Raw genomic sequence first — 56,702 nt, forward strand, 5'->3', positions numbered from 1 at the left:
TCGCTCGCGGATACGCTGTGGTGCAACGCGTTTCGGGCAAAGAACGACATGTCATCCACGAGGTGGCCGATTCTCCGCCGGGCACCCAGTTGCGCATCCGCGTCGCCGACGGCGCGATCAGCGCGGCGGCACTGGCCAGTCAGACCATCACGAAGGAGCCCCGCCATGACCGAGAGTGACCTCGCCGAGATCGCGAGTTTCGGCTACGAGCGAGCCCGCGACGAACTGGTCAACGTGGTGAAGATGCTCGAGCAGGGCGGTATGGACCTGGACGAGTCGCTGGCGCTGTGGGAGCGCGGCGAGGCCCTGGCGACCCGCTGCGAGGAGCATCTGGCCGGGGCCCGCAAACGGGTCGAGGACGCGCTGTCCCGCCGTGAGACCGAGGCGGAATAGGCGCACATCCCGATAACGCACAGTGCAGAACGTCACTCTCGATATCGAAAATGACACTTGCACAACGGCCTCGAAGTGGGGTTCTCTGAAAGGATGCCGAGCAGCGCCGCCCGCTCGGCCGAGCAGGAGGAGATGCCGTGACCACCGTCGACCACCAGTTGGACAGACGTAGGCACATCCTGCTCGAACTGGGTTTCGCCACCCGCCGCGTGGGCGACGAACTGCACGGCTCGGCGACGATCACCCCGCAGATGCACGTCCCGGGCACCACTCACCTGCGCACCTCTGTCCTGGCCATCTGGCTGGACACCATGGGCGGGCTGCTGGCCTCGCTGGTCATCCACCCCCGGGTGCCGATGACGCTGGAACTGGACGTCAACCTGTTCCGGCCCGCACCGGGTACCGGTGAGGTGCGCGCGGTCGGCCGGACCGTCAAGGCGGGCCGCTCGGTCTTCGTCGCGGAGATCGAATTCACCGTCGACGACGTCCCGATCGGTTTCGGCGCGACCTCCTTCATGGCAGCGCCGAATCCGGACGTCCAGCTGCCACGCAAACTCAGCATCGATATGCCCCCGAGCGGCGCCCGGCTCGCTGTTCCGCTGGCCGAGCGGGCCCGCTGCGAACGCCGCGAGCCGGGCGTCGCGGTACTGCCCCGCACCGAGGACGGGCTCAATGCCGCGGGCACCGTCAACGGCGGTCTGATCGCGCTGGCGGCGGAGGAGGCGGCCCTGTCGCTCGGCCCCTCGAACGGACTGAGTTTCCTGGGCCTGCGCTATCTACAGGCCGCGCGGGTAGGGCCGGTGGTGGCCACTGCGACCGCGCAGCACGGCCTGGGCCGGGTGGAGCTGCGCGACTCGGGCAACGACAACCGGATCACCACACTCGCCACCACCAGAACGTTCGACCGCTAGCCCGGCGTCGTGCGGACCGGCTCACCGCAGCAGGCCGACCAGCCGGTCGTGCACGATCCGCCACAACCCCGGTGCGAGATCCGCGTCGGCGAGCATCTCCATCGTGCAGATCACCTGCAACGACCGAATCCGTTCCGCCAGTGCGGGTTCGCCGGGATCGATCCCGGCTCCCCGGAGGAATTCGGGCCAGGACCGGGCCAGCGCGTCACGACCCGCGAAGCCGACCGACCACGCCCACCGGGCCGGGTCGTACAGCGGGTCCGCGACACATACCGACTCGAAATCCAGCAGTCCGGTGATCGCGCCGTCCTCGACGAGAATGTTCACCGGCGCGTAGTCGCCGTGCGCCAAAACCGCTGGGCGGCCGTCGAACAGCGCGGGCAGGTCCGCGAGCACGCCTTCCAGTGCGGCGCCCTGCGCGGCCGACAATGCCGGAGCCAGGCATTCGGCCCAGGCGTCGGCGCGGGCGGCCAGATATCGGGGCCGGGCCCACATATCGTCGAGTTCCACATCCGTGCAGGGCAATTCGGAGAAATCGGCGAGCATCGCGCCCATCGCCCGAGCCAGTGCCGGGAAATGCGGTCCGTCCATGGCGGTTTCGGCACTCGGCGCGCCGGGCAGCATATCGAAGGCGATCCACGGTGGCTGTGCACCGATATCCGCGGCGTGAATGCCCGGAATCGTAATTCCCCTGGCGGCGGCGGGATCTCGCAGCGCATTCATGATCCGCATCCGGCGGTCGGCCTCACCGCCGCGCCGATATCGCTGCACGACGACGCCGGTGCCGTCGTCGACGGTCACCAGACTGGTGTTGTCACCGACTCCCCATTCGGCAGACGTCGCCGCCATGATAGGCCGATCCAGTACCCGCTCGAGCCAAGCCAAGTCCGCGCGATCCACTCGGCCAACGTTAGCCGAAAAACAGCGAGAGTCGTTGGCGGTTACCCGAATCGGGTCTCACCGAACCGGACCAAGATCACAAATACACAGGTGGAATCACGAATGCAGTGGTTGAGCGGCGTCCACCGAACCGGCCAGAGTCGTGTATGCCGACTGGTTGCCCGCACCCTTGATCAGGACTCGGACGGTGCCGAAATCGGTGATCCACGCCGGTTCGTTGCCCTGGACGTGGAAGACCGTCCAGGTCTGATCGCCCACCTTCTGCGATCCCGAGGGACTACGCGTCTGCAGAATGTGATCGGCCAGTGCGGATTCGGTCGCATCGGACTGCGTCAGCTGCATGTACGTGCCCTCGGGCGTGATGTAACCGACGGTGCTGAGCGTGCCGCCGCCCGCACCGCTGATGGTGTCGCGGCTGCCGGAGTTCGCGGTCCAGTGCTCCGGCAGGCTCGGCTGCCGGATCGGGAACGACAGGGTGTGCGCGTCGTCTTGCAGCGCCGCCTTGACATCGAAATGCGGAATATTGCCGGTCGCCGGTGTGCCGGGCGAGAAACTGCACTGCTGGGCGAGAGCGGCGAAAACCACGCAGATCAGCAGCAACGGAATCAACGACCAGAGCAGGTCGCGATAGTCGTTGAGGATCCGGGGTTTCTGATTCGGCACGTCCCCAGTATGCCGCGCCGCATTTTCCGCACTTCGCTCCGGAGGGGTGCGCCGACCTGGGCGCCTGGACATCGCACCCGACAACCCGACGGAAAACGAGGCCGATATCACAGCGTGCGGACCTGCATCGGCCCAGCATCGACGAAAGTCGAACGGCAGTACCCGACGGGATGTTCTGACCGTTCTGCGACAATTCACAGCAGTAGACCAACGAGGAGGCACCGCAGATGACGGCACCCACACCCGCAACCAGCCGCCGTGAGGCCCCGGACCGCAACCTCGCACTCGAGCTGGTCCGGGTAACCGAGGCCGGCGCGATGGCCGCGGGCCGCTGGGTCGGCCGCGGCGACAAGGAGGGCGGCGACGGTGCCGCGGTGGACGCGATGCGTCAGCTCGTGGCCACGGTGTCGATGAGCGGAATCGTCGTGATCGGCGAGGGCGAGAAGGACGAAGCGCCCATGCTCTACAACGGCGAGGCGGTCGGCGACGGCACCGGCCCCGAGGTCGATTTCGCGGTGGACCCGATCGACGGCACCACCCTGATGTCGAAGGGCTCGCCGGGCGCGATCTCCGTGCTCGCGGTGGCCGAGCGGGGCGCGATGTTCGACCCGTCGGCCGTGTTCTACATGGACAAGATCGCCGTCGGACCGGAAGCGGCCGATGTGATCGACCTGTCCGTGCCGATCGCGGAGAACCTGCGCCGGGTCGCCAAGACCAAGAAGTCCTCGGTCTCGGACCTGACCGTGTGCGTGCTGGATCGGCCGCGGCATGCGCGGCACATCCAGGAGGTGCGCGACGCCGGGGCGCGGATCCGGCTGATCTCCGACGGTGACGTCGCCGGCGCGATCGCGACCGCGCGTCCCGACTCCGGAACCGACATGCTGATCGGCATCGGCGGTACCCCCGAGGGCATCATCGCGGCCGCCGCGCTGCGCTGTATGGGCGGCGCACTGCAGGGCAAGCTCGCCCCCAAGGACGACGAGGAGCGGCAGAAGGCGCTCGATGCCGGACACGATCTGGATCGGATCCTGTCCACCGAGGACCTGGTCTCCGGGGACAACGTGTTCTTCTGCGCCACCGGAGTCACCGATGGCGATCTGCTGCGCGGGGTGCGGTACTTCTCCGGCGGCGCCTCGACGCAGTCGATCGTGATGCGGTCGAAGTCGGGGACGGTCCGGATGATTGATGCTTATCACCGGTTGACGAAGCTGCGGGAGTACTCGTCGGTCAACTTCGAAGGCGACGAGCACGCTGTGCCGCCGATGCCGTAATTTTTGGCCTCCGCTTCGCTGCGGCGGGTTTTCGGCGCTGTAAGGCTCGTCGTTCAGCCCTCGAGACTCGGCCTTCGGCCATGCGCTTCGAGGGCTGAACGACGAGCCCGCGCCGAAAACCTTGGAGCTGGCCTGCCTGAGCCTTTCGCTTCGCGGGCGACTACCAGCGAAACGGAGACGATTCGCCGCTGAGCACGCGGGAGGTGGCCGGGTTGGCTCGGGCCCTCACGTGAGCGCGGGGCTCGCCTGCGGCATCGGGGAGTGTGGGCGGTCTGCGGGGGCGGGGTGTGGGCGATTTCCAGTGGGATGGAGGCGCTTGGCCGCTGGGCACGCGGGAGGTGGCCCGGCCTGCTCGGTGCCTCACGGGAGAGCGCGGCTCGCCTGCGGCATCGGGGGATTCTGGGGGCGATATTCCCTGCTGGCGTGTGCGAAAAGCCTCAGGCGTGGCTGACCGCTATGGGTTTGTGCGGGCCTAGGCTCGAATTATGACTGAGCAGACGGAATATCGCGTCGAGCACGACACGATGGGTGAGGTTCGGGTGCCGGTGGATGCGCTGTGGCGGGCGCAGACGCAGCGGGCCGTGGAGAACTTTCCGATCAGCGGGCGCGGGCTCGAGCGGGCGCAGATCCGGGCGTTGGGGCTGCTCAAGGCGGCCTGCGCGGTGGTGAACCGCGATCTGGGGCTGCTCGAGTCCGGTAAGGCCGAGGCGATCGTCGCGGCGGCGAACGAGATCGCCGAGGGCGCGCACGACGATCAGTTCCCGATCGACGTGTTCCAGACCGGCTCGGGCACCAGCTCCAATATGAACGCCAACGAAGTGATCGCCAGCCTGGCCGCGTCGCACGGCGTCACCGTGCACCCCAACGACGACGTCAACATGTCGCAGTCCTCGAACGACACGTTCCCGACCGCGACGCATCTGGCCGCGACCGAGGCCGTGGTGCGCGATCTCGTACCGGCCCTGGACCACCTGCGAATTCGCTTGCTGGACAAGGCGACCGAGTGGCGCACCGTGGTGAAGTCCGGGCGAACCCATCTGATGGACGCGGTGCCGGTGACCCTCGGACAGGAGTTCGGCGGGTACACCCGGCAGGTCGAGGCCGGTATCGACCGGCTGACCGCCACGCTGGTGCGACTGGGTGAGCTGCCCATCGGCGGCACCGCGGTCGGCACCGGACTCAACGCACCCGACGGCTTCGGCGCGGCCGTCGTCACCGAGCTTCGCCGTTCCACCGGGTTGGACCAATTGTCCGAGGCCGCAAATCATTTCGAGGCCCAGGCCGCCCGCGACGGACTGGTGGAGGTCTCCGGCGCCCTGCGTACCGTGGCGATCTCGCTGACCAAGATCGCCAACGATATCCGCTGGATGGGTTCGGGCCCGCTGACCGGCCTGGCCGAGATCCGGCTGCCGGACCTGCAGCCGGGTTCCTCGATCATGCCGGGGAAGGTGAATCCCGTTCTGCCGGAGGCTGTTACGCAGGTAGCGGCGCAGGTGATCGGTAACGACGCCGCGATCGCCTGGGGTGGCGGGAACGGCGCGTTCGAGCTGAACGTCTACATCCCGATGATGGCGCGCAACGTCCTGGAATCGATTCGGTTGCTGGCCAACGTATCCCGCTTGTTCGCGGACAAGTGCATCGCCGGACTGGTCGCCGACACCGAGCACCTGCGGCAGCTGGCCGAATCCTCTCCGTCGATCGTCACGCCGTTGAATTCGGCGATCGGTTACGAGGAGGCCGCCGCGGTGGCGAAACAGGCGCTGAAGGAAGGCAAGACCATTCGCCAGACGGTCATCGACCGCGGACTGATCGGCGACGCACTCTCCCTCGAGGAGCTGGACCGTCGACTGGACGTGCTGTCCATGGCGAAGGTGCGGGACTCCGAATGACACTCCCCCGTGGCGGATCCGGTTCACCTCTTCGATGAACCGGATTCCCCGGCGCGCCACCAGGATTCACGACGTGACGGCGGCGCGGGCCGATTCGCCGTGCCCGCCGATCATCGCCGGGTAGTCCAGCAGATCGATGTCTTCGGCGGCGTTGTCGCCGACCCGCGTCATGAGCCCGAAGGCGCGCGAACCGAGGAACCAGTTGCGCATCGCGATTCCGCGCGCGGTCCGCGGCGCGAGGAACCGCCCGGCGTTGGAGTTGCCCGCGATCTTGGCGTAGCGGCGCATCAGCTCGTCGTAACGGGCGAACGCACCCGCGTATTCGCCTCCGGCCGCGGCCAATTCACCGGCCAGGACGTATGCCCCGACGACCGCGAGCCCGGTTCCGAAGCCGCCCAAGGTATTTCCGTAGGCCGAATCGCCGATCAGAGCGACCCTGCCCTTGGTGTACCGGCCCTTCATCCGGACCTGACTGATCGAATCCAGGTAGAACGCGTCGAGTCCGGGCAGTTCGGCCATCATCGAGGGGACGAGCCCGCCGAGTCCGGCGAATTGCTCCGCGACCAGCCGCTGCTGTGCGGCCACGTCGTCGCGGGCGATGTCGAGCACCGGCGAGGCGAAGATGTACTGGTGGGCCGCCTTCGCGCCGCCGCGCACAGCCAGCTTGCCCGGCGCACTGTAGGCCGACGCCCGCCCGCGCACGCGCGGCCCGTTCGCATCGTGCCCCCATCCGGGCGCACCGGCGATGCAGTAGTAATAGCCCAGGTGGTGGACGTAATCGGCGTCCGGCCCGAAGGCCAGTCGACGCACCCGCGAATGAATTCCGTCGGCGCCGAAGACCAGGTCGAAGGTGCGGGCGGGCGCGTTTTCGAATTCGACGTGCACGCCCTCGGTGGTGTCGGTGAGCGCACTGATCGAATCGCCGAACAGGTATTCGCAGGTGCCCGCGGTCTGCTCGTACAGGATGCGGGCCAGGTCGCCGCGCAGGATCTCCACGTCACCGCCGGTGAAATCGCCTGATATCACGGCCAATTCGCGACCGTCGTCATCGGCGAAGACCATATCGGTCTTACCGGTCTGCTGCCGCACGATCTCCTCCCACACGCCCATCCGCTCGAGCACCGTGCGATGGGTGGGCCCCTTGAAGTCGATGGCCTGCCCGCCGGGGCGCAGTTCGGGTGCCCGCTCGACCACGGTGACCGCGAAGCCGTAGCGATGCAACCAGTAGGCCAGGGCGGGGCCGGCGATGCTGGCGCCGGAGATGAGAACGGTCTGATTACGCATGGTGAGCTCCGGTTTCTCTAACTGTGTCTGTCGGGCGCAAATTAGCGTACGATGGACACAGTTTCGAAGTCAAGAGTCGATCGGCGAGGATGGTGAGATGACCGCACCGACCGCTATCGAACTGCTGTGGGGCACCCAGCAGCGGCCCAAGCGCGGGCCCAAGCCCTCGCTCTCCCTGGACCGGATCGTCACCGAGGCGATCGCGTTCGCGGATTCCGAAGGGCTGACGAACCTTTCGATGCAGCGCCTGGCCGAACGACTCGGCTGCGCGAAGATGGCGCTGTACCGCTACGTCCCCGGCAAGGCCGAACTGACCGCGCTGATGCTGGACGCCGCAATGGGTGATGCGCCGGATCTCGTTGCCGCGGCGAAGGATTCGACCGAGCAGCCGTGGCGCGCGCAGCTGCGCGCCTGGTGCGTGACGAGCTACGAGATGTTCTGCGCCCACACCTGGACGCTCGGCATGCTGGTCACCACACGCCCCTACGGCCCCAACGAGATCAACTGGTTCGAGGCCGGTCTCGCCCCCTTGGCCGACAGCGGCCTGACCGGTCCCGAACGACTGGACACCCTCGCACTCCTGTCGGGTCAGGCGCAGACCTTCGCCCGCGCCACCCTGGGCGATCACAGCGGCGGCCTGGAGGACGCCATGTTCGAACAGCTGACCCGCGTCCTGGCCGACCAGGCCGACCGCTATCCGCACACCGTCACGGCCTTCAACGAACCCGCCCCGCCCGGCTCCCGCGACAACGCCCTGCACTTCGGCATCGATCGCATCCTCGACGGCCTGGCCGCGCTCATCGCGACCCGCGAGGTGAACGGCGCCGGTTCCGAACCACCCTCCGCCAGCTGAACCGGACGGCGAACCCCACCGACCCGGAAGCCACATCACTACCGGACCCGGACCGTCGAATTCCTGGTCACCGACCCGAGCCGGGCCCCATCCGGGCAGCCGGTCCCCGGTACCCGCACACCCGCTCGGGAACAAAAGGCACGGAACCGACGAACACGGCGTCGAACGGGCCCCGATTCCATGGATTCGGACCCCGCCGCGGCATACAGTCGGAGCATGTCCGACAAACCCGAGCTACGGCAGGATGCGATCACCACGGTTCGCGAATTCTTCGCGGCGTTGGAGATGGGCGCGGTGGACGAGGCGCTCGAACTGCTCGATCCCGATATCGTCTGGAAGAACACCTCGTTGCCCGACGTGCGCGGCGTCAGCCGCGTCGGCGGTCTGCTGCGTGGCCTGTCGCGTGAATCCTTCGGCTTCCGCGTCGATATGCACCACATCGCCATCGAAGCCGACGGCCGTCCCGTCTCCGAGGGCGATACCGTCCTCACCGAACGCACCGACTACCTGCGTGCGGGCCCGGTCGAGATCGGCTTCTGGGTGTGCGGCACCTTCGAACTGGTCGACGGCCGCATCACCCTCTGGCACGACCACTTCAGCTGGGAGAACTTCCTGCGAGGCACCGTGACCGGCATCTGGCAGGCAGTGCGGGGCTCCACCTACTCGAAACGTTGACCCATAAATCCGCACTACGGCCTCGCCGGACAATGCGCGCTGGCCCTACCCGAACAGGTATGCGCTAGCGACCACTGATCTGGCAACGACATGGGTAACTCCCCGGGAACGCCCGAAACTCGGCCGGGCTCTCAACCGTCGGCCCGACCCCCGAATCTCCCCGCGCTCAACGGCACGCTGAAGTCGCGGGGAGGCGGGGGAGAGTTACGGAGAGGCGGGGGAGCGCAGGTGGGCCAGTTCGGTGCGGGCCTTCTCGCCGTCCGCGCTCAGGTCGGTGCGGGTGAAGACGTTCCAGCGGGCCAGGAGCGGAGTCAGGACGAGTTCGGGCTCGCGGGCCGGATCGTAGATACCGGCCTCGGCCAGGATCGTGGTGCTGGAGCGGCCGTCGGCGAGGGTGACCTCGGGCACGGCGAACGCGGCGACCTGGTCGGCGATCGCGCGCACGGTCTGATCGGGCGCGAGATTCAGCGCGGCGTCGACGAGATCGGCGAAGAATTCGGACTGGAGTTCGTCGTCGGCGGCGATGCGGTCGGACATCGCGGTGACGATCGGATTCTCCCCCAGCGCCGCGGTGTTGCGATGCCGGATCGCGGCGGCGCGCTCCTCGAAGGCGCTGACGGCCAGCACATCCAGCAGATGCAGCGCGGGACGGCGGAATCCGGCGGTCATGTAGGACATCCGCATCCGCTCGAGTGCGACCGGATCCACCGCACGGGTGACCACCAGATAATTCCGGAGCATGATCGCGTGCCGATTCTCCTCGGCGGTCCACCGGCCGACCCAGCGCCACCACGGGCCGGTGCGCAGATACCTGCCCACCTCGCGGTGGTACGAGGGCAGGTTGTCGGCGATCAGCACACCGACGGTCAGTGCCAGCTGCGCGACCTCACCGAGTTCGGATTGACCGGGCTCCCAGTCGGTTCCGCCGAGGAAGGCGAAGTTGCGGCCGTCGTCCCACGGCACGTAGTCCTGCGGTTGCCACTCGTCTGCCGTGGCGATGTGTCGCCGCAGATTTTCGTCCACCTCCGCCGCAAGTGATTCCAGCAGCTCACGGTCGGTCAAGAGAGTTCGCACGCCGACAACCTACCTATTCGTGGACCGAAATGGGCATCTACCGTACAACAGCCCGGGAACATCGTTCCCGGGCTGTTACACAACACGAAGCGAACTACTTCATCGTCACCGAGGTCTGGTTGTTCACCCAGGTGATGCTGCCGCCGGTGAAGTCGCTCTGCTTACCGTTGGCGATGTCCTTCTCGTCGGTGGTCGGATAGCCGAGCTTGCCGTTGATCCCGCCGTTGCTGTCCCACGCCTTGCGGATGTCGCCCCAGACCACGTGCGGACCGGTCTGTTCGCTCCAGCAGATCGCGCCACCGGTGAATTCCTGGCAGGAACCGCCGTTCGGGCCGTTCATCGAGTTGCCGGTGGGCGCCCCGAGTGTGCCCGCGGGACCACCCATCTCGTTGTACTTGGCCAGAACGTGCCCGGCGACGGTGATCTCGCCGCTGGGCGTTTGGATCTTGGTCTCCGCCGCGGCCCCGTTCGCACCGGTTTCGTTGGCGGCGGATTCCTTCGCGCCCGACTCCTTCGCGCCGGATTCGTTCGCGGCGTTGGTGGCCGCGGCGCCCGCGGACGTCGTGGCGGAGCTGTTGTTGTCGTCATTGCTGCTGCACGCGGCGGTGAACAGCAGTCCCGCCGCGGCCAGCGTCATCGTCATCGCGGCCGAGCGTCGAGCGAAGTGGTGCATATCCATCCTCTCGAGAGAGGTTGCCGACGGCCCGCGCAGAACGGACCACCGGCAACCCGAAGCCGGTGCCCTGCTACGAATCAGCGAACCACTGATGTTTCAACTGAATCGCGCCGAACAGGTATCTCGGCGAAATATACCCGCCGACTCCTCGAGATAACCGGATGCTGTGAATTCGCTCGGAATCAGGCGTGCGGGCCGTACTCCTCCAACATCTCGGTCACCAGCGCGGCGATCGGCGACCGCTCGCTGCGCGTGAGCGTGACATGCGCGAACAGCGGATGCCCCTTGAGTTTCTCGATCACCGCGGCGACGCCGTCGTGCCGGCCGACGCGCAGATTGTCGCGCTGCGCGACGTCGTGGGTGAGCACCACCCGCGAACCGCTGCCCAACCGGCTCAGCACCGTCAGCAGCACATTGCGTTCGAGCGACTGCGCCTCGTCGACGATCACGAACGAATCGTGCAGCGAGCGCCCGCGAATGTGCGTCAGCGGCAACACCTCCAGCATGCCGCGGGCGAGCACCTCCTCCATCACCTCGGGACTGGCCAGCCCGTCGAGGGTGTCGAACACCGCCTGCGCCCAGGGGCCCATCTTCTCGCTCTCGGATCCGGGCAGATAGCCCAGTTCCTGTCCGCCGACCGCGTAGAGCGGACGGAAGACCACCACCTTGCGCTGAGATCGCCGCTCCAGCACCGCTTCCAGACCCGCGGTGAGCGCCAGCGCGGATTTACCCGTGCCCGCCTTACCACCGAGGGAGATGATGCCCACGCTCTCGTCCAGCAGCAGATCCAGCGCGACCCGCTGTTCCGCCGAACGCCCGTGCAGCCCGAACGCCTCCCGATCGCCGCGCACCAGCTGCACCCGTTTGTCCGGAGTCACCCGGGCCAGCGCGCTGCCGTTCGTACCCAGCAGACGAATTCCGGTGTGGCAGGGCAGATCCCGGGCCTCGTCCAGATCGATCGAGGAGTCGGCGTAGAGCCGGTCCACGACGTCGGCGGCGACCTCGAGTTCGGTCATCCCGGTCCAGCCGGAGGTGATGACGTCCTGCGCGTGATATTCGTCGGCCTGCAGACCCACCGCACCGGCCTTGACCCGCAACGGAATATCCTTCGACACCAGCACCACCGTGCGGCCCTCGGCGGCGAGATTGAGGGCGCAGGCCAGGATGCGGGAATCGTTGGTATCGGTGCGGAATCCGACCGGTAACACCTCCGGATCGGTGTGATTGAGCTCCACGTGCAACGTGCCGCCCACGGTCCCGATCGGAATCGGCTCGTCGAGCCGCCCGTATGCGATTCGCAGATCGTCCAGCAGCCGAAGCGCTTCCCGCGCGAACCAGCCGAGTTCGTGGTGGTGGCGTTTGGCTTCGAGTTCGCTGATCACCACCAGCGGCAGGACGACCTGGTTCTCGCCGAAGCGCGTGATGGCCCAGGGATCCGACAGCAGAACGGAGGTGTCGATCACGAAGGTTTTCGATCCGGATTTCTCGCCGGACCCGGAGGTGTGGGCTCCCTTTCCGGAGCCTCCGCTCACATCGGAGCGGGCATTCGAGGAAGCGATGACGGAGCGTGCATCAGTCACGGTGGGCTCCTTTGTTGCCCGGGCTACACCCGCCCGGACCTATCTCGCTGGACCGGTCCGACCCGGGGTCATTCGACCCGAGGGCCGGGTGCCGGCCCCCTCGCACTGATTTGCTCAGCCACGATCAGGACCTCCCGTACGAACCACACCTACGCGGCCCGCACATCCGACGTTACTGCGGTTTCGCCGATCCGGCTTGCCGGTTTTGCAAGCGTGTTGGTGAAGTTCCCGTTAACGTGCGGCTGGACCGGGGGCGCAGGAGCGATGCCCCGGTGTGATATGTATCTCAGCGAGGCATTCGCGCAAACGGCTGCCGGATCGCGAAAGATCCGCTGCTCGAGCGATTTCGGGTGTCGCGCGGGCAACTCGGCGCCCCGCGCGGCCGCATCGGCCCGGCCGTCCGAACGCGATCCCGGACATTCCCCGCGATCACGGCAGTTCTTCGCCGAATTGCGCGAGCAGCACCGGGATATGGCTGTGCGCAACGTCTTTCACGGACGTCACCAGAGTGACCGGACCGGACGCGCGCAACTCGCGCAGATGCTCGAGGCCCTGCCGGTGTTCGTCGTCCTCGAGTTCGGTCCGGTACCTGCTGGCGAACTCCGCGCCGCGATGTTGCGGGTCGGCGTGGAACCAGCGGCGCAGATCGTTGGACGGAGTGATCGCCTTCAACCATTCATCGATGTGCGCCTGCTGTTTGCTGATGCCGCGCGGCCAGAGCCGATCGACGAGTACGCGACATCCGTCGTCCGGGTCGGGCGCGTCGTAGACACGTTTCACGGCGAAGCTCACCGACGGTTGCTGTGTCATACCTCCATGGCAGCACGAATTACCGCCACGCGCGAGACCCGCACGGTTCGAGCCGATAGAGTCGTCATATGGCCGATGCTGCGGAACTGGAGAAGCTCTCGTCGAAGGAACTGCACGACCGTGCCGTCAAGTACGCGGTGCGCCACGGTGACGTGCGCTTCCTGTGGCGGTTGCTGGAGCAGATCCCCGCCGCCGAGGCCGCGACGGGCAATGTCGGCGAGAGCGCAGCCGATATCAAATACGTCCTGCCGATGCTGGACGATTACGTGCACGCCGGGGACGGGGACATCGCGGAGGTTCTGCGCCCGTTGTACGTGGAGTACCTCAGCAAGCACGGGTGATCGCCCACAGCGAAACGGCCTCGGCTCGCGTTGACATGGAGCGCACTCCAGGTCATAGCGTTCCACTCATGACGAACGCACAGACGCAAGGTCCCGGATCGGCCGGTAAGCGGCGGATCCGGCTGGGGTATCAGATGCCGCATTTCAGTCATGCGGCGTCGGCGCGGGAGCTGTTTCCCTCGGTGATCGAGCAGGCTCGGGCGGCGGAGGCGGCGGGATTCGATGCCGCGTTCGTGATGGATCACTTCTACCAGCTGCCCAATCTCGGTGCGCCCGAGGAGCCGATGCTCGAGGCGTACACCGCGCTGGGGGCGCTGGCCACCGCGACCGAGCGAATTCAGTTGTCCACCTTGGTCACCGGGAACACCTACCGGAATCCGGCGATGCTCGCCAAGACCGTCACCACGCTGGACGTGGTCAGCGGCGGGCGCGCGGTGCTGGGCATCGGCGCGGGGTGGTTCGAGTTCGAGCACATCGGGTACGGATACGAATTCGGCACCTTCACCGAACGTTTCGAACGGCTGGAGGAGGCGCTGGCGATCATCGCGCCGATGCTGCACGGACAGCATCCCACCTTCGAGGGCAAGTGGTACCACACCCGCGAGGCGCTGAACGAGCCCCGCATTCGCGATGATCTGCCGATCATGCTCGGCGGCGGCGGGGAGAAGAAGACCTTCGGCATGGCCGCACGCTACGCGGATCATCTCAACATCATCTGCAACGCAAGCGAATTGCCGCGCAAGATCGATGCGGTGCGCGCCCGGTGCGAGGAGAACGACCGCGATCCGAAGACCCTGGAGACCAGCTTCCTGGCCTTCGCGATCATCGACGAGGACGGCGATCGCGCCCGCAAGCTGCAGGCCGAAGTGGCAGCCAAGCAAGGTGGTGCGGATCTGAGCGACCGCCAGTTCGTCGGCACGCCGGACGATGTCGCCGAGCAGGTTCAGCGCCGCGTGCTGGACCACGGGGTGGACGGCATCATCGTCAATATGATCACCAACGGCCACGAGCCGGGCGTGTTGGAACTCGCCGGCAAGGCGCTGAGCCCGCTGGTGCACAAGGACTAGCCGCTCCCCGCGGACCGGTCCGGATCCCGCCGCCGACGACGAGACGCGGCGGCGGGATTCTCCGGTTTCAGCCGAGTTCGATGGGGCCGCGGAACTGACGCGCGGCCGCGGCGGCCCATCCGAGGTCGTAGTGCCCACCCTCGTCGAGGAATTCCTCGCGCAGCTCGTACCAGCGCAAACCCGGATGCCGGTGATGTACGCCGTGCAGGTTGAAGCTCAACGCGGCCTGTTCCAGGACGCCGGGCAGACGCAGGTTCAACGCCTCCAGCGGGGCGTCCAGGTCAGTGCCGTAGTGGTAGGCGTTGTCCGACAGGGAAATGACGAACGCCCGCCCGCCCAGCGCCGCGAGCAGCATCCAGCCGTACCTGCCGTACGCGAGGAACGCCGCGGCGTACAGCACCACGATCGCGGCCGCGTCGGTGCGGAACTGTCGCAGCACCTTGGCCTGCGCGATCCGTTCGAACAGCAGTCCCGCGACGGAATCCGGCGCGTCCACCCGCCGGCCGAGCCCGCGGATCACCGCGACCGGGAGTGCGGCCAGCGGCAGGGCCGCGACCTCGAGCAGGTAGAGACCGCCGCACAGCCGCACGTAGTAGCCGGGTGCGGTCTTGGCCCAACTGGACGTCGCGGGGTCGTAGATCTCGGTGCGTTCCCGGGTGCGGCTGTACCGGTGGTGCAGCAGATGACCGATCTTGAGCATCGCGAACGGCGAGCCGTACAGCAGCGCCAGCGCACGCCCGCACAGGTCGTTGACCTCGCGTCTGCGGATCAGGGTGCCGTGAACGGCCTCGTGGATCAGCGACCAGAACGGTGTGGTCAGCAGCACCGGCGCCAACAGCGACCAACCCCACATCGGGTCATATGGCAGCAGGATCGACGGCAGCAGGAACAGCTGGAACGCCCCGACGACGACCGCCGCACCGATCAACCACGAATTGATCGCCCGCACCGGCCGCTCGCGGGATCTGCGATTCGTACGACCGGTCCCCACATCGGTCATGGGCGCTGTCCCTGTTCTCGTCGAGCCTGTCGTTCCCCACTCATCGTGCCACTCCGCACCGGAAGCGGCCCAGGTCGAACGGGCTTTCCACCAAGAACTCGCGATAACGTCATCCCCTGGTCGAGCGGGATTCACCTCGGGTGACCGACCGGGACGCCGAGCAACCCCGCAGCCGTCCCGACGAACGTCGGCGCGGCGAATAGACTCATCTCGTATGTCCGACGACATCTCCCCCGAACTGGTCGTCTATCGCCGTCCAGGCTGCCCCTACTGCGCCCGGCTACGACGAGTGCTCAACCGCCACGGGATCATTCACCGCGAGGTCGACATCTGGGGCGACCCGGAGGCCGCGGCATTCGTGCGGTCGGTGGCCGACGGCAACGAGACCGTACCCACCGTTGTGTTGAAAGAAGGCGCATCACAACGGCATTGGGTGAATCCCACGCCGAGAAAACTGGTCGCGACCGTGACCGCCGACGCGCCGGAACTCACCGGCGGCACACGTCGCTTCGTGCTCTGGTAGCCCCGCCCACCCAGCTCCCTCACCCTCGACAACGCCGGCACCAAGGTCGGGGCCTGGGTCGATTCTGGACTGACGGAGCGGGGGAGCGAAGCGGAGGAGCGGAGGAGCGAAGAATCGGCCCTTCGGGGGCCCCGACCCCGCCGGAGCGGAGCGGAGGCCGAAATTACAGCAGGCCCCAGTCTTCCAGCCCCTGGTACAGGGGCCGGTCGGCGGCGAGCTTGCTGACCCGGGCGCGCAGCGCGTCCAGATCCGCACCGCCCGCGAGCGCGGTGGCGATGATGTCGGAGACCTCGGCGAACTCCGCGTCACCGAAGCCACGGGTGGCCAGGGCGGCGGTGCCGATGCGCAGGCCGGAGGTGACCATCGGCGGGCGCGGGTCGAACGGAACGGCGTTGCGGTTCACCGTGATTCCGACCTCGTGCAGCAGATCCTCGGCCTGCTGGCCGTCCAGCACCGAGTTGCGCAGATCCACCAGGACCAGGTGCACGTCGGTGCCTCCGGTCAGCACGGCGATGCCCTTGTCCTTCACATCGGCCGCGGTCAGACGCTCGGCGAGGATCTTCGCACCCGAGAGCGTGCGCTCCTGACGCTGCTTGAACTCCTCGGTCCCGGCGATCTTGAACGCGGCGGCCTTGGCGGCGATCACATGCATCAGCGGACCGCCCTGCTGACCGGGGAACACCGCGCTGTTGAGCTTCTTCGCGAAGTCCTGCTTGGCCAGGATCAGACCCGAACGCGGACCGCCGAGGGTCTTGTGCACGGTGGAGGACACCACGTCGGCGTGCGGCACCGGCGAGGGGTGCAGTCCGGCCGCGACCAGACCGGCGAAGTGCGCCATATCGACCCACAGGTACGCGCCGACCTCGTCGGCGATCTCCCGGAACGCCGCGAAGTCCAGATGCCGCGGATACGCCGACCAGCCCGCGACGATCACCTTCGGCCGAACCGAGAGCGCCTGCTCGCGCAGGGCCTCCATGTCGACGCGGTGATCCTCCTTGCTCACCCCGTAGGCGTGCACCTCGTAGAGCTTGCCGGAGAAGTTCAGCCGCATGCCGTGGGTGAGGTGCCCACCGTGCGCGAGATCCAGACCGAGCAGCTTCTCGCCCGGATTCATCAGCGCCATCAGCACCGCGGCGTTGGCCTGCGCGCCCGAATGCGGCTGCACATTGGCGAATTCCGCGCCGAAGAGTTCCTTGACGCGCTCGCGCGCCAGGTTCTCCACCACGTCGACGTGTTCGCACCCGCCGTAGTACCGGCGACCCGGATAACCCTCGGCGTACTTGTTGGTCAGCACACTGCCCTGAGCCTGCAGTACCGCACGCGGTACGAAGTTCTCCGAGGCGATCATCTCGAGGGTGTCGCGTTCCCGGGCGAGTTCGCCCGCCATCGCGGCAGCGAGTTCGGGATCGAGTTCGGCGAGCGATTGGGAGTTCACGGAGGCGGCGGTCGTCTGGGTCACCAGCACAGTCTAAGTGGGCACGCGTAGCACAAGCGCGTGGGCTCCCCACCCGATTCGGCGGAATCGGCGCGCCGGTGTGCCCTCAATTTCTCGGGCACCCGAACCGGGGTGTTCCGGACCGGGATGCGCGGGCCGAGACTGGGACGCGGAAAACTCGATCACCGGAAAGGCACGTCCACGATGCAACCGATCTTCGCGCCCCTGAGCCCCATCGAAGCCCTGCTGCAGCAGATCTCACTCCTGGTATGCACGCTTTCCGGCGGACATTGTTCCGTGCCGATGTATTGAGCACAGGCGAATTCGATGATCATCGGATCCTGCGCCTCGCCCGGGTGACCCCCGGGCGTCACATGCGGCGGACCGCTCCGGGGGTGAGCGGTTCGTCGAGCAGGCGGCGGAAACGATCGGCGCGGTCGTCCTCGTCGGCGGCGCGGTCGAGCCAGCCGCCCAACAGGCGATAGCCCTCCACGTAGGTGCTGATGTAGGCCCGCCACAGCGGCGAGGACAGGAAGCGCAGCGACTGCCTGGCGCGATCGGGGGTGGCCAGACTCCAGCGCTGCAGGAATCCGGCGACCTCGTTCGCATCCCGGCCGCGATCGTGCAGCAACAGCGCGGCGTCCTGCCGCACGCCCAGCAGTTTCGCCGACGCGGTCGAAAGTCGTTCCGCGCGTTCGCCGTCGAAGCGCAGCCCGAGATCCGCGTAGATCTCCTGCGCCCACCGACCCCAGCCCGGCCCGACGATCGAACGCAGCGCCAGATCCGCCAGGCCCTCGGCCATCAGGCACTGCGGGGTGTTGACCACGAACAGCGTCTGCTCGGCCTGGCCCGCGCCGACCAGTCCGGCCTCCTTGCGGCAGTGCTCGGTGTGATGACCGGGATACGCCTCGTGCGCGATGAGCGCCGGAAGATGCGCCATATGTTGTTTGAGGTCGGAGTTGATCGCGACCTTGGACCGATAGTTGCCCAGGTAGTAATTGAATCCGGACCACGGCTTGTCGCCGACGACCTCGTACTCCACCTGTTCGTGATCGGGCAGCGGATAACGCGCCCGGACCAGTTCGCGCAGGGCGCCGGAGAAGGCCGCGACGCATTCGCTCAACCGCTCCGGGGGCACCTCGTCGGCCTTGCGATGCGCGCTCACCCGTTCGAGCAGCGACCCGTCACCGGCCAGGACCTCGTCCATCTGCCGATGCGCGTCGCGGTAGTCCTCCTCGTTTCCGGGCGCGATATCGACGTCGAAATAGGCGCGCACCTCGTCGACGAAGGAGATCTGCTCACCGGCGAACTTGCGCGCGGAACATTCCAGGGCGCGCAGATGGACATCGAGGAATTCGGTGCGCACCTCGGGCAGACCCGCCTCGGGCAGTTCCTTGCGCAATGCCGCAGCCTGCGTTGCCAACTCGCCCGGCAGCGGCGCGGGCCCCTCCTGCACCTCGCGTCGCAGCGCGGGATCGCCGGTGTAGGCGTCGACGAACCCGGGTTCGAGGCGGTCGAAGGCCAGCCCCAGCCGCAGATAGTCCGTCACGAGCGGATGCGCATCCATGACAGCCGACCATACCGCGACCGGGCGTTCACGCAGTCCGAGCAGCACGAGGCCGCCGAAACCCGGAGGCCGGGAGAGAAATGTCACGCATAGTTACCGGCGAGTAATAACACCCCGTGTACGAGGCGCCCTTGCCCGCGAGGACAATTCGCCTATGCCAGGACTGCCCACCGGATCCCGTCCCGCCGGGCGCGCGGACGGCGCCGGATCCCGGTGCGGCGTCCGGACCGAATGCGTCATGTGCACCGAACCGAGAGCGTGGGTAAATGGCACGGATGAGTGAGCCGAGTCCCTATGTGGAATTCGACCGGAAACAATGGCGCACCCTGCGAAAGTCGACCCCCCTGGTACTCACCGAGGAGGAACTGTTCGGCCTGCGCGGACTCGGCGAGCAGATCGATCTGGAAGAGGTCGCCGAGGTTTATCTGCCACTGGCCCGATTGATCCACCTCCAGGTCGCCGCACGCCAGCGATTGTTCGCCGCCACCGCGACCTTTCTCGGCGAGACCCATCCGGACCATCAGGTGCCGTTCGTCATCGGCATCGCCGGTAGCGTCGCGGTCGGCAAATCCACCACCGCGCGCGTGCTGCAGGCACTGCTGGCCCGCTGGGACCACCACCCGCGCGTCGATCTGGTCACCACCGACGGATTCCTTTATCCGACAATCGAACTCACGCGTCGCGGAATCATGCACCGCAAGGGATTCCCGGAAAGTTACGACCGGCGCAAGCTGCTGCGTTTCGTCACCGAGGTCAAATCCGGCGCCTCCGAGGTCTGCGCGCCGATCTACTCGCACATCGCCTACGACATCCTGCCCGATCAGTTCCACTGCGTGCGCCAGCCCGACATCCTGATCATGGAAGGACTCAACGTCCTGCAGACCGGGCCGCGCCTGATGGTCTCGGATCTGTTCGATTTCTCGGTCTACGTCGACGCTCGGATCGAGGATATCGAGAAGTGGTACGTGAATCGCTTTCTGTCCCTGCGTAAGACGGCGTTCGCGGACCCGAATTCGCACTTTCATCACTATGCCGGATTCAACGATCAGGAGGCGACGATCGCTGCCCAGGAGATCTGGAATGCGACCAACCGGCCTAATCTTGTGGAGAATATTCTGCCTACTCGGCCGCGCGCGACTCTGGTGCTGCGGAAAGACTCTGATCACAGTATCAATCGGATTCGGCTGCGTAAGTTGTGATTTCGGGTTAGGCGGGGGTTGGCGGCCTCCGCAGGCTCCGGCGGGAGTAGGGCTGTATTTTTGGCCTCCGCTTCGCTGCGGCGGGTTTTCGGCGCTGTAAGGCTCGTCGCTGCGCCCTCGAGACTCGGCCTTCGGCCATGCGCTTCGAGGGCGCAGCGACGAGCCCGCGCCGAAAACCTGGAGTTGGCCTTGCTGAGCCTTTCGCTTCGCGGGCGACTACCAGCGGGACAGAGACTCTTCGCCGCTGGGCGCGTTCGAGAGGCTCCGGATGCCCCCCCCCCGTTTCTGGACGGGAGAACCGGGGGGTGCCTCCATCCGAGGGTTATGCGGTGGCGCGGCTCGGGTCAGATGCCGGTGCGTGGGATTGCACCGCCGGGGCACCATGTACCTGGGTCGGGACTGTGCGAACCAGTCGCTACACAGTTCTGGAACAATTTTATTGTCGGGCCCAGAGGATCGTCGTCTTGGCGGAAGTGGGGACGTGGGGCACCGGGCTTGCAGGAGCCGTGGTCATCACAACCGGGATGGGGGCCGACCATATCCGATCCTGCCCAGGCGGACGATGCACCCATGGCGACGCCCGCCACAATGCCGAAACTGATAACTCCGAGACGAACAGCCTTGCGCATACTCACCTTTCACGAAATGAAATACCGAGATCACACTACGATATTCCCAGCCGTGATAAACCCGCACATCGGCGATATCTGTGGCCGCGGAAGGTATTTCAGCTCGAACACCCGGCCTCGATATCGATTTACTCAGGACAGTCGTCAGACTTTCCAGGCGGCGTCGAGTCTGGTGGCCACATCGATTTCACGGACCGCGGCGATATGGGGTTTGCGGATCTCCCGGGCGACGTAACGGGCGATGAAGCGGCGGATCTCGTGGTCGACGCTGGCCAGCAGGCGTAGGAGTTGGCCGCGTCGGGTGGCTGTGGCTACGTTGACGCGGACGTCGCTGGGACGCGGCTCGGCGATGTCGATGATCACCCGAAGTGGTTCGGCGGTGCGGACGGTCAGGTGGACGTGCACCGCGCCGTCGACGTCGAAACGGTGGCGGTCCACGGTCAGATCCAGCAGCAGATCGACGTTCAGCGGGATCGCCAGATCGAAGGTGATCTCCTCGCCCAGATTCCGCACCAGCACCGGCTCACCGAGCCGCACCTGCGCGCTCACCTTGGCCAGTCGGCCGGGGCCCACTCCGATCGGTCCGAAATCGAAAGCGGCGCCGGTCAATTGGGAGAACGCGCCCGCGATTCGCGATTCCGACGCGGCGTATTCCAGGAATCGCCGACCGAAATCCTCGTAGCTGATGTACGGCGTCGAAGCCGACGCCACCTCCACCGCGCCGCGCTGCCCGGACTCACTCATGTACTGGACGGTACGCGAGCACGACCGCACACACCCCGATGATCATGCAATGCAACAGATCCTGCGCCGCGCCGTTATCAGCTCGCTCGAGACCGGCGCTCAGGTTCCGTAACGCCGATGCCGGGCGGCGTAATCGCGCAACGCGCGCAGGAAGTCGACCCGGCGGAACTCGGGCCAGTAAGCCTCGGTGAACCAGATCTCCGAATAGGCGCTCTGCCAGAGCAGGAATCCCGACATACGCTGCTCACCCGAGGTGCGGATGACCAGGTCCGGATCGGGCTGTCCGGAGGTGTACAGATGCTGGCCGATCGCGTTGACGGTGATCGACTGGACCAGATCCTCCCCCGTCTCCCCCGCCGACATCTCCTGCCGGACCAGCGAACGCACCGCATCGGCGATCTCCTGACGGCCGCCGTACCCGATCGCGACGTTGACGTGCACGCCGGTGCGGCCGTGGCTCTCGTCGGCGGCCTTGCGCATCCGGCGCGAGACCTCCTCGGGCAGCCCGTCGAGCGAGCCGACGATCTTCACGCTCCAGTTCTGCTCCGGCGCGGAGAGCTCCTCCACGACGTCGGTGATCACCTCGAACAGGATCTCCAGCTCGTCCGGGTCGCGATTGAGGTTCTCGGTGGACAGCAGATACACCGTCACCATCTCGATGCCCTCGGCCTCGCACCAGCCGACCAGCTCGGCGATCTTCAGCGCTCCGACGCGATGCCCGTGGCTGACATCGGTGAAGCCGTTCTCTCGTGCCCAGCGGCGATTTCCGTCACACACCACGGCCACGTGACGCGGATGTTGTTTGCCTGCGAGCTGTTTGGACAGCCGCGCCTGATAGATGCGATACGGCAGCTCACGCACCTGACTTGCAAGCCTCACGGAGAGCAACCCTACGCCCCGGGGTTATCGGCATGCCGCGTACATCGGCGGGACTCCGGCCGCTGACGTGTCATCAGTGTTCCGGTGGCGTGATCGCTAACTTACGGTACCGTAGGTTACTCAGGAGGTAAGTCGTGTCCGAATTGGTGACGCCCGTGCCCGACGCCCTGGGAACCTTCGGGCTCACGGCGGACATCCCGGTCAAACCGCGCATGCGGGGCTGGATCCACACCTGGGCGGTCGGAATCGCCGCCATCGCGGTCATCGCGCTGGTCGCGGTGTCCGCGACCGTTTCGGCGACCGCGGGCGTCTCGACCCTGATCTACGGGCTCACGGTCTGCGGCGTCTTCGGGGTCAGCGCCACCTACCACCGGGTGACCTGGTCCAGTACGCGGGCCCGCACCCATATGAAGCGGGCCGATCATTCGATGATCTTCCTGTTCATCGCCGGCAGTTACACCCCGTTCGCGCTGCTGGGCCTGCCCGGTCACACCGGGACGACGCTGCTGATCGTGGTCTGGGCGGGCGCGCTGGCCGGAGTCGCGCTCAAACTGCTGTGGCCGACCGCGCCACGCTGGGTCGGCGTACCGCTGTATCTGTTGCTGGGCTGGGCGATCGTGCCGGTCGCGGCGCGCATGACGCACAACGTCGGCGTGGCTCCGATGATTCTGCTGCTGGTGGGCGGACTGGCCTACAGCATCGGCGCGATCCTCTACGCCGCCAAATGGCCGAACCCCTGGCCGACGGTCTTCGGACATCACGAGTTCTTCCACGCCGCAACGGTTCTCGCGGCACTGTGCCACTACGTCGCGGTGTGGCTGGTCGTCCTGAGATGACCGCCCCGGTGCACCCGGAGCGCGCGGCGTACCTGTGACGTACCGGACACGATCCGGTCGAAACCGACGCCGCCGCACTCACGGGTTCTATGCTGCTCGTTCGTGCTCTACGAATCGATAGCGCGGTTGGATCATCCCGGCACGACCCCCTGCGCGCCATGATGAATCGGCTGATCCTGTGGGCGCTGCGGATGCGTTGGGGCCTGTCGACCGTCGTGCTGGCCTGCCACGTCGGCGGACTCGCGGTCATCATCATCGAACTGTGGCTGAGCGGATTCCTCGGACGGCTCGGGCCGGACTGGATGAGCGCGCTGGCGCAGACCTCGATCTACCCGATCCTGGGCGCGCTGGTCGGCGTCGCGATCGCCGTGCGCGATCGCAACCACTACTTCGGCTGGCTGGACACCGGTCGCAAACCCACCGAGGCCGAGGCGCGGCGGCTGTTGAACCTGCCGATGGCGACCACACTGCGGGCCCTAGCCATCTGGCTGCCCGGCGTGATCATCGTGACGTTACTGTTCGCGCAGGTCGTGCCGTCGCGGGCGATCGTGGTGGTCGGCGCGATGTTCGCCATGGGCGCCTTCGAATCGGCCGGTTTCACCCTGTTGATCGTGGATCGGCTGATCCGGCCCGCGATCCCGCTGGTCGCGACGGTCCTCGGCGGGACGATGCACTGGAGTTCCACGGTGCTCAACCGCGTCGTGCTGTCCTGGACGGTCTCCGGCGCGATGCCGCTGCTGATGCTGATCACCGTGCTCGCCGACCCGGTCGCCGCGCCCGGCGACCGCATCCACACCGCGCTGTACATGTCCCTGGTGGGTCTGCTGGTCGGCGCGATCGCCACCGCCACGCTGGCCCGCGCGGTCGCCGCACCGCTGCGGATGCTGCGCCGCGCGCTGGACCGGATCGCGCACGGCGATCTCGAGGTGCGAGTGCCGGTCGGCAGCGCCAGCGAGATCGGCCGCTTGGAGCATTCGGTGAACGAACTGGCCGAGAACCTGTCCGACCGCGAACGGCTGCGCGATATGTTCGGCCGGCACGTGGGCACTGAGGTGGCCGAACGCGCGCTGGCCGGAGGGATGGACCTCACCGGCGACGTTCGCGTGGTGACGGCGCTGTTCGTCGACGTCGTCGGGTCGGTCGAACTGTCCACCGAACTCGCACCGCGCGAATTCGTCGCCAAACTGAACCGGCTGCTGTCGATCGTCGTCTCGGCCACCGAGGACAACGGCGGGCTGGTGAACAAATTCGAGGGCGACGCCGCGCTGTGCATCTTCGGCGCGCCGATCGCCTTGCGCGACAACGCGACTCCCGCCCTGCGCGCCGCCCGCCGGATCCGCGACGAGGTGGCCGCCGGGGGTGAACTCGACATCGGTATCGGCGTCGCACGCGGATCGGTATTCGCCGGGGACGTCGGCACCGACACCCGCCTGGAATTCACCGTCATCGGCGACGCGGTGAACGAAGCGTCCCGGCTGACCACCGAGGCCAAACATGTGGCACGGCGAATCCTGGTGAGCCAGAACGTCATCGAGGCGGCCTCGGGCAACGAGAGCGCGTCGTGGGAACTACACGAGACCATTCACCTGCGCGGGCGCAAACAACCGACCGACTGCTGGACCGATATCGCCGCGACCGTGCCGGGCGCCGGGCGGGAGAAGGCGCCGGCTGCGAGCGGCAACGGAGCCGGGCCCGACTCGGAAGATGCGGTGCCGGACGCCGCGGTGCAGGCGGTTCGTCCCGAATAGTCAGCGAATACCGCGGCTCACGGGTGCCAGGTGATCCGGCCGCCCTGGAAGTCCTGGGCCTTGCCGCCGCGATAGTCGTATTCGTCGCTGGTCGGATAGCCGTAGCGGCCCTTCTCCGCGCCGTTGCCCTGCCAGACCCCGGCGATGGAACCCCAGACCGCGTGCGCTCCGGTCTCCTCGGACCAGTAGATCACTCCGCCGGGGAACATGTTGTAGCGTCCGGCGCTATCGTTCCCGGCCTTGGACTCATCCGAGAGCGGGAAGCCCAGCGGACTGCGCTCCCAGCCCAGCGAGGCGTATTTGTCGCGAATGAGACCGCAGATGTTGTGCGCGTCGGTGCCGACGGACCAGTAGATCGAGCAGCCGCGCTCGAACACCTGGAACTTGCCGCCCTGGGCGGCCGATTCCGGGGTGGTCGGATTGCCGAAGAAGCCCGCGCCGCCCGCGCGGTCGTAAGCCTTCTCGATGGAGCCGCCGACGTCGAACGCCCCGATGTGCCGCGCCGCCGCGGGGCCCGCGCCCGTTACAGTGGCAAATACCACGGCGGCGACGCCTGCGGTCAACGCCAGCGCAGCACGCCCGGCCGGGCGGTGCGAACGGTTCCTACGAGGCTGCATGGTCACGTGAACTCCCTGTCCAAGCGGCCGATCCTGACCCCGACGGCCGCTTCCTGCACGCCATACTGCAAGGACTCGGCGCAGTCGGCAAGCCTGCCCCGCCGAACTGGTGAGACTTCATAGCCGGAAGCTATGCATATCTCGCTGCCAGGGCTTTCTCGAGAATGGGGCGAGCGCTCGTCAGGTTGATGCGCCAAGCACGAGGGACGAGCGCAGCGCCTGCGGGTCGGTCACCGGAAGGTCGCAGACCGAGCCGCGGCAGACGTAGGCGGCCGGTCGGGCCTGGACCGGCGGCCGACTGTCGAGCAACGGCGATGAATCCTGTTTTCCGGCAAGCACCACCGAGCCACCGGGGGCCGACCAGCGTGCGGCGGTGAGCAATTCGGATGCGGCGGGATCGGCCCCCTCGGGCAGTGCGACCGCGATCTGCAACGGACCCTGCACCGCCGCCTCGGCGACCGCGAGCCAGTGGCCGCCGGATCGGGGTGCGCGGGCGAGCACGACCGCGCTGCGGGACAGGGTGGATTCGGCCAGGGCACGATAGCGGCCGGCTCGATCCGGTGCACTCAGCGCCGACGCCGTCAGCAGCGCCTCGGCGAAGGACGATGCGCCCGACGGGGTTGCGCCGTCGAACGGGTCACGCGGGCGGGAGATGAGCGATTCGGCGTCGTCGGCCGTATCGAACCAGGCGCCCGCGGCGGCCGGATCGGCGAAATGGGCGATCGCGATGTCCAGCAATTCCTGCGCGCGGGCGAGCCAGCCGGATTCGCCGGTGGCCTGATGCAGGGCCAGCAGACCGGTGGCCAACCAGGCGTAATCCTCCAGGATCCCGGGGGCCGCACCGGTCACGCCACCGAGCGAGGCGCGCCGCAGGCGGCCGTCGATCACATGCTCCGACAACAGCATTCGCGCGCACCGGGCCGCGGCGTCGACCCAGTCGGGCCGGGCGTGGGCGGCCCCGGCCTCGGCCAGCGCGGTGATCGCCATCCCGTTCCACGCGGTGACCACCTTGTCGTCCCGCGCGGGTTGCGGACGTTCGTCCCGGGCCCGTCGCAGCAGCTGCCGGACTCGATCGAAACGTTCGGGATCGACCGGACCCGAGACATCGGTGTGGCCCGCGGGCACCGGCAGGGTGAGCACCGAGGTGCCGTGTTCGAAACTTCCCTCCGCGGTCACGCCGAAGATCTCTGCCGCCCAAGCACCGTCGTCCGGGCCCAGGACTTCGCTCAGCTGTTCGGGAGTCCACACGTAGGTCGCACCCTCGACTCCCGGACCGCTCGGATCGACGTGCGTGTCCGCATCCAGCCCGGAGGCGAATCCACCCTGTTCGGTCGCCAGGTCGTCGAGCAGGAACGCCGCGGTCTCCGCGGTCACCCGCAGCGGCAGATCACCGCGCGAAAGCCGTTCCGCGGCAAGCTCTCGCGTACCGGAGCGGGCCAGATGCGCATAGCCACGCAGCAATTGAGCGTTGTCGTAGAGCATCTTCTCGAAATGCGGTACCACCCAGGCGGCATCGACCGCGTACCGGGCGAACCCGCCCCGCAGCTGATCGTAGATACCGCCGCGAGCCATCGCGACGGCCGTATCGAGCACAGCCTTGCGTGCCACCGGATCCCCGGTGCGTTCGACATGCCGCAGCAGCCCCTCCAACAGCGCGGACGGCGGAAACTTCGGCGCCCCACCGAATCCCGCGTACCGCGGATCGACATCGCGCAGCACCGCGGCCACCGCATGATCCAGCAATTCCGGACCGACCGCGAGATCACTGTCCGGCAGCCCGTCGGCCTGCGCGCGCAACGCCTCCGCCACCTGCCCCGCGGCCTCGTCCACCTCCGCGCGCCGGGTCCGCCAGGTATCGGCCACCGCGGTCAGCACCTGCGTGAACGAGGGCATCCCCCCGCGCGGCGTCTTCGGATAGTACGTCCCGCAGTAGAACGGCTCCCCTTCCGGCGTCAGAAAGCACGTCATCGGCCAGCCGCCCTGCCCGGTCATCGCCACGGTCGCCGACATGTAGATCGCGTCGATATCGGGCCGCTCCTCCCGATCCACCTTCACGCACACGAAGTTCGCATTCATCACCCCGGCCGTCCCCGGATCCTCGAACGACTCGTGCGCCATCACGTGACACCAGTGGCAACTGGCGTATCCCACCGACAACAGAACCGGCACATCCCGCGAAACAGCCTCCGCCAGCGCCTCCGGCCCCCACTCCCGCCAATCCACAGGATTGGAGGCGTGCTGCCGCAGGTACGGCGACGTGGCGCCACCCAATCGGTTCATGAGTTCACCTTACGGCCGATCCATGCAGACAGCCTCTGCTTGATCCGCAGCTCTATACGCCGACAGGCGACGAACCGTTACACGGTGTTTCATGGACACTTGATCTTGAATCCTTTGGCTACCCGCTCGCCGCCCACTCCGCTCAGCACACGGCCTATGCGCTATTTGCTTCCATCCGAACGGGATTGGAGATGGTTCCGGTCCCTCACCTCTTCCCAGCTCGACGATTGATGCTTACACTATTTAGCGGTACATAAAACACAGTGCCGTTATATGATGATCAGATCAAGATGATGGTGGCCGTCTCGGATCACCCTCCCGTGATGTGCAGGTGAGCTATGCGTGTCGACATGAGAGCCACATCGATCCGGCCCCCCGAATGGGACGACCTCGCAGCGGAAGTGTCCGAGTACACCGTGTCGATCCGCTGGCTCGAGACCATGGGGCCGCTGCTGCCGGGTGAGCCCCGCTGGCTGATTGCCTCGGTCGACGGGCAGGCCCGGGTCGGATTGCATGCCCGCTGGCTCGCTTCTCCCCCACCGGATGCCCGGTTCGACATCGCGGCCGTGCTGCGCGGCGATCTCCCGTCGCCGGAGCCGCGAACAGCTCCGGCCGCGGCGCCGGATACCGCGGCACTCTATCCGTCCGTACTGGTGACCCTGCCCGGATATTCCTGTGCGGCAGCGGGTTCCGGTGCCGCCGAACCGGCCCTGGTGCGGGAGACGCTGACCGCTCTGGATGCCTGGGCCGCGAGTCAGGGAGCACGGTCGGTGTCGTTCCTGTACATCCCCGAGCGGCAGGAACCACTGCGCCGGGCCCTGACCGAATTCGGTGCTACACAGGTGGAGCTGTACCCGACCTGCGTGCTGCCGATGACCTTCGGCAGCATGGACGAATACCTGCTGCAACTGCGGAGTTCACGCCGCAGGGACATCGGGCGGCTCCTGCGCCGGTTCGCCGAGAAGAATATGACAGTCGGTGAGGTCGATCTGGCCGAGGTTCGCGACGACGTGCTGGAACTGCGCCTTGGGCAGCTGCGGAAGTACAACTCCGCTGCCGATCGCCATACGCAGTCCGCGGCCCTGGATCGAATGCTCACGCACTACCGTAGTGAAGATATCGTGGTGACGGCGGTCCAGCGGGCCGGCCGGGTCGTCGGCTTCGCTCACGGTCTGCGGAACGGAAACACGTTGCGGGAGTTGTGGTGTGGACACCTGCCCGAGGTGGACGGCGCCTACTTCGTGACGCTTTTCTACACACAGGTCCGTGCCGCGTTGCAGCGCGGCATCGAATACATCGACTACGGCACCCTCGAATGGGGGCTGAAGACCAATTACGGCCTTCGGCTGGAGCAGTTGGCCGGCTACATGTGGATGGTCAGAGGCGATGGGCGGTAGCCGGCTGTTCCTTTTCGGCCAATCCATCTCGCTGCTGGGCGACGGCCTGGCCGTGCTCGCCATTCCGCTCCTGGTGTTGCAACTGACCGCCAGCCCGGTACTGTCGGCGCTGGCCGCCGCTCCGCGCGTGATCGGCTACCTGATCGCCGGACTGCCCGCGGGCCCGCTGGTGGATCGCGCCGATCCGTGGCGGATACTCCTCGCCGCCGATGCGGTGCGAATGGCGGTATTCCTGCTGCTGGCTGCCGCGGTGACGATGAGTAGATGCCCGGTCGCGGCGATCCTCGGCCTGGCCTGCGTCGCGGGGGTAGCTGGGGTGTTCTTCGAAACCGCGATGGCAGTCGCGGTGCGGGACCTCTACACCGGACCTCGGTTGATGCGCGCCAACGGATTTCTGGAAACCTCCGGACAGCTCTCGCTCATGCTCGGCCCGGCAGCGGTGGGTGTGCTGGTGGCAGCGGCAGGCCAGGAGACGACGTTGCTGGCGAACGCGGGGACCTTCGCAGTGTCGCTGGTCACGGTATGGCGGACATATCGGCGGCTGCCAGCCACCGAATCCACCGACACTGCCACAGCTGTGGGTGCAAAGCGCCCGGTGGCGCGCCGTGCAGGGGTTCTCGGGTCCGTGGTCGCTGAGTTTTGGAGCGGACTGCGGCATCTGGTGACTTCGCCCGTCGTCGCGGGTATCACGCTGCTGCAGGCGGTGACCGCCCTCGGTCTCGGGGCCGAAACGTTGATTCCGTTCTTCGCCCGCGAGCGGCTCGGCGCGTCGGCTGTCCTGGTAGGCCTGGCAGTGGCGGGAGGCGGCGTCGGCGGGGCAGTCGGTGCGCTGATCGCAGCCGCCGTAGGGCCGCGCCGGTCACCGGTTCCGATGTGCCTGACGGGAGTGCTACTCATGGCCGTCGGGTTGGCGCTGGCGGGGTTCGCGCCCGGCGTGCTGTGGCTGGCCGTCGCCAACGCGCTGCTGGCGGGGGCGAGCATGGTCGTGGTCGTCGTGGTCCGCACCCTGCGCCAGCAGGTGGTGCCGCGCGAGCTGCTCGGCCGGGTCACCAGCACGGCTCGATCGCTCGTACTCGCCGCCGCGGCGGCGGGCACGCTGCTCACCGGACTGCTCACCCGGCTCGCCGGCAACGATCCCCGTCCGGTGTTCGTCGGCGCCGCAATGTTCGTCGCGGTGTCCACCGCATCGGTGTGGGTGGGTGTGCTCGGCCGTACCGCTCGCCGACTCGACGTGTTCGACAGGAGTGACCAATGCGCCCCCACATCCTCGTGATTCACCGTTCACGCGGTCCCATCGCGCCGTATCTCGAAACCATCGATCACGCCGCCCACGAGGTGACCTATGTGTGCGCCGCACAGGTTCTGCACCGCATCCCGCAGCATGCGGCGGCCGAGGTCGTGGTCTTCGACGACGCCGAACCGGTGGACGACGCGGTCCGCGGGCTCGCCCGCCGACACGGTGTGCCCGAGCGCATCGTCGCGATCAGTGAGACGGATCTGCTGCAGGCCGCGCACCTGCGGTCGGAGTTCGGCATCGCCGGCGACCCGCCCGCGCACGCACTGCCGTTCCGGGACAAGCTCGTCATGTACGAGCGGGCCGCGGCGGCCGGTGTCGCGGTACCGGCATTCACCGACGCGCCGGACGCCGCGGCGATCTCGGCGTTCGCCGGGCGATCCGGGTTTCCGGTGCTCGTCAAACCCAGGCTGGGCCTCGGCAGCCGCGACATCGTCACGCTGTCGGGTGCCGCCGACCTCGCCGATCTACCCGATCTGCACCGCGAACCCTTTCTCGTGCAACGCTTCTGCCCCGACGAGACCGGCTCGATCGACGGCGTCTGGACCGGTGGCGAACTCGGGCCGTGGCGCGGTTCGCGGTACATCCACAGCTGCCTGGACTTCGCCACCGGCGAGAACAGCTGGGGGGCAGTCGAAATCGATGATCCGGCACTAGACGAGCAACTGGCGTCGTTCGCGAGCACGGTGCTCACGGCGCTGAGCGCGGGTGTGCCGACGGTATTCCACCTCGAGCTCTTCCTGGGTCCGGTCGGCGCGCCGCGTCTGCAATTGCTGGAAATCGCCGGACGGATGCCCGGCGCCGAAGCCACCCATCTCTGGCGCGAGGTACACGGCTACGACCTGGTCGGCGCGGCGCTGGACATCCAGATGGGCCGCACCCCGGACACCCGGCCGCTGCGGGCGGGGCGGGTCGCCGGGCAACTGCTGGTGCGCCCTCCCGTGCCGCCACCGTGTGTCGTGACGGCCACACGCCTCGACGTCGCGCCGGACCACGCGCCCTACCGCCATACGATCCCGGCCGTCGGCGAGGTCATCACCGAAACGGCCGGATACGTCGGCATCGGCGCGAGCTTCCGGTTCCGCGCAGACACCTCGCAGGCCGTCGCCGAGTCCATCCGGCACACCCTGTCGGGGTTCCGGATGGACTGTGCCACCGCAGAATTCGAGAGAATATGACCATGAAGCTCTTCACCGGCGACCGGCTGGCGGGGTTGGCCCGGCGCCGTGGGCTGCCCGAGGATTACCTGCGGGACCTGCGAGTCGTGTCCGCCGTGTTGCCCTTCCGGGTCAACAATTATGTCGCCGACGAACTCATCGACTGGTCCGCCGTACCCGACGATCCGATCTTCCGGCTGACCTTCCCGCATCGGGACATGTTGCCGCCCAGTGTATTCACCGCCGTCGCGGAGCTGCTGGACGCCGGAGCCTCGCGCGAGGTACTCGCCAAAGCGGCAGCAGCCGCGCGGCACGCACTGAATCCGCATCCCGGCGGTCAACTCGAGGAGAACGTGCCGATGCTGGACGGACATCCGGTTCTCGGCCTGCAGCACAAGTACCGGGAGACCGTGCTGGTGTTCCCGTCGCAGGGGCAGACCTGCCATGCCTATTGCGGGTATTGCTTCAGGTGGGCGCAATTCGTCGGGTCGGAGACCCGCCAGGCGCTGTCGCACCCGCAGCGCATGACCGGATACCTACGCGAGCATCCGGAGGTGACGGACCTGCTGTTCACCGGCGGCGACCCGATGATCATGCGTACCAGCGTGTTACGCCGCTGGGTGGAACCGCTCCTCGCGGCCGATCTCGAGCACGTCGCAACCCTGCGGTTCGGAACCAAATCACTGTCGTACTGGCCGGCCCGCTTCACCGAGGAGCCCGATGCGGACGACCTGCTGCGGCTGCTGGAGCAGTGCGTCGCGGCGGGCAAGCACGTGGCGGTGATGGCCCACTTCTCCCATCCGCGGGAACTGCAGACCACGGCGGTGCAGCAGGCCATCGCGCGGGTGCGGGACACCGGCGCGGTGATCCGGGGGCAAGCTCCGCTGGTCGCGCACGTCAACGACGACGCCGAGACGTGGGCACAGCTGTGGCAGCGGTGCGTGGCGGCCGGGATCATTCCGTACTACATGTTCGTCGAGCGGGATACCGGTGCGCGCAGCTACTTCGAGGTCCCGCTGGCACGAGCCCTGCGCATCTACGTGGACGCGATCTCCCGGGTCTCGGGGCTGGCCCGCACCGCTCGCGGCCCGGTGATGTCGACCCATATCGGCAAGATCGTCCTCGACGGAGCCCCGATCGTGCACGGCGAGCAGGTCTTCGCGCTGCGCATGCTCCAAGCGCGCAACCCCGAACTGGTCGGCCGGCAGTTCTTCGCACGGTACGACCAGGGCGCACACTGGTTCGACGACCTCGAGCCCGCGCTCGGTAGCGAGATCCCCCGGCCGCTGCCCTATCGAGATCGGCGCATCGTGGCGCGATAGCCGTCGAGTACGTCCTGGCGGAGCAGATAGGCGAATCCGGAGGACTTCAGGCGCAGGCCCAGCTGCGCCTCGGTGATGCCGAGTTCGGTTGCGGTCGTGGATATTCGCCAGTCGCTCGCGGCCAGACGGGTCAGGAGGTGGCCGCGGCGGACCTGATTTTCCGAGAGGCGGAACGTCTTCAGGTACGCGACGCGGCCTCTGGCATCGGTGATCGTCTCGCCGATGTGGTTCTCCCGCTTCAATCGGAACGGCGGCAGGAAACGCGACAGCGTGAACGAACCCATCCGATAGACCTTGTCCCAGGTGTACTCGTCGTCGATCAGGCCCGCAGCCATCGTCTCGTCGTGGAATCGCGCCCAGTCGCTCTCCTGCTGCACAGCAGCAGCTCTCAAGTCGTCGAGCGAATCGATTCCCGAATCCGGCAAGCGCACCGGAAATTCGGGTACCGGTGGCATCAAATACGCGTAGTGGTAGATCAATTCGCCGTAGAGATCCTGAATCAGGCTGAGATGCAGGGCCCGATAGTCCTCGGGATGCGGCACCACGAAGGCTGCCGCGAGCGCATCCCCGACATGGATCATCACACCGCACTGCTGTGGTTGAATCTCGAAGACCCGCAACGCATCCGAGAGTCCACTCACCTCGGCGCCCAGATACGCCTGCTCGGCCCGCGGCGACAGACCGTGTCGCAGCGCCCGCTGCGACCATTCCGACCAGGCGACCACCGGACCGCCGAAATGCAGTGCCAGATAACCCTCCAGCGCCAGATGCAGCGGCAGGAAACGCAGCCGGGTCCGCTCCTGCCGCCGGGCCATGCGGCGATGGAACCGCAGCGTCATCCGCTCGGGGCGATCAGCGGCCAGTTGCGTTCCGTAGGCGGCGGCGACCGAATCCTGCCCACTCCAATCCGCCACGAAACCGTGTGGGATATAGGAGATATAGCGCGCCCGACCGAGATCGACCACACCGTGGTCGGCGTCGTAGAGCTCGGCGTGCAGGCGCAGACCGGCCACCGGCGCCGCACGCAGCAGCGGCACCAGCCGCACCCCGCCCCACACCTGAGCGGGACCGGTGGTCAGCCCGGTGAGATCCAGTGCGTTCATCGGCTCTGCACGAACGTGGCTGCGCGATCGGCCAGATGCACTGTCAGCTCGGATAATTCGGTGCGTCCGGTGGCGAAATGGGCCAGCTCCACCAGCGCGGGCAGATCCTCGGCATTCCGGATCCCCGCGGTGGGCGTCACCGCCGACACCCGGCGCACCTCGAAGTTCTCGGCGTCGAACACCGGATTGAGGTGCACTACGTCGACGCGACCGTCCGGATCCAGGACACCGCGCCAGACGCGCAGCACTTCCGCCGCGAGTCCGGGCGGTGCGTTGTCCCAGCCATCGGACACGATGACCACCCGGTCGGGCGCGGTGTCGAGCGCGTCGATGATCCGGTGTCCCAGCGGCGTCGCGCCGTACGGATAACCGAGCAGCGCGTCATCCCGCCCGGATGTCCACAGCGGAACGTACTCCCGCGCCAGCACCTGCAGCAGGTGGTGACAGGCCAGCGCCACGGCGAGCGGGCGACGTCGCTTCACCACCGACCCGAAGCTGGAGAAACTGTCGTCCAACACCGCGGCCACCCGACCCCAGCGGCCACGCTGCGCACCCGCCGTACGCCGGGCGGCTGCGCACAGTGCGTCGGTGAGCTCGGCGCGACGTCGTGCGCGATCGTCCAGCGACAGCGACAGCACATAGGACGCCAAGCACGTCAACGACATTCGACTCAGGTCGGTTCGCAAGGCCGACGCGTCGAGCCGTTGTGCGGACTCCTGCAGACGCAACTGCTCGAGCTGGGTCAACCGGGGTGCGATGCGCTCCAGGAAGACGGCCCGGTCGATGCGATGCTCGACCGCGAACCCCTCGGCGACCGTGTACGGCAGCTCGTAGATCGCGGCCTTCTCGTAGTGGGCGCGGCGCCACGCCTCCAGCAGCGGCGTGTCGAAGTGCTTGCGGCGGCGTGGGGCGAACAGGAAATCCCCCGTCTCCGCACCGGCCGCCGGAAGGTGCGCATGCCGCAGCGCCGTCTTGACCGCACTGCGATATTTGACCGCGTCGAAGGCCGGGTCGGGGCGGGTCGCGAGCCAGTCGCGGATGATGGCCCGCGTCCGGCGATTGTTGACCCCGGCCGCGCGCAACTCACGAAACAATCGGTAGACCCGTTGCGGCGGAAGGAGTTCCAGCCGCCGGGCGATCAGGCGCCCTTCGGTGCGACGCTGCTCGCCGGTGGCCTCGCGCGCGGATTCCAGCAGTCGCCGGACGATCAGCACGGCGTTGTGATCATTGATCTCCAAGGCCAGCATCGCGGCATACAGTTCCCGATAATTGCCGAGCATGTACTCGTGGAGGAAGTCCAGCGACAGTCGCTGCCGCCCCTGCTCGGCATGGAATTCGCGCTGACCGGTGGCGGTGATCGCGGCATTGGCGAACAGCAGCACGTCCTCGGCGGCGAGCCGATCGCTGCTCGAACTCATGACGGATCTCCCGGGTAGCTGGGCGCCGGCCGGGGAATGGGGGCACGAACAGCGAACAAGTGCGGTAAAGGCAATTTCCGGAAGTCGCACCGGAGTCCCGCGGCCGGCCGTGGGACCTTATCAGTGCCGGTCCGGGCGTGTCGCACGATTATCGCGTGGACGACCGCGCCGCCGGAGTCGTCTGGAAGAGTGGTGACGATGGAGGAACAGCGCCCGCGTGCGCGGTGGTTGATGCGTGGAGCGCTCGGCGCGGGGGCGGTGCCGATGCTGATCGTGTCGGCGGCGAACGCTCTGTTGCGGATCTTGTCGGCCGGACATCGGTTCACCGTGTCGACCGTGCCGTGGGCGCCGGTGGTGATCGTGCCGGGGGCGAAGATCGGGCCGGACGGGCTGCCGATGACGTACCTGCGCGGGCGGCTCGACATCGCCGTCGAACTGCTCGCGGCGGGCAAGGGCGACGAGGTGCTGATCTCCGGCGACGCGCAGGGCCGCTCCGGTGACGAAATCGCTTCGATGCGAAGCTATCTGACCGACCACGGCGTCGCCCCGGCCCGGATACGCGACGATGGCGAAGGTTTGTCCACCCGCGCGACCTGCGAACGAGCCCACGACCTGTTCGGTATCGACCGCGCGATCATCGTCACCCAGCACCAGCACCTACCGCGGGCGATCGCCCTGGGCCGCGGTGCGGGCATCGATACCGACGGTGTGGACGCCTACCGCGATTGCACTCGAAAGACGCTGCTGCGCAACACTGTTCGAGAATGGCTCGCCGCCCCGAAAGCAGTTGTGGCGCTGATCGTTTCGAGTCGGAACCGCAAAGGGTAAGAGCCGAACCGACCCTGACGACATCCACCGTGGATACCCCGCCGCCGACCGGCTATTGACAAGTTATTATTAGGTTAGGCTATCTTGCTGATGGAGGTGGCGTAGCGCCGGATATCGACGGCCGGGCATTCCGCCGAGCCGAGCGCAGTGGAGGGGGTACCGGATGTCGACAACGGACGAGTCCGACACCAGGATTCGGAGACCTCGTGACGAACGCGAAGCCACCGCCACGGCACCCCCGCCCCGACCTCTGCGACGTCGCCGAAAGGCACCGGTACTCAAGCGTTTCCGCACACTGCGCACGGTGGTCCGATGGTCGACGGCAGTACACCGCTGGGTCACGGTGGTCCTCGGCCTCGCGCTGGTGGCCCAGGTGAGCTGCGGGTGCGTGCTGCTGTTCCGGCCCGAGATCTACCGGATGAACCACCCGGAACTGTTCGCGGCCACCGATACTCGCCCGGCGGTCACCGCGGCCGAGGCCATCCGGATCACGCGCGAGACCCGGCCGCTGGTCCGAGCCCAGGCGACTCTGATCGACGGCGTATTCCAGGTGCGTTCGGGACGCGCCGGACCGGCCACTTACATCGATGCGGGCAGTGGCCGGATACTCGGCACGGCCGACCCGAACGGCGGATTTCTCGGATTCCTCACCAACTTGCACGCCTGCGCCCTGTCCTGCGAGAAATTCCCCGGATATCAACCCTGGCTGGCCCGTACGTGGCTGACCGTTCCGGTCGGCTACTGGCTGATCGCGCTGCTCGGCGCGGCCCTGGCCTGGTGGTGCGCGAGCGGACTGCTCATCTGGTGGCCCGGAATCCGGAACCTCACCACGCGACTGAAGATCCATCTGCACCGCGGCATCTATCGCGCCCTGCGCGACGTACACGACGTCCTCGGCGCGGTCACCATGGTGTTCCTGCTGTTCTGGGCCCTGACCGGCGCCGGATTCCTGATCCCCGCGATCGCGTCGGCGTGGTACGCGATCACCGGAACCCATTCGGTCACCCGGACGGTGTACTCGGTTCCCGGCGAAGGCCCCGATGTGAGCACCGATTCCGCGGTCGCAGCCGCGAAATCACTCGTCCCGGCCGGGCGTGTGGTGGCCGTGATGGAACCCGGCCCGAACCCCGCCGACACCTACGGCATCGACTTCAACCAGGGCACGACCGTCGGCCGCGGCATCGTCCCCCTCCCACCGACCTCGGTGGCCGTCGACCGCCACACCGCCACCGCCACCATCACCCGCGGCGGCGACGTCCCCCTGGCGAACACCCTGTGGGACAAGTGGACCTACGCACTGCACTTCGGCTCCGTCGCGCCGTGGCCCCTGCGAACGGTCTGGCTCGCAATAGGATTCACCCCCATCGCACTCACCCTCACCGGCATCTATACCTGGCTGCATCGGCGTCGTCGTCTCTCCCGCCCCAGGGCCCGCACGTGAAGTCACCGGCTCGCGTGCCGAAACCGTGACCCGGGAGCACTTCCGGTTGGGTATTCCCACGGTATGAGGAACACCGCAGCAGCCGGTTCGGCGGAACGGCGGCCCTGGTACGCCGATCTCGAGGATGCCGAACGTCGCGGCGCCCACGGCAGTGCCGGAATCGGCTATTTCGACTGTGATTGCGACATCTGCCATCAGCGCCATCACGAGAGGTCGTTCTGAACACGAACGGACAGCACGTCACATTTCCGGCACTTTTCCTTCCGCACCCCCGGTGACCTGCGGTGAAAAATCCGTGGCGGCCATCGGGATTCGGTCCGTATATTTCCCTTCGTGCCCGGTGCGCAGGCAACGGATACTCCGACTTCTAATCGGCAGGTTGCGGGTTCGAATCCCGCCCGGACCACTCTCGGCCCGGTAGCTCAAGTGGCAGAGCAGCTCACGTACCGTCGTCGACTCGATCTCGGGCACAACGTTTCGCACCTGTCGGTGCGACATCCGACACACGGGGGAAAGCACCGTGAGCAAGTTCAACACTGCACACATGCGCACCGGCGCGACGTCGGCGGTGCTGACCGCACGGACGCCGTCGGGGCGGACCTACGAGGGCGCGCCGGGATACGAGCGCAGCCCGAAGGGTGAGCTGTTCCTGCTCGCGGTGTCGAACATGGTGGGCGAGAACACCTTCTACGAATCCGGGCACGCGCGCGACAGCCGTTACGCCGAGCTGATCCGGGCGAACACCCTCGCCGATCCGGAGTGGACCGCGCGCTTGCTGCGCTGGCTGCGCACGTCGGCGAACCTGCGCACTGCCGCACTGGTGGGCGCGGTGGAGTTCACCCGGGCGCGACTGACCGCCGGTGAGTCCGGAATGTCCCGCCAGACAATCGATTCCGTGCTACTGCGGGCCGACGAGCCGGGTGAGCTGCTGGCCTACTGGCTCACCTCGTACGGACGGGCGCTGCCCAAGCCGGTCAAGCGCGGTGTCGCCGACGCGGTGCGCCGACTGTACGACGAACGCGCACTGGTCAAGTGGGATTCGTCCGCGAACTCCGTACGCTTCGGCGACGTGCTGGATCTGGTACATCCGGCTCCGTCGGACGACAAGCCTTGGCAGGGTGAGCTTTTCGCACACGCCCTGGACCGCCGCCACAGCCGCGACACCGCGATCCCGGACCGGCTGCGCATCCTGCGGGCCCGCGCGAACCTGCTCGCGCTGCCGTCCGGACCGCGACGTCGCGCGCTGTTCGACGACCCCGAAACCGCTCGCACGACGCTGCGTGCGGCCGGAATGACCTGGGAAGCGGTGGCCGGCTGGTTGCAGGGTCCGATGGATGCCCGGGTGTGGGAGGCACTGATCCCCTCGATGGGCTACATGGCGCTCCTGCGCAACCTGCGCAACTTCGACAAGGCCGGAGTCAGCGATTCGGTGGCCGCACAGGTCGCGGACCGGCTCGCCGATCCCGAGCAGGTGGCCCGGTCGCGGCAGCTGCCGATGCGGTTCCTGTCCGCGTACCGGGCCGCACCGTCGCTGCGCTGGGGGCAGGCACTCGAACTGGCGCTGGGGCACTCGCTGGCTTCGGTACCGGTCCTGCGCGGTCGCACCCTGGTCCTGGTCGACACGTCGTTCTCGATGAACTCGGTGTTCTCCCAGTACGGTTCACTGCGCCGCTGGGATGCCGCCGTGGTCTTCGGGATCGCGCTGGCGAGCCGGTGCGAGCGGGTCGACGTGGCGTCCTACTCGATGTCCAGCCTGGTCTTCGACCTTCGGCCCGGGGAGGCGCTGCTGCGGGCGGTCGAGCGGTGGAAGACCGACGGCTACTTCATCGGCGCGGGCACCGATACCGCTCGGGCGGTACGCACCCACTTCGACGAGCACGATCGGGTGGTCATCCTCACCGACGAGCAGGCCGAGGGCAGCGACGTCGGCGGGGCGCTGCCCGCGTCGGTGCCGCTCTACACGTGGAACCTCGCGGGCTATCGCCTGGGCCACGCACCGAGTGGTTCACACAACCGCCACGCCTTCGGCGGTCTGACCGACGCGGCCTTCGCCACGATCGGTCTGCTGGAGGCCGGCGCCCACGCGAACTGGCCGTTCTGACCAGGGCCACACAGCAATTCGCCCTGTTCCGGAGATCTCCGGAACAGGGCGTATTCATACTCGGCTGCCGCGCGGGCGCGAGTTCAGGATTTTCCTGGCGGTTTCGTCTCGCGGCTCCCGGCCCCGGCCGCGTCGGACTTCTGGTCCTCGGCCGCTTCGACCTCGGATTCCGTCTCGGCCTCCGCCGCGCCCGGATCGGTCCCCTCGTCGGCGGCCTGATCCGGTTCGGGGTGCTCCGGGGAGAAGTCCGCGGGCAGATTCTTGATGTGCTTGTTCATCGAACGGATCAGCAGCACGGTCCCGGCCAGCAGGACCAGGACGATGACCAGACCCAGCGGAGATGCCTTGCCGAACTCCGGTCCGGTCGGATTGGTGGTGGTGTTCTGGGCCAGAACGGTGAGAATCATCGGTCCGCCACCTCGATCTGTGGATCCTCGATCCCCGCGAACAGGTCGGTCTCCGGGATCTCCGTGCGCACCCGGGTCTTGGCGAGTTCGAACTCCTCGGTGGGCCACAGCCGCTGCTGCATCTCCATCGGGATAGCGAAGAACGCGCCGTTCGGGTCGATCTGGGTGGCGTGCGCGCGCAACGCCTCGTCACGCTGCGGGAAATACTTGGAGCACTCGATCTGAGTGGTGACCCGGCCCATGATGTCGCCGCGTTCCTCGGCGGCCTTGCGGAACCGGTCCAGCCACTCCTGCATCGGGAACGGCTCACCGATGCGCTCGAATTCCTGCGCGAAGATCTCCATCCGCGAAATGCTGAATCCGTGGTCGTAGTAGAGCTTGCTCGGCGTCCACGGTTCGCCCGCGTCGGGGAACTTCTCCGGATCGCCCGCGGTCAGGTACGCGGCCATGGACACCTTGTGGCACATGATGTGATCCGGGTGCGGATAGCCGCCGTTCTCGTCGTACGTGGTGATCACGTGCGGTTTGAACTCGCGCACCACGCGCACCAGCGCCTCGGTGGCCTCCTCCAGCGGAACCAGGGCGAAGGATCCCTCGGGCAGCGGCGGCAGCGGATCGCCCTCGGGCAGCCCGGAATCGACGAACCCGAGCCAGTGCTGACGGACGCCGAGCGCCTTGGCGGCCTCGGCCATCTCCTCGCGCCGCACCTCGTCCATGCGCTCGAGAATGCCCGGGGTATCCATCGCCGGATTGAGGATCGACCCGCGCTCACCGCCGGTGAGCGTGACCACGAGAACGTCGTTGCCCTCCGCGGCGTACTTCGCGGTCGTCGCGGCGCCCTTGCTCGACTCGTCGTCGGGATGGGCATGCACCGCCATGAGGCGCAGACCGGTCACGACTCCACCATCTCACTCACGCCGGGCTCACCTCGTAGCTCACCGTCTTCACCTCATAGCTCTCCGCCGCCATCCGGGCAGGGGGGTGTCAGATCTGTCTCCCTATAGTTCCATCCGACCCTCTTTTGTTCCGAGCTACCCCCTGCAAAGGTGAGGTACGCCGATTACCTGCGGGAGCGAGCAGATCATGAGCGAGCGCAGTGAGCGCACGACGAGCGCGGGCGAGCCTTCGCCCGCGCCGGAACCGGGCGTCGGCGAGGCCGGGACCCAGGAGACCGCGAACTCCGACTCCGATACCGGCGACCAGGCGAGCCCGACCGAAGCTTCGCGCACGGCGAGTCGGCCCGGGTCCGGAGGGGTCGGCGATCGCTACGGCAAGGCATCCACCCGCCGCCGCTGGGTACTTCCCGTGCTGAGCGTCGGGGTGGTCGTGCTGGGTCTGATCATCGCGTACATCGGCTATAGACAGTTCGGGCCGAAGGATATCGATCCGGAACAGCTCGGATATACGGTCATCAACGATTCGACCGTCGAGGCGCATTTCAAGGTGACCCGAACGCATCCCGAACGTGCCGCGGTGTGCTTCGTGCGGGCGATGGACTCCAACGGCAGCGAGGTCGGACGGCGCGAGGTGCTGATCGCGCCCTCGAGTAGCGGGACGGTCGAGCTGAAGACCATCGTGCGCAGCGTGGCACGACCGGCCGCAAGCGATATTTACGGCTGCGGCGGCACAGTTCCCGCCTACCTGCGCGCCGGATGATGCGCCCGACCGGGCGATCCAGGCGAAACGCCCTGCAATCACCGCTCCGACCTGCATCTTTGTAAATCGTGCTAAAATGATGCGATACACGGTTCCGAAGGCTCGGAGCCGTGTTTGCTGCATTGGCGGCCAGCGGTATCAGTTCTCGGCACACAATGCCACACGAGAACGGGGCCTGTCGGGGTTCGACGATATCCCCAGGGATCGCTCCAGCCGTCGTCTGTTGCTGTGCGCATCCACGTGGGGCGTGCACGGTTGCGGGTATTTGGGAATCCCGGTTCGCCGGGAACAACTACTAGGGAGTGATCGAGATGACTGAGACGCAAGTGACCTGGCTCACACCGGAGTCGCATGAGAGGCTCAAGGGCGAACTCGACGCGCTCATTGCCAATCGTCCGGTCATCGCGGCCGAAATCAACGAGCGACGCGAGGAGGGCGACCTCAAGGAGAACGGCGGTTACCACGCGGCGCGCGAGGAGCAGGGCCAGCAGGAGGCCCGCATCCGTCAGCTGCAGGAACTGCTGAACAACGCCAAGGTCGGCGTCGCCCCGACCAAGTCGGGCGTGGCGCTGCCGGGTTCGGTCGTCAAGGTCTACTACGACGGTGACGAGACCGATACCGAGACCTTCCTGATCGCGACGCGCGAAGAGGGCCTGGGCGGGTCGAACCTCGAGACCTACTCGCCGAACTCCCCGCTGGGCGGCGCGCTCATCAACGCCAAGGTCGGCGAGACCCGCGAGTACACGTTGCCCAACGGCAACATCATGAAGGTGACCCTGGTCAGCGCGGAGCCTTACCACAGCTGAGTCCCGGTCGGCTCGCAGCAGGCCGACCGAACCGTAGAACAACGCAGCGGCCGCACCATTCGATGGTGCGGCCGCTGTGCTCATCTGCCGAAGTTACAGTGCCTGCTCGATATCGGCCAGCAAATCACTGACATCTTCGATACCGACCGAGAGCCGCACCAGATCCGCGGGCACCTCCAGCGCCGAGCCCGCAGTGGAAGCGTGCGTCATCGCGCCCGGATGCTCGATCAGCGACTCCACCCCGCCCAGCGATTCGGCGAGGGTGAACAGTTTCGTGTTCGAGCAGAACTTCAGTGCCGCATCGCGACCGCCCGCCAACCGCACCGAGATCATCCCGCCGAAGCGGCGCATCTGCTTCTGCGCCACCGCATTTCCGGGATGCTGCGGCAGGCCCGGGTAGATCACCTCCGCGACGGCCGGATGCCCGGACAGGAATTCGGCGAGCGTCTCGGCGTTGTCGCAGTGCCGATCCATCCGCACCGCAAGGGTTTTGATGCCGCGCAGCGTCAGGAACGCATCGGTCGGGCCGGGCACCGCGCCCGCGCCGTTCTGCAGGAAGGCGAAGGCGGCATCGAGCTCGGGATCGTCGGTGACCAGGGCGCCGCCGACCACATCGGAATGTCCGCCGAGGTATTTGGTGGTCGAGTGGATCACGATGTCCGCGCCCAGCAGCAGCGGCTGCTGCAGGTACGGCGAGGCGAAGGTGTTGTCCACCACCAGTTTCGCGCCGCCGCCGTGCGCGACGTCGGCCAGCGCCGGAATATCGCCGACGTTCAGCAGCGGATTTGTCGGCGTCTCCACCCAGACGAGTTTGGTGTTGGGGCGCAGGGCGTTACGCACCGCGTCGGGATCGGAGACCGGTGCGACCGAGTACTCGATGCCCCACTGCGTGAACACCTTGTCGATCAACCGGAACGTGCCGCCGTACGCGTCGTCGGGGATCACCAGGTGATCGCCGGGCCGCAGCGTCGCCCGCAGCGCACAGTCCGTGGCCGCCATCCCGGAGGAGAAGGCCCGGCCGTGCCGCCCCGACTCGAGCGCGGCCAGATTGGCTTCCAGCGCGGTGCGAGTGGGATTGCCGGTGCGGGCGTACTCGAAGCCGCCGCGCAGTCCGCCGACGCCGTCCTGGGCGAAGGTGGAACTGGCGTAGATCGGCACGTTCACCGCGCCGGTCTGCGGATCGGGATCGAATCCGGCGTGCACGGCGCGTGTGGAGAACCCCAGCTGATCGGTCATGCCGACCAGCCTAAATCCGGGCGCAAACTCCCCTCACGACGGGCCGGGTGCCATTGTTACCGACATCTCTCCGCCATAGGGTGAGCGCATGGTCACCGTCGACGAACTGTTCGCCATCGATTCCCTGCTCACCGACACCGAACGACAGATCCGCGACACCGTGCGCGCATTCGGTGAGCAGCGACTGCGACCGCATGTGGCCGACTGGTTCGAGCAGGGCACCTTCCCGGCGCGCGAGCTCGCACCCGAACTGGGTGCGCTCGGTCTGCTGGGCATGCATCTGGACGGATACGGCTGTGCGGGTACTTCGGCGACCGAGTACGGCGTGGCCTGTATGGAACTCGAGGCAGTGGATTCGGGCGTGCGCAGCATGGTCTCGGTGCAGGGTTCGCTGGCCATGACCGCCATCCACGAATACGGATCTGAGGAGCAGAAACAGCACTGGCTCCCGCAGATGGCGGCCGGGCGGGCACTGGGCTGCTTCGGGCTCACCGAACCCGATTTCGGCTCGAATCCGGGCGGTATGCGCACCCGTGCGGTCCGTGACGGCGCGGACTGGGTGCTGAACGGTTCGAAGATGTGGATCACCAACGGATCGGTGGCCGACGTCGCGGTGGTGTGGGCGCGCACCGAGGAGGGCGTGCGCGGATTCCTCGTCCCCGCGGGTACGCCCGGATTCACCGCCCGTGAGATGCATCGCAAACTCTCGTTGCGCGCCTCTGTCACGGCCGAACTCGATCTGGACGGCGTGCGGCTGCCGGGTGATGCCCTGCTGCCCGATGGCAAGGGGCTTTCCGCGCCGCTGGGCTGTCTGTCGGAGGCACGGTTCGGCATCGTCTTCGGCGCGCTGGGGGCCGCCGCCGACTGTCTGGCCGCCGCCATCGATTACGCGCGCACCCGAGAGGTGTTCGACAAGCCGCTGGCCGCCTACCAGCTGACCCAGGCCAAATTGGCGGATATGGCCGTCGAGTTGGGCAAGGGGCAGTTGCTCGCGCTGCATCTGGGCCGATTGAAGGATCGCGGTGAGCTGCGTCCGGAACAGGTCAGCGCCGGAAAGCTCAACAGCACCCGCGAGGCGATCGCGATCGCGCGGCAGTGCCGGACCATTCTCGGCGCGAACGGCATCACCCTGGATTATCCGGTGCTGCGGCATGCGAACAATCTGGAATCGGTGCTCACTTACGAGGGCACCGCCGAGGTACATCAGCTCGTCCTCGGCGAGGCTCTCACCGGGTCCAAAGCATTTCGCTGACAATCCATTTCGGCTCGCCACCGTCTTCTCGGACGGATATCGTGCGGAACTGCCGAAAATGCCCGGAAGTTGCTATTCTGTCCGGGTGTTTCAGTTCGGCTCCGCGTTGTTGGAAGTATCAGCGCGCAAGACTTTGAATCGGCTGGACAAATCGCATGGAATCCCCGCGATGGTCGCAGCCGAACAATCACCTGCGGTATGCGCCGCCCTCGATCAACACGCGGCCGCCGTCCGCGACATCGTGGAACGCGGAATCGAGAATTCCGCTGCCGTCCCGGTGTCGGTGTTGCTGGCCGGTTATGCGCGCGGGCTGGTGGAGAATTCCAGCCGGTCCGCGATCATCGCCCCGCGCGATCTGGAGGCGTGGGTACGAGCCGACTGGCTGCCGCTGCGCCTGGCCGCGATCTGCCTGCTCGCCACGGATCGGGACTGATCTTCTAGCGCGGCCACGAATCGTGCGATAGACGCTGATTACGCAGCGCGTCCTGGCGTCCTCGCCGATATGCCTGGGCCTGTCCGCGCGCAGCGGTCCGTTGTTCCTGGATCTCGGGCGAATCGCTGCCGCGGCGATGTCGCACGAACCCGGGCAGGCGCGGCCCGACGAGCAGCACCAGCACCGCGCCGCCGAGCGCCACGACCGTGCCCAGGATCGGCAACGTGACCGAGGCGGGCACGCCGATCTGTCCCAGCACGGCCGCCGCACCGATGCCCCAGATGATCACGGCCGCGAATCGGCCGACCATGCGCCCGTGGGCCGGGTCGCGGAAACGCTTCGCCACCGGACTCATCACGATGCGCCCCAGGACGGCCGCGACAACGGCGATGACGAGTGCGTCCGCGAGATTCGGCAGCCAGGATGCGAGCTGCGTCCGCATCGGATCCACCGCGTGCACGAAAGCTCCCTCGCACCGCGTGTTCCGGCCGGGTGCCGAAACACTCCTCGCCCGGTTATACCCCGGGAAAACACCTTCACCCGCAGTTTGCGCCGATATTGCTGATTCGATACAACGCGCGGATATGCCGGGTTCGGCAGATCGACAAGAAAGAGACCGGTCAGTAGGCCGAATCCACGTTGTCCATCGAGCCGTAGCGCGCGGCGGCATAGTTGCAGGCCGCGGCGATATTGGCGACCGGGTCCCAGATATTCCACGAGGTGCCCTCGACGTGATACGCCTGGAAGGTCGGATCGATGACCTGCAGCAGCCCCTTGGACGGGATGCCGGCGGCGGCATTGGAGTCGTACAGGTTGATCGCCTGGGTGTTGCCACTCGACTCACGAATGATGTTGCGGTAGATGCCGTTGTAGCTGCCCGGGATCCCGTGCGCGGACATGACGTCCATCGCCTGATGGATCCAGCCGTCCAGGTTGTCCGGGTAGCTCGGCGGGGGCGGCGGCAGAACCGGGGCCGGCGCAGGCGCGGGCAGCGGCGCCGGCATCGGCGCGGGAGCCGGTACGGCAGCGGCCACGGGCTGAATCGGCGCGGCCGGGGCGGGGAGCGCGGCCGCGGGGGCCGGATGGGTCGCCTGCTCGATCGTCGAGGCCAGGGCGACGGGCGCCACGTGCGGGGCACCTTCCCCGGCCGCCGAGGTGATGGCGGCGAGGGCGGCCACGGCCAGGGTGGCGGATCCGGCGGTCCGTGCGACCGCCTTGGCTCTACTGCTCTTGATGGACATGCGAAGTGGGTTCCTACTCTGGGTTTCGGCCGTTGCCGGCCGCAGCAGGCAGCACTGAATAGAGGCGAACACCGTTTCTCGGTAGGCTCGCCCGAGCACTGGATGCTGTTGGGCTCAGAAAAGGGGGAGGCTCTTACTCCCCGCTGATACGACGCGACTCAGCGATTGCCGGGTGGCGCGCCGACGCGGGAGGCTTTCGCGGCCGCGACGGCAAACGCTGCGAGTGCTGCGCCGGGTGGCGCGACAAACGCGGTCGTATTCCGCATAGCGTTGACAACTCCTCGTGTAATCCGGACTCGCGGTCCGATAACCAACGAGGTCACAGAGTGATTGCGGTAGGTTAACGTAAACTTAACTGAAGATGAACAGACGATGTTTCTCGGCCAGTTTGCGCATGATCAGCAATCGCTATCAAGCCCTGAGCGGGGAGTTTGATTGTTTGTACCGAGTGCGCCAGATCACAGAAAAATTTAGCGTGTCGTGCTGTACGAAGCCGTTTCGAGACGATTTTCGCCCCTCAGGACACAACCGCATAACGGCCCCGACACCCACTCCCCCACCCCGAACCCCCACCCCCGCACGCCTCAAGCAACCCCTCGGCAAGCCCACCCGAACCACCCCACCCAAAAAAATCGGCGGCGCCCTGTGGGCACCGCCGACTCGCAACAACTGATCTCACACGAACATGGGTAACTCCCCGGGTACCCCCAAAACCCGGCCCCCTCCCAACCGCCGCCCCGAAGCACAAGCCCCCAGGCACCCAACGGCACGCTGAAGTCCCGGAGAGGCGGTCCAGCCCCTCAGTGCACTGCGGGGATTCCCGAGGCGCTCAGGAAGCCGAGCAGATCGTGCCGGGTGATGACACCGATCGGCTTACCGTCCTCGACGACCATCAGCGCATCGGTGGACTCGAGTTCCTTGGTCACCGCGGACACCGACTCGCCGGAGCCGATCAGCGGGAACGACGGGCTCATATGCTTCGACACCGGATCGGTGAGATGCGCGCGGCCCTCGAACACCGCCGAGAGCAGATCGCGCTCGGTCACGCTGCCCGCCACCTCGCCGGCCATCACCGGCGGCTCCGCGCCCACCACGGGCATCTGCGACACGCCGTACTCGCGCAGGATCTCGATGGCGTCGCGCAGCGTCTCCTGTGGATGCGTGTGCACCAGATCGGGGATTGCGCCAGATTTGCCACGCAGTACGTCTCCGACCGTCGGCTCGGCGATGCTGCCGTCCAGCCGGGACTGCAGGAAGCCGTATGAGCTCATCCACTGATCGTTGAAGATCTTCGACAGGTAGCCGCGGCCGCCGTCGGGCAGCAGCACCACCACGACCGCGTGCGGATCGCGCTCGGCCACCCGCAGCGCCGCCACCACGGCCATACCGCAGGACCCGCCGACCAGCAGGCCCTCCTCGCGGGCCAGGCGGCGGGTCATCTCGAAGGAATCCGCATCGGAGACCGCGATGATCTCGTCCGGAATCGCCGGATCGTAGGCGCTGGGCCAGAAATCCTCGCCGACGCCCTCGACCAGGTACGGCCGGCCGGTGCCGCCGGAGTACACCGAGCCCTCCGGATCCGCGCCGACGATCGTGACCTTGCCGCCGGAGATCTCCTTGAGGTAGCGGCCGGTTCCGGTGATCGTTCCGCCGGTGCCGACGCCCGCGACGAAATGGGTCACCGTGCCGTCGGTGTCCCGCCAGATCTCCGGGCCGGTGGTCTCGTAGTGGCTGGCCGGGCCGCCGGGATTGGAGTACTGATCCGGCTTCCACGCACCCGGGATCTCGCGCACCAGACGATCGGAGACCTGGTAGTAGCTGTCCGGATGCTCGGGCGGAACGGCGGTCGGGCACACCACGACCTCCGCACCGTAGGCCCGCAGCACGTTGCGCTTGTCCTCACTGACCTTGTCCGGGCAGACGAAAACACATTTGTAGCCGCGCTGCTGGGCGACCAGCGCCAGGCCGACGCCGGTGTTGCCGGAAGTCGGCTCGACGATCGTGCCGCCCGGCTTCAGCAGGCCCTGCTCCTCGGCGGCGTCGATCATCTTGACCGCGATGCGGTCCTTGGAGCTGCCGCCCGGGTTCAGATATTCGATCTTGGCCGCCACCAGGCCGGACTCGGGCCCCACCACCGAGTTCAACCGAACGAGCGGGGTGTTGCCGATCAGCTCGACGACATGGTTCGCGATGCGCATGCCGCCCATCGTTCCAGAAGTAGCCGACAGTGCTGCTGCGACCCCGTGGTCACGCACGCGCGCCCCGCGAGTGTGCGTCGCGGCCGGACGGGCACGGACTCCGCTATCATCGGCCGCTATCATCTCCGGCGTGAGGATGCCTCAGACCGCCCGCAGTGCCGCAATCCTGCTCGGCTCCCTCGGGGCCGTAGCCGCGATAGCCTCGTCCGCCGTCGCGGGCGCACAGACCGTTCAATTCCCGCAGACGCCCAGCCTGTTCTTCGGCGGGCTCTGTGGTGGAAATATCCGTACCTGGGCCGATACCAGCCCCGACTATGCCGGTCGGGCCGTGTTCAACGTCCAGGCCCAGCCCATCCAGGGCGTCGGCTCCGGCTCGTACCCGCTGGCCCCGCTGTGCAACGTGGACACCACCGTCGCCTGGCGCAATCTGAACACCGGCGCCGCCGGCCAGTGGCGGGTGAACGTCGTCTCGGGCATCTACGGCAGCATTCTCTACGCCGTGTATCAGAACACCGGTCCGGGCCGCATCGACGTGACCGTCACCACCAACAATCTGAGCGTGCCCAGCCACGCGACCTTCGACGTCCCGGCCCCTCCCGGACACTGACCCGACCACTTTCGTCCGTACCGGCGCACCCCGTCCGCACTGCGGGCGGGGTGCGTTCGTTCGTGTGGTCCGCGATCCGGCGGTCCGCATCCGCGACGCACACGATCGCGGAACCCGCACCCGCTGCAGGGCGTTGAGAGATGTGCGAGGACCGGTAACGGGTGCGGCTGTCATTCGGAGGGTGCTCCCGGGCCGGTGATGGTGCACGATGGATGCCGACGCCCGAACGGGCCGATGAACTGGGACGCAGCGGATAACGAGGACGGAGAGGCACTGCCGTGGTAAAAGGCTGGCGCACCTTCGCGGTGACGAGCGCCGCGACAGTCGTGGCGGGTTCCGGCGCCGGAACCGCCTCGTGGGCGACCTATCGCCTGCTGATGTCGCAGGCGCAGGCCGCGCGCACGCTGATCGGGCGGGACACCTCCAAACCCCCGGAGGCCGACGGTGTGTATACAGCCGGCTGCCTCGTGCCCGAATCATGGCGCACCGGAACGCCTTTCGACGTCCATCTGATGATCTTCGGTGATTCCACCGCGGCCGGGGTCGGTTGTCACAGCGCCGAGGAAGTGCCCGGCGTGCGGATCGCCCGCGGCGTGGCCGAGGCGTCCGGGCGGCGAATCCGCTTGAGCACCAAGGCAATTTCGGGCGCCACCTCGAAAGGTCTGGCCGGACAGGTGGATGCGATGTTCGTGGCCGGTCCGCCGCCGGACGTCGCGGTCATCCTGGTCGGCGCCAACGACGTCACGAAGAAGCACTCGGTCCTGCAGTCCGCACACCGATTGCGCAGCGCGGTCGAACGCCTGCACAAGGCCGGAAGCGTTGTCGTGGTCGGCACCTGCCCGGATCTGGGTACGGTGGCGGCGATTCCGCAGCCGCTGCGCACCCTGGTGCACAGCTGGAGCGTGCGCCTGGCCCGCGCGCAGGCGTCGGCGACCAGGTCCGCGGGCGGGTGCGCCGTGCGAATGGGCGATCTGCTGGGCCGCGATTTCCGCAGCACGCCGGAGGTGCTGTTCTCCGCCGACGGCTTCCATCCCTCGGCAGCGGGATACGAACTCGCGGCCGGATATCTACTGCCCGCGGTCCTGCGCGAGATCGCCGGTCACCGGACACATGCGATGGCCACGCTCCCGGACAGCTGACCAGCTGGTCCGATACGCCCGACCAGGCGCGGCCGGATTACCACATACCGGGTGTCGGACCTCCGATCCCGGCGACGTAAATTCGGAAGGGAATTCCGTACTCGAGTACCGAACGACCGGATGGTCGTTCACTCGCCCGACAAAGGAGTCCTCATGCCAGAGGCCGTCATTGTTTCCTTCGCCCGCTCCCCCATCGGCCGCGCGGGCAAGGGTTCCCTCGTGAGCATGCGCCCGGACGACCTCGCAGCGCAGATGGTCCGCGCCGCCCTGGACAAGGTTCCGGCGCTGGATCCGACCCAGATCGACGACCTCATGCTCGGCTGTGGTCAGCCCGGCGGTGAGGCCGGTTTCAACATGGCCAAGGTCGTCGCCACCCAGCTGGGTTACGACTTCCTGCCCGGTGTCACCCTCAACCGCTACTGCTCCTCCTCGCTGCAGACCACCCGCATGGCGCTGCACGCGATCAAGGCCGGTGAGGGCGATGTGTTCATCTCCGCCGGTGTCGAGACCGTCTCGCGCTTCCCGAAGGGCACCTCGGACGGCTGGCCCGACACCCACAACGGCCGGTTCGCCGAGGCCGAGGCCCGGACCGTCAAGCGCGCCGAGGGCGGCTCCGGCGGTTGGACCGATCCGCGCCAGAGCGGTGAACTGCCCGATATCTACATCGCGATGGGTCAGACCGCCGAGAACGTCGCCCAGCACACCGGGATCTCCCGCGAGGATCAGGACCACTGGGGCGTGCGGTCGCAGAATCGCGCCGAGGAGGCCATCAAGTCCGGCTTCTTCGAGCGTGAGATCACCCCGGTGACCCTGCCGGACGGCACCGTCGTCGCCACCGACGACGGCCCGCGTCCCGGCACCACCTACGAGAAGATCTCGCAGCTCAAGCCCGTCTTCCGTCCCGACGGCACGATCACCGCCGGTAACGCCTGCCCGCTCAACGACGGTGCCGCGGCGCTGGTCATCATGAGCGACACCAAGGCCAAGGAGCTGGGCCTGACCCCGCTGGCGCGCATCGTGTCCACCGGCGTGTCGGGTCTGTCCCCGGAGATCATGGGCCTGGGCCCGATCGAGGCCGTGCGCAAGGCGCTGAAGATCGCCGGCAAGACCATCGACGACATCGACCTCTACGAGATCAACGAGGCCTTCGCGGTCCAGGTGCTGGGCTCGGCACGTGAGCTGAAGATGGACCTGGACAAGCTGAACGTCTCCGGCGGCGCGATCGCCCTCGGCCACCCGTTCGGCATGACCGGCGCCCGCATCAGCGCCACCCTGATCAACAACCTGCAGACCCACGACAAGCAGTTCGGTCTCGAGACCATGTGCGTCGGCGGCGGCCAGGGTATGGCGATGGTGCTGGAGCGCCTGAGCTAGAGCTCCCCTGCCTCTCCGAGCCTTCAGCGTGTCGTTGGGTGCATGGAGGGTTGTGCTTCGGGGCGGCGGTTGAGCGAGTGGCCAGGTTTCGGGAGTTCCGGGGAGTTACCCATGTGCCCCCGAAATCAGTTGTTTCGGTTCGTCGGGAAACCGCTCGAAAGAAGAGGGCGGCTGCTTGTGGCAGCTGCCCTCTTTCCGTTGTAGCCGGGGTCTACCGGTTGGCTGATGCTAGGAAATCCCGAACCAGAGGGCTTGCGGTGGAACGGAATTCCTCGAAGTACGCATGCCGCGCGCCCGGGATCAGCGCGAGGCTCGCGCCCGGAATGCGTTCGGCGATCAGCGGGGCGTTGGCCACGGGGTTGAACCGATCATCCGCACCGTGCACGACCAGCGTCGGCGCGGCGATGGTGGGCAGCACATCCCAGGCATCGTGCCGGTGACTGGCGATCAGGTGACGACGTTGCGCGTACGAGGGCATCCCCGGGTCGCCGAGCGTCTGATACGGCCCGGTGGTGCGGGCCAGCCAGTCCGGGGTGTACATCAGGTCCAGCAGCGTCTGTTGTGCGGTGGCCGGATCGGCGAGCAGACGGCGGATGTCGTTTCCGCGATCGACGCCGTGTCGCGCGCCGGGTGAGGTACAGCCCAGTACGAGGGCACGCACCCGTCCGGGATATTCCGCCGCGATCCACTGCGCCACCCGGCCACCCATCGATGTGCCGTACACATCGGCCCGATCGATCCCCGCCGCGTCCAGCACCGCAATCGCATCATCTGCGAATCCCCTTGTGCTGTAGGGGATATCAGGCTTGTCGCTGTCACCGGTGCCGCGATAGTCGAACGTGATGGTGCGATGCGATCCGTGGAAGTCCTCGCGAACGCCGTCCCACCAGTGATGGTTGTTGGACTGCCCGGCCAGCAACAACAACGGAAATCCATCGCCCTGACTCTGATAGGCGAGCCGAACCCCGTCACCGGCCTCCGCATACGGCATCGCCGAATCCCCTTCCTCACGCACACGAAAATCGGCCGGCTGTCCACATTACTGCGGACGGTCAGCCGCTCTCCCCGCGCAGGTCCGGGACCTCGAACGGATGGCCTCCCGAAGACGCGGACCCACCCGCCGATGAGTTTGCGCACTCCCGCGGATCTACCTCAACAACCGGGTACAGATTCGAAGGAGTTCGACCATGGACAGAACAGTGGTGGTGCGATACCGCACCCGCGATGACGCCAGGGCGGAGAACCGGCGGCTGATCGAGGAGGTATTCGCGCAGTTGCATCGCGAGCAGCCCGCGGAGGTGACCTATTGCGCATTCGAACTGGGTGACTCCGGGCAGTTCGTGCACACCGCGACCGCTGCCGACGGCGCACTGTCGGAACTCGACAGTTTCCGGCGGTTCCAGCGTGAGATCGGGTCGCGGGTGGTGAACGGGCCCGAGGCACAGGCGGCGACGGTGATCGGCGCGTATCGGCCGGCCCCGGCGAGTGTGCCCATCGCGGTGGCGTTCGTCGAGGCATTCGGACGGCGAGATCTGCTGACCGTGACCGCGATGCTGCACGACGACGTCGTATTCGACGGTCCCCGAACACATCTCACCGGCGCCGCGGACGTGTCCGCAGCCATCGGGAAGTTCGCCGAGGCGGTGACCGGGGTGGAGGTCATCGACGCGTTCGGCGAGGACGATCGCGTGCTGGTCGTCTACGACATGCACACCGGCCCGTTCGGCACCCTGCGCACCGTCGACCACATCACCGTGCGTGGCGACCGAATCGCTGCCGACACAGTGGTTTTCGATACCGCACGGTTGCCGCGGTGAGCAACGAACCGTTCGATGTCGCCGCACAGCGCTATCGCACCGAGCTGTTCGCTTACTGCTACCGGATGCTCGGCTCGCCGCACGACGCCGACGACGCGGTCCAGGAAACCTATCTGCGCGCCTGGCGGGGGTACGACGGATTCCAGGGTCGCGCTTCGCTGCGGACCTGGCTGTACCGGATCGCCACGCACACCTGCCTGCGGGCGATCGAGCGACGCGCACATCGTGCGTACCCGTCAGGCCTGGGCGGACCGGTGACCGACCCGGCCGGGCCGCTGCAATCGCGTCGAGCCGAAATCGCCTGGGTGGAACCGGTTTCCGACACCGAGCTGGACCCGGCGGAGGTGGCGACGGCCCGGCACACGCTGCGGCTGGCCTTCATCGCGGCGCTGCAGCATCTGCCCGGTCGGCAACGCGCGGTGCTGATCCTGCGCGAGGTGCTGATGTTCCACGCCGACGAGGTCGCCGATCTGCTCGGCACCACCACCGCGGCGGTCAACAGCGCCTTGCAGCGGGCGCGGGCGCAGTTGGCGAAGACCGCCCCGCACGGCTACGACCTGGCCGAGCCGGAGGATGCGCGGCGTCGCACCCTGCTCGATCGCTATGCCACCGCCTTCACCCGCGCCGATATAGACGCATTGGTGCAAATCCTGGCCGAGGACGCGGTATTCGAGATGCCGCCGGTGCCGTCCTGGTTCCGTGGGCGCGCGGATATCGCCGCCTTCCTGCGGACCCGGCTTACCGAACCCGATGGCCGATATCTGGCGCCCACCGCCGCGAACGGCCAACCGGCCTTCGGCCTCTACACCCGCGGCCACGGCGGCGTCCATCGCGCCCACGCACTGCAACTGCTGACCGTCGGCCCGGCCGGGATCGCCCGAATCGACATGATCCACGACCCCACCCTGTTCCCGCGTGTCGGCCTGCCCCATCTGGCACCGGTCGACATCACGGCGAATCCCGTTCCAGCACAAGAAAAGAGCACGTCATGCATCTCCTGACCGGTGTCACCGGCCTGTCCGGCTCGATCGTCGTCCGGGAATTCGCCCGGCAGGCGGTCCCGGTTCGCGTCCTGGTCCGCGATCCGGATGCCGCACCCTGGTTGCACGACCTCCCGAACGTCGAGGTCGTGCGCGGCGATATGACGGTGGCAGAGTCGCTCGGCACCGCCTTCGACGACGTCGACCGCGCGCTGATGATCTCCTCGCCGCGGGGCGACATGGTCCGGACGCAGTGCCGCTTCATCGATGCCGCCGCCGCGGCCGGGGTGCGGCATATCGTCAAGTTCAGCGGTAAGGAATCGGGGACGACCTTCGATCCACAGGCATTTCGCGGCACCCGCTGGCACCTCGAGATCGAGAACTATCTGGAGAATTCCGGATTGGCGTGGACACATCTGCGGCCCAGCCAGTTCATGCAGCTCTACCTCCCCGGCACACTGACGGGCGTGGATCCGACGCGGCGGGCGCTGGTGATGCCGATCGGCCAGAGTCGGCTCGCACCGGTCGACATCGCCGACATCGCGCGGGTGCTGGTGGCCATGATGGACGCCGACGGCATCGAGGGCCGGGCGTTCGACATGACCGGGCCCGAGGGACTGACCATGTCCGAGATCACCGACCGGATCAGTGCCGCCACCGGCCGCACATTCGGCTACCAGGAGGTGACGCTCGCGCAGAAACGCGCCTTGCACGCGGCCGAGGGTCTGCCGCCGGAGGTGCTGGATCTCCTGGAGGAGATCTATCGCAGCCGATCCGCCTCGCCGGAGTGCCGGGTGGACCTGTCCACCCATCGCGAGTTCGGCGTCGAACCGAGCACTTTCGCCGATTTCGCCCGTCGGCATGCGGACGATTTCATCGCCGAGGCGGCAGCCTGATCGTGCGCCGGACCGCGCACGGGTAGCCGGATATGCGCAACGGGTGGCCGCCGAATCGGCGACCACCCGTTGCTCGGATCAGTGCGATACCGCGCTAATTGCGTTGCAGGTAGCTCAGCAGGCGCAGGATCTCGATGTACAGCCAGACCAGGGTGACGGTCAGGCCGAGGGCGACGCTCCAGGCCGCCCGCTCCGGCGCACCGGCGCGGATGAGCTGGTCGGCGGCGTCGAAGTCGAGCAGGAAGCTGAATGCCGCGATACCGATCACGATGAGGCTGAACACGATCGACAGCGGGCCGCCGTCGCGCAGGCCGAAGCCGCCGGGGGTGAAGAATCCGGCGATCAGGTTGCCGACCACCAGGACCAGCACACCGATCATGGCGGCGACCATCATGCGGGTGAAGCGCGGGGTGACGCGGATCGCGCCGGTCTTGTAGACCACGAGCATGCCGAAGAACACACCGAAGGTGCCCAGCACGGCCTCACCGATCAGGCTCGCACCGCCCACGCCGCCGAATTTCACATTGGTGAAGACGAACGACAGGGCGCCCAGGAACAACCCCTCGAAGGCTGCGTAACCCAGCACGATGGCCGGGTTGTCCTGCTTGCGGCCGAAGGTCGCGATCATCACCAGTACGAAGCCGACCAGCGCGCCGACGCCGACGAAAACGCCTGCGAGGCTGTTGTTCATCGAGGTCAGGGCGTAGGAGATGATCGCCATGACGGTGACCACACCGAGCGTGATGCCGGTCTTG

55 protein-coding genes and 1 tRNA gene (2 of these 56 cut by a window edge) are annotated in these 56,702 nt (G+C 67.2%); 32 read left to right on the forward strand and 24 right to left on the reverse strand.

Annotated elements, in window-relative coordinates; all coding sequences use genetic code 11:
• From xseA to K7711_RS00265, 3 genes are all read left to right on the forward strand, one after another.
• Nucleotides 1-179 carry the 3' portion of an exodeoxyribonuclease VII large subunit gene (xseA, locus tag K7711_RS00255; protein ID WP_308014570.1) on the forward strand. The gene continues 1,042 nt to the left of window position 1, outside the view, so the window shows 179 of its 1,221 coding nt (coding positions 1,043-1,221); its start codon lies beyond the left edge, outside the window; the stop codon is at nt 177-179.
• Nucleotides 166-393 (forward strand): exodeoxyribonuclease VII small subunit, encoded by a 228-nt coding sequence (locus tag K7711_RS00260; protein WP_040827658.1) that lies wholly within the window; start codon nt 166-168, stop codon nt 391-393. The genes xseA and K7711_RS00260 overlap by 14 nt, the downstream gene beginning before the upstream one ends.
• Before the next feature lie 137 nt (nt 394-530).
• The gene (locus K7711_RS00265) at nt 531-1,304 is read left to right on the forward strand and encodes a PaaI family thioesterase (protein WP_222963771.1); all 774 of its coding nucleotides are present in this window, start codon (nt 531-533) and stop codon (nt 1,302-1,304) included.
• A gap of 21 nt (nt 1,305-1,325) precedes the next feature.
• Here K7711_RS00265 and K7711_RS00270 read toward each other — a convergent pair whose 3' ends face one another.
• Nucleotides 1,326-2,153: an aminoglycoside phosphotransferase family protein gene (locus K7711_RS00270; RefSeq protein WP_222963773.1), complete on the reverse strand. Its 828-nt coding sequence runs from the start codon at nt 2,151-2,153 to the stop codon at nt 1,326-1,328.
• A gap of 147 nt (nt 2,154-2,300) precedes the next feature.
• A complete protein-coding gene (locus K7711_RS00275) occupies nt 2,301-2,867 on the reverse strand; it encodes a DUF4245 domain-containing protein (RefSeq protein WP_222963775.1) in 567 nt (188 codons plus the stop codon).
• Between the two features lie 227 nt (nt 2,868-3,094).
• Here K7711_RS00275 and glpX point away from each other — a divergent pair, with 227 nt between their 5' ends.
• Together glpX and K7711_RS00285 are read left to right on the forward strand one after the other, a co-directional pair.
• The gene (gene glpX, locus K7711_RS00280; protein ID WP_222963777.1) at nt 3,095-4,138 is read left to right on the forward strand and encodes a class II fructose-bisphosphatase; all 1,044 of its coding nucleotides are present in this window, start codon (nt 3,095-3,097) and stop codon (nt 4,136-4,138) included.
• A 485-nt stretch (nt 4,139-4,623) separates the two neighbouring features.
• Entirely contained in the window at nt 4,624-6,027 is a 1,404-nt protein-coding gene (locus K7711_RS00285) for a class II fumarate hydratase (RefSeq protein WP_222963779.1), read from the forward strand.
• Between the two features lie 66 nt (nt 6,028-6,093).
• Here K7711_RS00285 and K7711_RS00290 read toward each other — a convergent pair whose 3' ends face one another.
• The gene (locus K7711_RS00290) at nt 6,094-7,311 is read right to left on the reverse strand and encodes an FAD-dependent monooxygenase (RefSeq protein WP_222963781.1); all 1,218 of its coding nucleotides are present in this window, start codon (nt 7,309-7,311) and stop codon (nt 6,094-6,096) included.
• Nucleotides 7,312-7,408: 97 nt separating this feature from the next.
• Between K7711_RS00290 and K7711_RS00295 the strand changes: the two genes are divergently transcribed.
• Entirely contained in the window at nt 7,409-8,164 is a 756-nt protein-coding gene (locus tag K7711_RS00295) for a TetR/AcrR family transcriptional regulator (RefSeq protein ID WP_222963783.1), read from the forward strand.
• Between the two features lie 216 nt (nt 8,165-8,380).
• Nucleotides 8,381-8,839 (forward strand): limonene-1,2-epoxide hydrolase family protein, encoded by a 459-nt coding sequence (locus K7711_RS00300; RefSeq protein ID WP_222963785.1) that lies wholly within the window; start codon nt 8,381-8,383, stop codon nt 8,837-8,839.
• A 204-nt stretch (nt 8,840-9,043) separates the two neighbouring features.
• On the opposite strand, the gene K7711_RS00305 is transcribed toward K7711_RS00300, so the two are convergent.
• The 4 genes from K7711_RS00305 to K7711_RS00320 form a co-directional block, all read right to left on the reverse strand.
• Complete coding sequence (locus tag K7711_RS00305) at nt 9,044-9,913, reverse strand: acyl-ACP desaturase (protein WP_222963788.1); 870 nt, start codon at nt 9,911-9,913, stop codon at nt 9,044-9,046.
• A gap of 94 nt (nt 9,914-10,007) precedes the next feature.
• Entirely contained in the window at nt 10,008-10,586 is a 579-nt protein-coding gene (locus tag K7711_RS00310) for an LGFP repeat-containing protein (protein WP_222963790.1), read from the reverse strand.
• A 185-nt stretch (nt 10,587-10,771) separates the two neighbouring features.
• Nucleotides 10,772-12,052 (reverse strand): RNA 5'-3' helicase PhoH2, encoded by a 1,281-nt coding sequence (gene phoH2, locus K7711_RS00315; protein ID WP_372460111.1) that lies wholly within the window; start codon nt 12,050-12,052, stop codon nt 10,772-10,774.
• 546 nt (nt 12,053-12,598) lie between these two features.
• Entirely contained in the window at nt 12,599-12,979 is a 381-nt protein-coding gene (locus K7711_RS00320) for a DUF488 domain-containing protein (protein WP_222963794.1), read from the reverse strand.
• 68 nt (nt 12,980-13,047) lie between these two features.
• Here K7711_RS00320 and K7711_RS00325 point away from each other — a divergent pair, with 68 nt between their 5' ends.
• Both K7711_RS00325 and K7711_RS00330 read left to right on the forward strand, forming a co-directional pair.
• Complete coding sequence (locus tag K7711_RS00325) at nt 13,048-13,320, forward strand: hypothetical protein (protein ID WP_040827670.1); 273 nt, start codon at nt 13,048-13,050, stop codon at nt 13,318-13,320.
• Nucleotides 13,321-13,388: 68 nt separating this feature from the next.
• Nucleotides 13,389-14,387, forward strand: coding sequence for an LLM class F420-dependent oxidoreductase (locus tag K7711_RS00330; protein ID WP_222963796.1), 999 nt, complete (start codon nt 13,389-13,391; stop codon nt 14,385-14,387).
• A 67-nt stretch (nt 14,388-14,454) separates the two neighbouring features.
• Here the strand turns inward: K7711_RS00330 and K7711_RS00335 are convergent, their stop codons facing one another.
• Complete coding sequence (locus K7711_RS00335) at nt 14,455-15,387, reverse strand: fatty acid desaturase family protein (protein WP_222963798.1); 933 nt, start codon at nt 15,385-15,387, stop codon at nt 14,455-14,457.
• A gap of 214 nt (nt 15,388-15,601) precedes the next feature.
• Here K7711_RS00335 and K7711_RS00340 point away from each other — a divergent pair, with 214 nt between their 5' ends.
• Entirely contained in the window at nt 15,602-15,910 is a 309-nt protein-coding gene (locus tag K7711_RS00340) for a glutaredoxin family protein (RefSeq protein WP_040827673.1), read from the forward strand.
• 163 nt (nt 15,911-16,073) lie between these two features.
• Here the strand turns inward: K7711_RS00340 and glyA are convergent, their stop codons facing one another.
• Nucleotides 16,074-17,369 (reverse strand): serine hydroxymethyltransferase, encoded by a 1,296-nt coding sequence (glyA, locus tag K7711_RS00345; RefSeq protein WP_222963800.1) that lies wholly within the window; start codon nt 17,367-17,369, stop codon nt 16,074-16,076.
• Between the two features lie 346 nt (nt 17,370-17,715).
• Complete coding sequence (locus K7711_RS00350) at nt 17,716-18,912, reverse strand: DUF885 domain-containing protein (protein ID WP_222963802.1); 1,197 nt, start codon at nt 18,910-18,912, stop codon at nt 17,716-17,718.
• Between the two features lie 266 nt (nt 18,913-19,178).
• On the opposite strand from K7711_RS00350, the gene coaA reads away from it, so the two are divergent.
• Nucleotides 19,179-20,111, forward strand: a complete 933-nt coding sequence (gene coaA / locus K7711_RS00355; RefSeq protein WP_222963804.1) for a type I pantothenate kinase — start codon at nt 19,179-19,181, stop codon at nt 20,109-20,111.
• 773 nt (nt 20,112-20,884) lie between these two features.
• On the opposite strand, the gene K7711_RS00360 is transcribed toward coaA, so the two are convergent.
• A complete protein-coding gene (locus tag K7711_RS00360; RefSeq protein WP_222963806.1) occupies nt 20,885-21,484 on the reverse strand; it encodes a hypothetical protein in 600 nt (199 codons plus the stop codon).
• A 99-nt stretch (nt 21,485-21,583) separates the two neighbouring features.
• On the reverse strand, nt 21,584-22,363 hold the full coding sequence (locus K7711_RS00365; protein ID WP_372460083.1) for an isoprenyl transferase: 780 nt from the start codon (nt 22,361-22,363) through the stop codon (nt 21,584-21,586).
• Nucleotides 22,364-22,530: 167 nt separating this feature from the next.
• Here K7711_RS00365 and trhA point away from each other — a divergent pair, with 167 nt between their 5' ends.
• Entirely contained in the window at nt 22,531-23,199 is a 669-nt protein-coding gene (gene trhA, locus K7711_RS00370) for a PAQR family membrane homeostasis protein TrhA (RefSeq protein WP_372460112.1), read from the forward strand.
• Nucleotides 23,200-23,357: 158 nt separating this feature from the next.
• Complete coding sequence (locus tag K7711_RS00375; protein WP_235746494.1) at nt 23,358-24,947, forward strand: adenylate/guanylate cyclase domain-containing protein; 1,590 nt, start codon at nt 23,358-23,360, stop codon at nt 24,945-24,947.
• A 17-nt stretch (nt 24,948-24,964) separates the two neighbouring features.
• Here the strand turns inward: K7711_RS00375 and K7711_RS00380 are convergent, their stop codons facing one another.
• Both K7711_RS00380 and K7711_RS00385 read right to left on the reverse strand, forming a co-directional pair.
• Nucleotides 24,965-25,564 (reverse strand): LGFP repeat-containing protein, encoded by a 600-nt coding sequence (locus K7711_RS00380; protein WP_222966496.1) that lies wholly within the window; start codon nt 25,562-25,564, stop codon nt 24,965-24,967.
• A 180-nt stretch (nt 25,565-25,744) separates the two neighbouring features.
• A complete protein-coding gene (locus K7711_RS00385) occupies nt 25,745-27,844 on the reverse strand; it encodes a thioredoxin domain-containing protein (RefSeq protein WP_222963810.1) in 2,100 nt (699 codons plus the stop codon).
• 350 nt (nt 27,845-28,194) lie between these two features.
• Here K7711_RS00385 and K7711_RS00390 point away from each other — a divergent pair, with 350 nt between their 5' ends.
• From K7711_RS00390 to K7711_RS00405, 4 genes are read left to right on the forward strand one after another with little or no spacing between them, the layout of a single operon-like run.
• Entirely contained in the window at nt 28,195-29,241 is a 1,047-nt protein-coding gene (locus tag K7711_RS00390; protein ID WP_222963812.1) for a GNAT family N-acetyltransferase, read from the forward strand.
• A complete protein-coding gene (locus K7711_RS00395) occupies nt 29,231-30,514 on the forward strand; it encodes an MFS transporter (protein WP_222963814.1) in 1,284 nt (427 codons plus the stop codon). Before K7711_RS00390 ends, K7711_RS00395 begins: the two co-directional genes overlap by 11 nt.
• Nucleotides 30,493-31,713 carry an ATP-grasp domain-containing protein gene (locus tag K7711_RS00400; RefSeq protein ID WP_222963816.1) on the forward strand — a complete coding sequence of 407 codons (1,221 nt, stop codon included), beginning with the start codon at nt 30,493-30,495 and terminating at the stop codon, nt 31,711-31,713. The genes K7711_RS00395 and K7711_RS00400 overlap by 22 nt, the downstream gene beginning before the upstream one ends.
• A gap of 2 nt (nt 31,714-31,715) precedes the next feature.
• The gene (locus tag K7711_RS00405) at nt 31,716-33,014 is read left to right on the forward strand and encodes a KamA family radical SAM protein (RefSeq protein ID WP_372460113.1); all 1,299 of its coding nucleotides are present in this window, start codon (nt 31,716-31,718) and stop codon (nt 33,012-33,014) included.
• On the opposite strand, the gene K7711_RS00410 is transcribed toward K7711_RS00405, so the two are convergent.
• The gene (locus K7711_RS00410; protein ID WP_222963820.1) at nt 32,984-34,117 is read right to left on the reverse strand and encodes an ARPP-2 domain-containing protein; all 1,134 of its coding nucleotides are present in this window, start codon (nt 34,115-34,117) and stop codon (nt 32,984-32,986) included. The genes K7711_RS00405 and K7711_RS00410 overlap by 31 nt on opposite strands.
• Nucleotides 34,114-35,535 (reverse strand): hypothetical protein, encoded by a 1,422-nt coding sequence (locus K7711_RS00415; protein WP_222963822.1) that lies wholly within the window; start codon nt 35,533-35,535, stop codon nt 34,114-34,116. Before K7711_RS00415 ends, K7711_RS00410 begins: the two co-directional genes overlap by 4 nt.
• Before the next feature lie 198 nt (nt 35,536-35,733).
• On the opposite strand from K7711_RS00415, the gene K7711_RS00420 reads away from it, so the two are divergent.
• The 5 genes from K7711_RS00420 (at nt 35,734) to K7711_RS00440 (ending at nt 39,905) form a co-directional block, all read left to right on the forward strand.
• Nucleotides 35,734-36,363, forward strand: coding sequence for a SanA/YdcF family protein (locus K7711_RS00420; RefSeq protein ID WP_222963824.1), 630 nt, complete (start codon nt 35,734-35,736; stop codon nt 36,361-36,363).
• A gap of 304 nt (nt 36,364-36,667) precedes the next feature.
• On the forward strand, nt 36,668-37,804 hold the full coding sequence (locus K7711_RS00425; protein ID WP_222963826.1) for a PepSY-associated TM helix domain-containing protein: 1,137 nt from the start codon (nt 36,668-36,670) through the stop codon (nt 37,802-37,804).
• Between the two features lie 63 nt (nt 37,805-37,867).
• On the forward strand, nt 37,868-38,026 hold the full coding sequence (locus tag K7711_RS00430; RefSeq protein ID WP_222963828.1) for a hypothetical protein: 159 nt from the start codon (nt 37,868-37,870) through the stop codon (nt 38,024-38,026).
• Nucleotides 38,027-38,141: 115 nt separating this feature from the next.
• Nucleotides 38,142-38,210 (forward strand) — tRNA-OTHER (locus K7711_RS00435).
• Nucleotides 38,211-38,324: 114 nt separating this feature from the next.
• Complete coding sequence (locus tag K7711_RS00440) at nt 38,325-39,905, forward strand: TROVE domain-containing protein (RefSeq protein ID WP_308014365.1); 1,581 nt, start codon at nt 38,325-38,327, stop codon at nt 39,903-39,905.
• Between the two features lie 83 nt (nt 39,906-39,988).
• Here K7711_RS00440 and K7711_RS00445 read toward each other — a convergent pair whose 3' ends face one another.
• Nucleotides 39,989-40,312, reverse strand: coding sequence for a hypothetical protein (locus K7711_RS00445; RefSeq protein ID WP_235746496.1), 324 nt, complete (start codon nt 40,310-40,312; stop codon nt 39,989-39,991).
• Nucleotides 40,309-41,190: a mycothiol conjugate amidase Mca gene (gene mca / locus K7711_RS00450; protein WP_051193650.1), complete on the reverse strand. Its 882-nt coding sequence runs from the start codon at nt 41,188-41,190 to the stop codon at nt 40,309-40,311. Before mca ends, K7711_RS00445 begins: the two co-directional genes overlap by 4 nt.
• A gap of 205 nt (nt 41,191-41,395) precedes the next feature.
• Between mca and K7711_RS00455 the strand changes: the two genes are divergently transcribed.
• Complete coding sequence (locus K7711_RS00455; protein ID WP_222963830.1) at nt 41,396-41,968, forward strand: DUF4307 domain-containing protein; 573 nt, start codon at nt 41,396-41,398, stop codon at nt 41,966-41,968.
• Between the two features lie 311 nt (nt 41,969-42,279).
• Nucleotides 42,280-42,774, forward strand: a complete 495-nt coding sequence (gene greA / locus K7711_RS00460; RefSeq protein WP_040827691.1) for a transcription elongation factor GreA — start codon at nt 42,280-42,282, stop codon at nt 42,772-42,774.
• A 93-nt stretch (nt 42,775-42,867) separates the two neighbouring features.
• On the opposite strand, the gene K7711_RS00465 is transcribed toward greA, so the two are convergent.
• Nucleotides 42,868-44,010, reverse strand: coding sequence for a cystathionine gamma-synthase (locus tag K7711_RS00465; RefSeq protein ID WP_222963832.1), 1,143 nt, complete (start codon nt 44,008-44,010; stop codon nt 42,868-42,870).
• A gap of 88 nt (nt 44,011-44,098) precedes the next feature.
• Here K7711_RS00465 and K7711_RS00470 point away from each other — a divergent pair, with 88 nt between their 5' ends.
• A complete protein-coding gene (locus K7711_RS00470) occupies nt 44,099-45,262 on the forward strand; it encodes an acyl-CoA dehydrogenase family protein (protein ID WP_222963834.1) in 1,164 nt (387 codons plus the stop codon).
• 169 nt (nt 45,263-45,431) lie between these two features.
• Nucleotides 45,432-45,695: a DUF6401 family natural product biosynthesis protein gene (locus tag K7711_RS00475; RefSeq protein WP_235746497.1), complete on the forward strand. Its 264-nt coding sequence runs from the start codon at nt 45,432-45,434 to the stop codon at nt 45,693-45,695.
• Nucleotides 45,696-45,699: 4 nt separating this feature from the next.
• Here the strand turns inward: K7711_RS00475 and K7711_RS00480 are convergent, their stop codons facing one another.
• The 3 genes from K7711_RS00480 to K7711_RS00490 form a co-directional block, all read right to left on the reverse strand.
• Nucleotides 45,700-46,155, reverse strand: a complete 456-nt coding sequence (locus K7711_RS00480; RefSeq protein WP_222963838.1) for a hypothetical protein — start codon at nt 46,153-46,155, stop codon at nt 45,700-45,702.
• A 160-nt stretch (nt 46,156-46,315) separates the two neighbouring features.
• Nucleotides 46,316-46,936 carry a transglycosylase SLT domain-containing protein gene (locus K7711_RS00485; protein WP_222963840.1) on the reverse strand — a complete coding sequence of 207 codons (621 nt, stop codon included), beginning with the start codon at nt 46,934-46,936 and terminating at the stop codon, nt 46,316-46,318.
• A gap of 800 nt (nt 46,937-47,736) precedes the next feature.
• Nucleotides 47,737-49,134 (reverse strand): cystathionine beta-synthase, encoded by a 1,398-nt coding sequence (locus tag K7711_RS00490; RefSeq protein ID WP_222963842.1) that lies wholly within the window; start codon nt 49,132-49,134, stop codon nt 47,737-47,739.
• Between the two features lie 136 nt (nt 49,135-49,270).
• Here K7711_RS00490 and K7711_RS00495 point away from each other — a divergent pair, with 136 nt between their 5' ends.
• From K7711_RS00495 to K7711_RS00505, 3 genes are all read left to right on the forward strand, one after another.
• Complete coding sequence (locus tag K7711_RS00495; RefSeq protein WP_235746633.1) at nt 49,271-49,741, forward strand: hypothetical protein; 471 nt, start codon at nt 49,271-49,273, stop codon at nt 49,739-49,741.
• A gap of 278 nt (nt 49,742-50,019) precedes the next feature.
• Entirely contained in the window at nt 50,020-50,880 is an 861-nt protein-coding gene (locus tag K7711_RS00500) for an SGNH/GDSL hydrolase family protein (protein WP_308014367.1), read from the forward strand.
• 153 nt (nt 50,881-51,033) lie between these two features.
• Nucleotides 51,034-52,254, forward strand: a complete 1,221-nt coding sequence (locus K7711_RS00505; RefSeq protein WP_222963845.1) for an acetyl-CoA C-acetyltransferase — start codon at nt 51,034-51,036, stop codon at nt 52,252-52,254.
• Between the two features lie 211 nt (nt 52,255-52,465).
• Here the strand turns inward: K7711_RS00505 and K7711_RS00510 are convergent, their stop codons facing one another.
• Complete coding sequence (locus K7711_RS00510) at nt 52,466-53,245, reverse strand: alpha/beta fold hydrolase (RefSeq protein ID WP_222963847.1); 780 nt, start codon at nt 53,243-53,245, stop codon at nt 52,466-52,468.
• A 196-nt stretch (nt 53,246-53,441) separates the two neighbouring features.
• Here K7711_RS00510 and K7711_RS00515 point away from each other — a divergent pair, with 196 nt between their 5' ends.
• The 3 genes from K7711_RS00515 to K7711_RS00525 are packed head-to-tail and all read left to right on the forward strand — an operon-like array spanning nt 53,442 to nt 55,947.
• On the forward strand, nt 53,442-54,071 hold the full coding sequence (locus K7711_RS00515) for a nuclear transport factor 2 family protein (RefSeq protein ID WP_222963849.1): 630 nt from the start codon (nt 53,442-53,444) through the stop codon (nt 54,069-54,071).
• Complete coding sequence (locus K7711_RS00520; RefSeq protein ID WP_222963851.1) at nt 54,068-55,072, forward strand: sigma-70 family RNA polymerase sigma factor; 1,005 nt, start codon at nt 54,068-54,070, stop codon at nt 55,070-55,072. Before K7711_RS00515 ends, K7711_RS00520 begins: the two co-directional genes overlap by 4 nt.
• On the forward strand, nt 55,060-55,947 hold the full coding sequence (locus tag K7711_RS00525) for an NAD(P)H-binding protein (protein ID WP_222963853.1): 888 nt from the start codon (nt 55,060-55,062) through the stop codon (nt 55,945-55,947). Before K7711_RS00520 ends, K7711_RS00525 begins: the two co-directional genes overlap by 13 nt.
• A 94-nt stretch (nt 55,948-56,041) precedes the next feature.
• On the opposite strand, the gene K7711_RS00530 is transcribed toward K7711_RS00525, so the two are convergent.
• Nucleotides 56,042-56,702 carry the 3' portion of a Bax inhibitor-1/YccA family protein gene (locus tag K7711_RS00530; protein ID WP_222963855.1) on the reverse strand. Its footprint extends 197 nt past the window's final position, so only the last 661 of its 858 coding nucleotides appear in the window; the start codon falls outside the window, past its right edge; its stop codon occupies nt 56,042-56,044.

This window comes from Nocardia coffeae (assembly GCF_019890715.1).
In the GTDB taxonomy this organism is placed as follows: Bacteria; Actinomycetota; Actinomycetes; order Mycobacteriales; family Mycobacteriaceae; genus Nocardia; species Nocardia jiangxiensis.

Bases quoted from the DNA above. Each gene is read 5' to 3' on its own strand.
- K7711_RS00430 (WP_222963828.1), top strand. From the start codon at position 37,868: ATGAGGAACACCGCAGCAGCCGGTTCGGCGGAACGGCGGCCCTGGTAC.
- K7711_RS00470 (WP_222963834.1), top strand. From the start codon at position 44,099: ATGGTCACCGTCGACGAACTGTTCGCCATCGATTCCCTGCTCACCGAC.
- K7711_RS00405 (WP_372460113.1), top strand. From the start codon at position 31,716: ATGAAGCTCTTCACCGGCGACCGGCTGGCGGGGTTGGCCCGGCGCCGT.
- K7711_RS00445 (WP_235746496.1), bottom strand. From the start codon at position 40,312: ATGATTCTCACCGTTCTGGCCCAGAACACCACCACCAATCCGACCGGA.
- K7711_RS00510 (WP_222963847.1), bottom strand. From the start codon at position 53,245: ATGCCGTATGCGGAGGCCGGTGACGGGGTTCGGCTCGCCTATCAGAGT.
- K7711_RS00505 (WP_222963845.1), top strand. From the start codon at position 51,034: ATGCCAGAGGCCGTCATTGTTTCCTTCGCCCGCTCCCCCATCGGCCGC.
- K7711_RS00320 (WP_222963794.1), bottom strand. From the start codon at position 12,979: ATGACACAGCAACCGTCGGTGAGCTTCGCCGTGAAACGTGTCTACGAC.
- mca (WP_051193650.1), bottom strand. From the start codon at position 41,190: ATGGCGGTGCATGCCCATCCCGACGACGAGTCGAGCAAGGGCGCCGCG.
- K7711_RS00375 (WP_235746494.1), top strand. From the start codon at position 23,358: ATGATGAATCGGCTGATCCTGTGGGCGCTGCGGATGCGTTGGGGCCTG.
- K7711_RS00285 (WP_222963779.1), top strand. From the start codon at position 4,624: ATGACTGAGCAGACGGAATATCGCGTCGAGCACGACACGATGGGTGAG.
- K7711_RS00310 (WP_222963790.1), bottom strand. From the start codon at position 10,586: ATGCACCACTTCGCTCGACGCTCGGCCGCGATGACGATGACGCTGGCC.
- K7711_RS00270 (WP_222963773.1), bottom strand. From the start codon at position 2,153: ATGGCGGCGACGTCTGCCGAATGGGGAGTCGGTGACAACACCAGTCTG.
- K7711_RS00400 (WP_222963816.1), top strand. From the start codon at position 30,493: ATGCGCCCCCACATCCTCGTGATTCACCGTTCACGCGGTCCCATCGCG.
- coaA (WP_222963804.1), top strand. From the start codon at position 19,179: ATGGCACGGATGAGTGAGCCGAGTCCCTATGTGGAATTCGACCGGAAA.
- K7711_RS00525 (WP_222963853.1), top strand. From the start codon at position 55,060: ATGCATCTCCTGACCGGTGTCACCGGCCTGTCCGGCTCGATCGTCGTC.
- K7711_RS00395 (WP_222963814.1), top strand. From the start codon at position 29,231: ATGGGCGGTAGCCGGCTGTTCCTTTTCGGCCAATCCATCTCGCTGCTG.
- K7711_RS00340 (WP_040827673.1), top strand. From the start codon at position 15,602: ATGTCCGACGACATCTCCCCCGAACTGGTCGTCTATCGCCGTCCAGGC.
- glpX (WP_222963777.1), top strand. From the start codon at position 3,095: ATGACGGCACCCACACCCGCAACCAGCCGCCGTGAGGCCCCGGACCGC.
- K7711_RS00415 (WP_222963822.1), bottom strand. From the start codon at position 35,535: ATGAGTTCGAGCAGCGATCGGCTCGCCGCCGAGGACGTGCTGCTGTTC.
- K7711_RS00390 (WP_222963812.1), top strand. From the start codon at position 28,195: ATGAGAGCCACATCGATCCGGCCCCCCGAATGGGACGACCTCGCAGCG.
- K7711_RS00335 (WP_222963798.1), bottom strand. From the start codon at position 15,387: ATGACCGATGTGGGGACCGGTCGTACGAATCGCAGATCCCGCGAGCGG.
- K7711_RS00360 (WP_222963806.1), bottom strand. From the start codon at position 21,484: ATGAGTGAGTCCGGGCAGCGCGGCGCGGTGGAGGTGGCGTCGGCTTCG.
- K7711_RS00465 (WP_222963832.1), bottom strand. From the start codon at position 44,010: ATGACCGATCAGCTGGGGTTCTCCACACGCGCCGTGCACGCCGGATTC.
- K7711_RS00300 (WP_222963785.1), top strand. From the start codon at position 8,381: ATGTCCGACAAACCCGAGCTACGGCAGGATGCGATCACCACGGTTCGC.
- K7711_RS00260 (WP_040827658.1), top strand. From the start codon at position 166: ATGACCGAGAGTGACCTCGCCGAGATCGCGAGTTTCGGCTACGAGCGA.
- K7711_RS00290 (WP_222963781.1), bottom strand. From the start codon at position 7,311: ATGCGTAATCAGACCGTTCTCATCTCCGGCGCCAGCATCGCCGGCCCC.
- K7711_RS00485 (WP_222963840.1), bottom strand. From the start codon at position 46,936: ATGTCCATCAAGAGCAGTAGAGCCAAGGCGGTCGCACGGACCGCCGGA.
- K7711_RS00410 (WP_222963820.1), bottom strand. From the start codon at position 34,117: ATGAACGCACTGGATCTCACCGGGCTGACCACCGGTCCCGCTCAGGTG.
- K7711_RS00380 (WP_222966496.1), bottom strand. From the start codon at position 25,564: ATGCAGCCTCGTAGGAACCGTTCGCACCGCCCGGCCGGGCGTGCTGCG.
- greA (WP_040827691.1), top strand. From the start codon at position 42,280: ATGACTGAGACGCAAGTGACCTGGCTCACACCGGAGTCGCATGAGAGG.
- K7711_RS00490 (WP_222963842.1), bottom strand. From the start codon at position 49,134: ATGCGCATCGCGAACCATGTCGTCGAGCTGATCGGCAACACCCCGCTC.
- K7711_RS00385 (WP_222963810.1), bottom strand. From the start codon at position 27,844: ATGAACCGATTGGGTGGCGCCACGTCGCCGTACCTGCGGCAGCACGCC.
- K7711_RS00455 (WP_222963830.1), top strand. From the start codon at position 41,396: ATGAGCGAGCGCAGTGAGCGCACGACGAGCGCGGGCGAGCCTTCGCCC.
- K7711_RS00325 (WP_040827670.1), top strand. From the start codon at position 13,048: ATGGCCGATGCTGCGGAACTGGAGAAGCTCTCGTCGAAGGAACTGCAC.
- K7711_RS00495 (WP_235746633.1), top strand. From the start codon at position 49,271: ATGCCTCAGACCGCCCGCAGTGCCGCAATCCTGCTCGGCTCCCTCGGG.
- K7711_RS00295 (WP_222963783.1), top strand. From the start codon at position 7,409: ATGACCGCACCGACCGCTATCGAACTGCTGTGGGGCACCCAGCAGCGG.
- K7711_RS00330 (WP_222963796.1), top strand. From the start codon at position 13,389: ATGACGAACGCACAGACGCAAGGTCCCGGATCGGCCGGTAAGCGGCGG.
- K7711_RS00420 (WP_222963824.1), top strand. From the start codon at position 35,734: ATGGAGGAACAGCGCCCGCGTGCGCGGTGGTTGATGCGTGGAGCGCTC.
- K7711_RS00350 (WP_222963802.1), bottom strand. From the start codon at position 18,912: ATGGATGCGCATCCGCTCGTGACGGACTATCTGCGGCTGGGGCTGGCC.
- K7711_RS00475 (WP_235746497.1), top strand. From the start codon at position 45,432: ATGGTCGCAGCCGAACAATCACCTGCGGTATGCGCCGCCCTCGATCAA.
- K7711_RS00515 (WP_222963849.1), top strand. From the start codon at position 53,442: ATGGACAGAACAGTGGTGGTGCGATACCGCACCCGCGATGACGCCAGG.